The organism is Pseudomonas cichorii, assembly GCF_019719005.1.
GTDB lineage: Bacteria > Pseudomonadota > Gammaproteobacteria > Pseudomonadales > Pseudomonadaceae > Aquipseudomonas > Aquipseudomonas cichorii_E.
Genome location: NZ_JAIGPJ010000005.1, coordinates 57,672 through 98,179, shown reverse-complemented (window position 1 = coordinate 98,179; position 40,508 = coordinate 57,672). Strand labels below are relative to the sequence as shown.

Annotated in this window: 34 protein-coding genes and 3 pseudogenes (1 of these 37 only partly in view); 19 read left to right on the top strand and 18 right to left on the bottom strand. The window is 57.6% G+C overall.

The genetic code is table 11. From position 1 onward, the window contains the following. Nucleotides 1-137 precede the first annotated feature (137 nt). On the bottom strand, nucleotides 138-4,994 hold the full coding sequence (locus K5D32_RS06665; protein WP_221561110.1) for an NAD-glutamate dehydrogenase: 4,857 nt from the start codon (nucleotides 4,992-4,994) through the stop codon (nucleotides 138-140). A 653-nt stretch (nucleotides 4,995-5,647) separates the two neighbouring features. On the opposite strand from K5D32_RS06665, the gene K5D32_RS06660 reads away from it, so the two are divergent. From K5D32_RS06660 to K5D32_RS06615, 11 genes and pseudogenes are all read left to right on the top strand, one after another. Next, nucleotides 5,648-6,004, top strand: coding sequence for a hypothetical protein (locus K5D32_RS06660; RefSeq protein ID WP_221576407.1), 357 nt, complete (start codon nucleotides 5,648-5,650; stop codon nucleotides 6,002-6,004). 42 nt (nucleotides 6,005-6,046) lie between these two features. After that, nucleotides 6,047-6,793 (top strand): amidohydrolase, encoded by a 747-nt coding sequence (locus tag K5D32_RS06655; protein WP_221599540.1) that lies wholly within the window; start codon nucleotides 6,047-6,049, stop codon nucleotides 6,791-6,793. Between the two features lie 335 nt (nucleotides 6,794-7,128). Beyond that, complete coding sequence (locus K5D32_RS06650; RefSeq protein ID WP_025259182.1) at nucleotides 7,129-8,088, top strand: MoxR family ATPase; 960 nt, start codon at nucleotides 7,129-7,131, stop codon at nucleotides 8,086-8,088. A 4-nt stretch (nucleotides 8,089-8,092) separates the two neighbouring features. Further along, nucleotides 8,093-9,037, top strand: coding sequence for a DUF58 domain-containing protein (locus tag K5D32_RS06645; protein WP_025259181.1), 945 nt, complete (start codon nucleotides 8,093-8,095; stop codon nucleotides 9,035-9,037). Next, on the top strand, nucleotides 9,034-9,528 hold the full coding sequence (locus K5D32_RS06640; RefSeq protein ID WP_221576405.1) for a DUF4381 domain-containing protein: 495 nt from the start codon (nucleotides 9,034-9,036) through the stop codon (nucleotides 9,526-9,528). The genes K5D32_RS06645 and K5D32_RS06640 overlap by 4 nt, the downstream gene beginning before the upstream one ends. Beyond that, complete coding sequence (locus K5D32_RS06635; RefSeq protein ID WP_221576404.1) at nucleotides 9,521-10,579, top strand: VWA domain-containing protein; 1,059 nt, start codon at nucleotides 9,521-9,523, stop codon at nucleotides 10,577-10,579. The genes K5D32_RS06640 and K5D32_RS06635 overlap by 8 nt, the downstream gene beginning before the upstream one ends. After that, a pseudogene (locus tag K5D32_RS06630) lies at nucleotides 10,576-11,995 on the top strand (VWA domain-containing protein); the annotation flags it as partial. The gene K5D32_RS06635 and the pseudogene K5D32_RS06630, both read left to right, overlap by 4 nt. Before the next feature lie 116 nt (nucleotides 11,996-12,111). Beyond that, nucleotides 12,112-12,291: pseudogene (locus tag K5D32_RS26245) on the top strand (hypothetical protein); the annotation flags it as partial. Next, entirely contained in the window at nucleotides 12,288-13,937 is a 1,650-nt protein-coding gene (locus K5D32_RS06625; protein ID WP_221599539.1) for a BatD family protein, read from the top strand. The pseudogene K5D32_RS26245 and the gene K5D32_RS06625, both read left to right, overlap by 4 nt. 93 nt (nucleotides 13,938-14,030) lie before the next feature. Then, nucleotides 14,031-15,275, top strand: coding sequence for an exonuclease SbcCD subunit D C-terminal domain-containing protein (locus tag K5D32_RS06620; RefSeq protein WP_221599538.1), 1,245 nt, complete (start codon nucleotides 14,031-14,033; stop codon nucleotides 15,273-15,275). Beyond that, nucleotides 15,272-18,916, top strand: a complete 3,645-nt coding sequence (locus K5D32_RS06615; RefSeq protein ID WP_221599537.1) for an AAA family ATPase — start codon at nucleotides 15,272-15,274, stop codon at nucleotides 18,914-18,916. Before K5D32_RS06620 ends, K5D32_RS06615 begins: the two co-directional genes overlap by 4 nt. A 151-nt stretch (nucleotides 18,917-19,067) precedes the next feature. Here the strand turns inward: K5D32_RS06615 and K5D32_RS06610 are convergent, their stop codons facing one another. From K5D32_RS06610 to K5D32_RS26235, 8 genes and pseudogenes are all read right to left on the bottom strand, one after another. Continuing rightward, nucleotides 19,068-19,766 carry a hypothetical protein gene (locus K5D32_RS06610; RefSeq protein ID WP_221576398.1) on the bottom strand — a complete coding sequence of 233 codons (699 nt, stop codon included), beginning with the start codon at nucleotides 19,764-19,766 and terminating at the stop codon, nucleotides 19,068-19,070. A 124-nt stretch (nucleotides 19,767-19,890) separates the two neighbouring features. Then, entirely contained in the window at nucleotides 19,891-20,070 is a 180-nt protein-coding gene (locus K5D32_RS06605; RefSeq protein ID WP_198728358.1) for a hypothetical protein, read from the bottom strand. Nucleotides 20,071-20,348: 278 nt separating this feature from the next. Continuing rightward, entirely contained in the window at nucleotides 20,349-20,531 is a 183-nt protein-coding gene (locus tag K5D32_RS06600) for a hypothetical protein (RefSeq protein ID WP_117183688.1), read from the bottom strand. A 184-nt stretch (nucleotides 20,532-20,715) separates the two neighbouring features. Then, a complete protein-coding gene (locus K5D32_RS06595) occupies nucleotides 20,716-21,888 on the bottom strand; it encodes a lactonase family protein (protein WP_221536755.1) in 1,173 nt (390 codons plus the stop codon). Between the two features lie 92 nt (nucleotides 21,889-21,980). Further along, entirely contained in the window at nucleotides 21,981-22,265 is a 285-nt protein-coding gene (locus tag K5D32_RS06590; RefSeq protein ID WP_221599536.1) for a DUF5629 family protein, read from the bottom strand. Between the two features lie 140 nt (nucleotides 22,266-22,405). Then, a complete protein-coding gene (locus K5D32_RS06585; protein ID WP_221560018.1) occupies nucleotides 22,406-22,771 on the bottom strand; it encodes an acyl carrier protein in 366 nt (121 codons plus the stop codon). A 342-nt stretch (nucleotides 22,772-23,113) separates the two neighbouring features. Beyond that, the gene (locus K5D32_RS26240) at nucleotides 23,114-23,839 is read right to left on the bottom strand and encodes a methyl-accepting chemotaxis protein (RefSeq protein WP_409372860.1); all 726 of its coding nucleotides are present in this window, start codon (nucleotides 23,837-23,839) and stop codon (nucleotides 23,114-23,116) included. Nucleotides 23,840-23,971: 132 nt separating this feature from the next. After that, a pseudogene (locus K5D32_RS26235) lies at nucleotides 23,972-24,727 on the bottom strand (HAMP domain-containing protein); the annotation flags it as partial. 207 nt (nucleotides 24,728-24,934) lie between these two features. On the opposite strand from K5D32_RS26235, the gene K5D32_RS06575 reads away from it, so the two are divergent. Further along, entirely contained in the window at nucleotides 24,935-25,303 is a 369-nt protein-coding gene (locus K5D32_RS06575) for a PH domain-containing protein (protein ID WP_025259164.1), read from the top strand. Between the two features lie 72 nt (nucleotides 25,304-25,375). On the opposite strand, the gene K5D32_RS06570 is transcribed toward K5D32_RS06575, so the two are convergent. Beyond that, nucleotides 25,376-25,834, bottom strand: coding sequence for an SRPBCC family protein (locus K5D32_RS06570; protein ID WP_221599534.1), 459 nt, complete (start codon nucleotides 25,832-25,834; stop codon nucleotides 25,376-25,378). A 27-nt stretch (nucleotides 25,835-25,861) separates the two neighbouring features. Then, nucleotides 25,862-26,431 carry a TetR/AcrR family transcriptional regulator gene (locus tag K5D32_RS06565; RefSeq protein WP_221576392.1) on the bottom strand — a complete coding sequence of 190 codons (570 nt, stop codon included), beginning with the start codon at nucleotides 26,429-26,431 and terminating at the stop codon, nucleotides 25,862-25,864. 70 nt (nucleotides 26,432-26,501) lie between these two features. Between K5D32_RS06565 and K5D32_RS06560 the strand changes: the two genes are divergently transcribed. The 3 genes from K5D32_RS06560 to K5D32_RS06550 all read left to right on the top strand — a co-directional run bounded on the left by K5D32_RS06560 (nucleotide 26,502) and on the right by K5D32_RS06550 (nucleotide 29,456). Beyond that, nucleotides 26,502-27,380, top strand: coding sequence for an MBL fold metallo-hydrolase (locus tag K5D32_RS06560; protein WP_221536761.1), 879 nt, complete (start codon nucleotides 26,502-26,504; stop codon nucleotides 27,378-27,380). A 33-nt stretch (nucleotides 27,381-27,413) separates the two neighbouring features. Further along, a complete protein-coding gene (locus tag K5D32_RS06555) occupies nucleotides 27,414-28,415 on the top strand; it encodes an alpha/beta hydrolase (protein ID WP_221599533.1) in 1,002 nt (333 codons plus the stop codon). Nucleotides 28,416-28,613: 198 nt separating this feature from the next. Further along, nucleotides 28,614-29,456: a hypothetical protein gene (locus K5D32_RS06550; protein WP_221599532.1), complete on the top strand. Its 843-nt coding sequence runs from the start codon at nucleotides 28,614-28,616 to the stop codon at nucleotides 29,454-29,456. 71 nt (nucleotides 29,457-29,527) lie between these two features. On the opposite strand, the gene K5D32_RS06545 is transcribed toward K5D32_RS06550, so the two are convergent. Then, nucleotides 29,528-30,067, bottom strand: a complete 540-nt coding sequence (locus K5D32_RS06545) for a Bro-N domain-containing protein (protein ID WP_221593451.1) — start codon at nucleotides 30,065-30,067, stop codon at nucleotides 29,528-29,530. Between the two features lie 707 nt (nucleotides 30,068-30,774). Here K5D32_RS06545 and K5D32_RS06540 point away from each other — a divergent pair. After that, nucleotides 30,775-31,746, top strand: coding sequence for a carbon-nitrogen hydrolase family protein (locus K5D32_RS06540; RefSeq protein ID WP_221599531.1), 972 nt, complete (start codon nucleotides 30,775-30,777; stop codon nucleotides 31,744-31,746). Nucleotides 31,747-31,773: 27 nt separating this feature from the next. Continuing rightward, nucleotides 31,774-31,866 carry a tautomerase family protein gene (locus tag K5D32_RS26230; RefSeq protein ID WP_221599596.1) on the top strand — a complete coding sequence of 31 codons (93 nt, stop codon included), beginning with the start codon at nucleotides 31,774-31,776 and terminating at the stop codon, nucleotides 31,864-31,866. A 7-nt stretch (nucleotides 31,867-31,873) separates the two neighbouring features. Here the strand turns inward: K5D32_RS26230 and K5D32_RS06530 are convergent, their stop codons facing one another. Then, nucleotides 31,874-32,353: a DoxX family protein gene (locus K5D32_RS06530; RefSeq protein WP_260407265.1), complete on the bottom strand. Its 480-nt coding sequence runs from the start codon at nucleotides 32,351-32,353 to the stop codon at nucleotides 31,874-31,876. A gap of 92 nt (nucleotides 32,354-32,445) precedes the next feature. Here K5D32_RS06530 and K5D32_RS06525 point away from each other — a divergent pair, with 92 nt between their 5' ends. Next, nucleotides 32,446-32,853: a winged helix-turn-helix transcriptional regulator gene (locus K5D32_RS06525; protein WP_409372859.1), complete on the top strand. Its 408-nt coding sequence runs from the start codon at nucleotides 32,446-32,448 to the stop codon at nucleotides 32,851-32,853. Between the two features lie 2 nt (nucleotides 32,854-32,855). Here the strand turns inward: K5D32_RS06525 and K5D32_RS06520 are convergent, their stop codons facing one another. Continuing rightward, the gene (locus tag K5D32_RS06520; RefSeq protein ID WP_221536767.1) at nucleotides 32,856-33,755 is read right to left on the bottom strand and encodes an AraC family transcriptional regulator; all 900 of its coding nucleotides are present in this window, start codon (nucleotides 33,753-33,755) and stop codon (nucleotides 32,856-32,858) included. Nucleotides 33,756-33,912: 157 nt separating this feature from the next. Between K5D32_RS06520 and K5D32_RS06515 the strand changes: the two genes are divergently transcribed. Continuing rightward, nucleotides 33,913-34,671 carry an SDR family NAD(P)-dependent oxidoreductase gene (locus tag K5D32_RS06515; RefSeq protein WP_221599530.1) on the top strand — a complete coding sequence of 253 codons (759 nt, stop codon included), beginning with the start codon at nucleotides 33,913-33,915 and terminating at the stop codon, nucleotides 34,669-34,671. Between the two features lie 268 nt (nucleotides 34,672-34,939). Here K5D32_RS06515 and K5D32_RS06510 read toward each other — a convergent pair whose 3' ends face one another. The 4 genes from K5D32_RS06510 to K5D32_RS06495 all read right to left on the bottom strand — a co-directional run. Further along, a complete protein-coding gene (locus tag K5D32_RS06510) occupies nucleotides 34,940-35,980 on the bottom strand; it encodes a GTP pyrophosphokinase family protein (RefSeq protein ID WP_221599529.1) in 1,041 nt (346 codons plus the stop codon). Nucleotides 35,981-36,268: 288 nt separating this feature from the next. After that, nucleotides 36,269-38,455 carry an OsmC domain/YcaO domain-containing protein gene (locus tag K5D32_RS06505; protein WP_221599528.1) on the bottom strand — a complete coding sequence of 729 codons (2,187 nt, stop codon included), beginning with the start codon at nucleotides 38,453-38,455 and terminating at the stop codon, nucleotides 36,269-36,271. A 154-nt stretch (nucleotides 38,456-38,609) separates the two neighbouring features. Next, a complete protein-coding gene (locus K5D32_RS06500) occupies nucleotides 38,610-39,659 on the bottom strand; it encodes a nucleic acid/nucleotide deaminase domain-containing protein (protein ID WP_221536770.1) in 1,050 nt (349 codons plus the stop codon). A gap of 77 nt (nucleotides 39,660-39,736) precedes the next feature. Continuing rightward, nucleotides 39,737-40,508 carry the 3' portion of an AraC family transcriptional regulator gene (locus K5D32_RS06495; RefSeq protein WP_221599527.1) on the bottom strand. The gene runs 149 nt beyond the window's last position, so the window shows 772 of its 921 coding nt (coding positions 150-921); the start codon falls outside the window, past its right edge; it ends in the stop codon at nucleotides 39,737-39,739.

Sequence of the window (40,508 nt, the reverse complement as noted above, 5' to 3'; positions counted from 1 at the left end):
TTTCGCGAATGAATTCGCTCCTACGGCAGGAGCGAATTCATTCGCGAAAATATGTTGTCTTCAAATCCTGCGCCCTGAAAACAAAAAGCCCCGCATCACGACGATGCAGGGCTTTTTGTTACAACCGGGCTAAACCATCAAACCGCGACGGCTTGCCCACTCATTGCCAGATCCAGCAACTCACGGTTGGCGACTGCATACATGGCGTAGTCAGTACCGCTGGCCGCACGCAACTCGACCAGCATGGCGCGCCAGCGCTCGACCATCGGGGCGTGTTGCTCCAGCCACAGGGCCAGACGCTCTTCCAGATCCTCAGGACCTTCCGGGATCTGCAGCACAGAGATGGTGATCGCTCGCTGCTGCCAGTCGATATCATCACGGAACGCTTCACGGGCCAGCGCCTGCCAGTTGTTTTCCACCGGCAGATTGCTGATCTGTTGCAGGTACCAGGTCACGTCCAGTGCGCTGCCTACCGCGAAATACACCTTGGCCACGTCGGCAGCATTGTGCCCGGTGACGTCGGAAGCTTCGATGATCGGCAACAGGGTGTACAGGTGGCTGGTGCCTGCAACCATGCGGGCCAGCAGCTCAGGCACACCGGCTTCCACGTAAGCCTTGTAACGCGCCTGCCAGACTTCACGGGTCGGTCCTTCCAGCAACTCATCGAGCTTGAGGCCCAAGGCCGCCAGATGAGGACCGAAGTGAGCCACGTCACGACCGGCGTCCAGTTCGTTGCGACGGCTGCGCAGGAACCAGCGTGTGGCACGACGGCCCAGACGCATCAGCTCATCCATCAGCGACAACTGGATTTCAGCCGGAACCTTGTAGTCCAGCGCCTCGATCTGGCGGAACCAGTGCGGCAGGTGGAAGATGTCACGAACGGTCACGTAAGCAGCCGCCACGTTGGCCGCGCTCATGCCGGTGGACTCCTTGAGCCGCTGCACAAAGGTGATACCCATGTGGTTGACCAGATCGTTGGCGATCTGGGTGCTGACGATCTCGCGTTTGAGACGGTGAGCCCGCATGGCGGTCGAGAACCTGGCACCCAAAGACGGTGGGAAAGCCGTCTCCATGTCGCGAGTCAGGTAATCGTCATCCGGCACACGGGATTCCAGCAAGGCTTCCTTGAGGTCAATCTTGCTGTAGGAGATCAAGACCGACAGCTCGGCACGGCTCAAGCCCTGACCGGCTGCAACACGCTCGGCGATCTGGTCTTCGGCCGGCAGGAACTCGATGGCGCGATCCAGCTTGCCGCGACCTTCGAGGTCGTTCATCAAGCGCTTGTATTCAGCGATCCGGTCGTAGGCGCGACGTGCCGCCAGGGACAAAGCCTGAGTCTGCTTGTAGTTGTTGCCAAGCACCAGGTTGCCGACTTCATCGGTCATGCTTTCGAGCAACTGGTTACGTTGCTTCTCGGTCATGTCCCCGGCCTGCACCACTTCGTTGAGCAGGATCTTGATGTTTACTTCGTGGTCGGAGCAGTCCACACCACCGGCGTTGTCGATGAAGTCGGTGTTGGTCGCGCCGCCATTGAGGCCGAACTCGACACGGCCCAGCTGGGTCATGCCCAGGTTACCGCCCTCGCCCACCACCTTGCAGCGCAACTCGTTGCCATCGACGCGCAATGCATCGTTGGCCTTGTCGCCCACATCGGCATGGGACTCTTCGCTGGACTTGACGTAAGTTCCGATACCGCCGTTCCACAGCAGATCCACCGGCGCCTTGAGCAGCGCGTGCAGCAGTTCGGTCGGGGTCAGCTTGTCGGCCTTGATGTCGAAGCGTGCTTTCATCTGCTCGGTGATCGCGATGCTCTTCGCGCTGCGCGGGAAGATACCGCCGCCAGCGGACATGATGCTGGTGTCGTAGTCGGTCCAGGCCGAACGCGGCAGGTTGAACAGGCGCTGACGCTCGACGAAGCTGGTGGCCGGGTCCGGGTTCGGATCGATGAAGATATGCAGGTGGTTGAAGGCGGCGACCAGTTGCAGCTTGTCGGACATCAGCAAGCCGTTGCCGAACACGTCACCGGCCATGTCGCCAATACCGATCACACTGATGCTGTCCTGCTGGACATTGATGTCGCGTTCACGGAAGTGACGCTGCACACCCACCCACGCGCCCTTGGCGGTGATACCCATCTTCTTGTGGTCGTAACCGGCCGAACCACCGGAAGCAAAGGCATCGCCCAGCCAGAAGCCGTAATCGATGGCAATGCCGTTGGCGATGTCGGAGAAGGTCGCGGTGCCTTTGTCGGCGGCAACGACCAGGTAAGGGTCGTCGTCATCATGACGAACCACGTTGGCAGGCGGCACCAGCACGCCTTCCTTCAGGTTGTCGGTGATATCCAGCAGACCCGAGATGAAGATGCGATAGCACGCGATGCCTTCAGCCTGGATGTCATCGCGGCTGCCACCCAGCGGCAGGCGACGCGGCAGGAAACCACCTTTGGCACCCACCGGCACGATGACCGAGTTCTTCACCTGCTGGGCTTTTACCAGACCCAGCACTTCGGTACGGAAGTCTTCTTCACGATCCGACCAGCGCAGACCGCCACGGGCCACGTTGCCGAAACGAAGGTGAACACCCTCCACACGCGGCGAGTAGACGAAGATCTCGAACTTCGGCACCGGCTTTGGCAGCTCGGGAATCAGACGCGGGTTGAACTTGAAGCTGAAGTAGCTCTTGTTCTGGCCGTTGGCGTCAGTCTGATAGAAGTTGGTCCGCAGGGTCGCCTTGATCAGGTCAAGGTAGCGACGCAGGATGCGGTCTTCGTTGAGCACCTGAACATTGTCCAGCGCCGTGAGAATCGCCTGCTCCAGACGCAATTGTTTGTCGTCCAGATCGTCGGAACCCAGCTTGCGCGCCAGATAGAAACGGGTCTTGAACAGGCGCGTCAGTTCACGGGCGATGTCGGTGTGGTTATTCAGGGTGCTGGCGATATAACCCAGGTCGAAGCCCAGACGAATCTGCTTCAGATAACGGGCGTAGGCGCGCAGCAGCGCCACGTCACGCCATGGCAGACCGGCGGTCAGCACCAGACGGTTGAAGGCATCGTTCTCGGCATCGCCGCTCACGATGTGGACGAAGGCGTCCTGCAACGTATCGTTGAGCTGCTGGATGTCGAGGTTCAGGCCTTCGCCATAGGTAAAGGCAAAGTCGTGAATCCAGAACTCGCGGCCATTGGCGTGTTGCAGGCGATACGGGAACTCGCCCAGCACGCGCAGACCGAGGTTCTCCAGAATCGGCAGCACATCCGAAAGCGCCAGCGGCGTGTCGGCATGGTACAGCTTGCAATGCAGTTGCTGACGACCACCGGCCAGCGGCTGATAGAAGCTCATGACCAGCGGATTGGTTTCGCTCAGGCTCAGGACATGCTGCATGTCCACGACAGCCGAATGCGCGGCGAAACGCTCGCGGTAGCCTGCCGGGAAGCCTTTGGGGAAGTCGGCCAGCACATTGGTGCCCTGGGCTTCGCCGAAACTTTCGACCACCAGACTCGAATAATCGTCTTTCCACGAACGGCAGGCCTGGATGACTTCGTTTTCCAGTTGTACCGGATCGATATCCAGATTGACCTTCGGGTCCACGCGCAGGATCAACTGCACACGGGCCAGGACCGATTCGGAGAAGAAGGTCCAGAACTCGCAGTCGCTGGCCTTCAGGCGCTCCATCAGCACCTGCTGGATCTTCTGGCGCACTTCGGTGGAATACACGTCGCGTGGCACGTAGGCCAGGCAGTAGCAGAAACGGCCATACGGGTCTTTGCGCAAGAACACGCGAATCTTGTTGCGCTCCTGGATCTGCACGATGGACATCACAGTGCTGAACAGCTCGTCCACCGGCGTCTGGAACAGATCGTCGCGTGGCAGCACTTCAACGACCTGCGCCAGCTCCTTGCCCAGGTGAGCCTTGGCATCGAAGCCGGAACGACGCTCGACTTCCGCGACCTTGCGACGGATGTACGGAATCTGCCGCACGCTTTCGCCATACACCGACGAGGTGTACAGGCCCATGAAGCGGCATTCCTTGATGACTTTGCCCGACGCATCGATCTGGCGGATCGAAACGTAATCAGGGTAAGCCGGACGATGTACACGGCTCGGGTGCGCAGCCTTGGCGAACGACAGCAGTGTCGGCTCGCGCAGGTAATTCACCGCATAGCCTTCGATATGCAGGTCTTCGCTGGAAAGCCCCGGACGCAGCAGCTTGGCCAGGCCCAGCAGGGACGACTCGTCGTAGATCAGTTGACCGCCATCGCCTTCACCACGAACTTCAAACTCTTCATAACCCAGGAAGGTGAAGTGGTTATCCACCAGCCATTGCAGGAAGACCTTGATTTCGGCCTTCTCTGGTTCATCCGTGTTGTATTCGTTGGCATCGATGCTTGCCAGCAACTCGTGCAGGCGGGCCTTCATCGGCTCGAAATCTTCTACCGCAGCGCGGACTTCACTCAGCACCTGTTCAAGCTCACGGGCCAGCACGCTCAGCTCGTTGGCGTTGGCGCAGCGGTCGATCTCCAGATACATCAGCGATTCTTGCAGCACACCTTCGCCCGTCGTGCCCTTGGGCAGCAACTCCAGCAACTCGCCCGCAGCCCCGCGACGCACGCTCAGTACGGTGGTTTGCAGGGTATGGATGCTGTAACCGCGACGATTAAGCTCGGTACGTACCGAGTCGACCAGAAACGGCAGGTCATGATGCAGCACTTCGACGGCACTGTGAGTCGACTGCCATCCATGACGCTCGTAATCGGGGTTGTAGACCCGCACCTGAGGTTTGCCGTGCTCGAAACGCTCCAGCAGACGCCAGGCGGACAAGGTGCAGCCTGCCAGGTCGGAAAGGCGACGCTGGGTCAGTTCATCCAGGGAAATGATGCCGAAGAATTGCTCAGCGAACAGCGCTACTTGTGGCAATGCCTGTTCGTTGATGTGCTGAGCCAGTGCCGATTTCAGTTGATGCTGGAAGTCGGACTTGCTGGCTGCGGTGAAGAACGCCATCTGTGGTACTCCGCTTTGCTTTTATAAGGAGGAAGCTTGATGGAAGTGTCTCGTACCAGACTGCACCGGGATGTAACGGGCAGAGGCACAGCATGGCAGAGTGTAAAGCTAAAGAAATAACGCTTGCCGCGAACGAGTCGTCACATTCCATTTCACAAACAGGATCGACACGTAACGGAGCGGCTCTTTGACCGCTCATCTGATTGCAGCTTAACGAGAGCACGCGGGCGGATACTTACAGGGCTGCGACATATTCGGACATCGGTGAACATAAACCCTGTATGCCAAATCCGTAGGACCAAATTCATTCGGGAAGGCATTTTTCTCCAGATAAAGATGCGGCGGCTGTACAGACCCCTTCCCGGATAAATCCGGTCCTACCTTGGCAAATCCGTAGGACCGAATTCATTCGGGAAGGCATTTTTCTTCAGATAAAGATGCGGCGGATGTACAGGCCCTTTCCCGGATAAATCCGGTCCTACCTTGGCAAATCCGTAGGACCGAATTCATTCGGGAAGGCATTTTTCTTCAGATAAAGATGCGGCGGATGTACAGGCCCTTTCCCGGATAAATCCGGTCCTACCCGGAGAATTACCCAGCAAATTCTGTCCGGGGCTGGCACACTCGTCCGCTAGCCCAGCCAGGACCTCGACATGCAAATCAAGACCGCCCTTTTACTCGCCAACCCTTGCGACGACGAGAACGACGACATGGCGCTGCTTTGCTGCCATGACGAAAAGAACGAGTTATTTTCCCTGGCACGTTTTCCGGATGAAGACGAAGTCGAGATCACCGTCTGCGACGACACGGTGTATATAACCGACCTGAAGGTTTCCTTGAATGCCACGCATCTGGTGGTAGAGATTTCAGCCGAGGATGCAGAAGCCCTGGGTGGCGATACCCGATACGAGATTCTGCACAACACTTCGGCTGATGATCTGAGCGAGGTGCAACAGACAGTGCAGATCATTCTTGAAAATGTCGGTACATACGTCAACGAAATCAACTGACATAAAGGAGTAAGGTGAGGGCTTCGCTATCTGGAGCCTGTCATGCAGCCTATCTTCGACGCCCACTGCCACATCATCGATCCGCACTTCCCGCTCAAGGCCAACAACGGCTATTTGCCCGACCCTTTCGGTGTCGCCGACTATCGGGCAATCACTTCCCCGCTGGGTGTCGCGGGCGGCGCGGTGGTTTCCGGGTCGTTTCAGGGGGTCGATCAGGGCTATCTGCTGGAGGCGCTGCGTCGGCTGGGGCCTGACTTCGTCGGCGTGACCCAGTTGCCCGCCACCGTCACCGATGCCGAGCTCGAAACCCTCAACGGCTTCGGCGTGCGCGCCCTGCGCTTCAACCTCAAGCGCGGCGGTTCAGAGCAACTTGATCAACTGGAGACACTGGCCAGACGCGTCCACAGGCAAGTGGGCTGGCATTCAGAGCTTTATATCGACTCACGGGAACTGGCCGAAATCGAAACCCGACTGCTGCAATTACCCGCCATCAGCATCGATCATCTGGGCCTGAGTCGCGAAGGCCTGCCCACCGTACTGCGCCTTGCAGAACGCGGAGTGCGGGTAAAGGCCTGCGGTTTCGGGCGCGTCGACTTTCCGGTTGCACAGGCGCTCAAGGATATTTACTCGGCCAACCCTCACGCCCTGATGTTCGGCACCGACCTGCCCTCGACCCGGGCACCTCGTCCTTTCCAGGCGAGCGATATAGAGCTGGTCATGGAGTCACTGGGTGAAAAGGCCGCACACAAGGTTCTGTGGGAGAACGCGGCGGACTTCTATCGGCTATAAAAGTCGCTCGAACGACATACAACAGATAGCCTCTTGCGACACACATGCAGGGCAATTGTGGGAGGGGCCTTGGCCGCGACAGCATCACTTCAAGGCGCTGAAAATGCGTTGACAGAAAAGCGTCGCCGCGGCCAAGGCCCCGCCCACTTCACATTGCTTACACGCATCTTTGACAAAACATGTGGGACTATTCCCAAATAAACGCCACCCAGTTCCTGAAAGCGTATAAAAAACCTTGTAGCGGTTAGTCGATCCCTACCGGGATGGATTAAAGTATCGCCCCCAGCTTCGGTGTCATGTGACGCCGCTGATTACCTTGCCAGGAACACTCACCGATGGAACATCGTGAAGCGCTGATTGCGCTGCGAACATTTCTTTCAACGCAGATCCTCGGCCAGGAAAAGCTGATCGAACGCTTGCTGATCGCCTTGCTTGCCGACGGCCACATGCTGGTCGAAGGCGCTCCTGGCCTGGCCAAGACCAAGGCCATCAAGGAACTGGCAGAAGGCGTCGAAGCGCAGTTCCATCGTATTCAGTTCACCCCTGACCTGCTGCCGGCCGACATCACAGGCACCGAGATCTACCGCCCGGAAACCGGCAGCTTCGTCTTCCAGCAAGGGCCGATCTTCCACAATCTGGTGCTGGCCGACGAAATCAACCGTGCTCCGGCCAAGGTGCAATCGGCCCTGCTCGAAGCCATGGCCGAACGTCAGGTCAGCGTCGGGCGCAGCACCTATGACCTGTCGCCGCTGTTCCTGGTCATGGCCACGCAGAACCCCATCGAACAGGAAGGCACCTATCCGCTGCCCGAAGCGCAGCTGGATCGCTTCCTGATGCACGTCAAGATCGGTTTCCCCGACGCAGCCGTAGAACGCAAGATCCTGCAACAGGCCCGTGGTGAAGCCCTGAATGGTGAAACCAAGCCCGAACGCCGGATCAGCCAGCAGGCGATATTTGCTGCCCGCAAGGAAATCCTCGGTCTGTACATGGCCGACGCCGTAGAGGAATATCTGGTGCAACTGGTCATGGCCACCCGCACTCCGGCCAAGTTCGATCAGGAACTGGCCGAGTGGATCGGCTATGGTGCCAGCCCGCGCGGCTCCATTTCTCTGGACCGTTGTGCTCGCGCACACGCCTGGCTGGCCGGACGTGACTTCGTCAGCCCCGAAGACATTCAGGCGGTGCTGTTCGACGTGTTGCGCCATCGCATCATTCTGTCGTTTGAGGCCGAGGCTGCCGGTATCGATCAGGACCGTGTCATCCAGCGGATCCTCGACGTCGTCGCCGTTGCCTGATGCCATGCAACCCTACCTGATCTCACAACCGGGCATTCGTGTCAGCCTCAGCGAGCTGATCGAAATGCGTCATCGCGTGCGAGAAGTGCAACTGTTCTCCACGCCGAGCAGACGCAGCCCATTGATCGGCCTGCATCACTCCAAATTGCGCGGACGTGGTGTGGACTTCGATCAGGTGCGGGTCTATCAGGCAGGTGACGATGTGCGCAGCATCGACTGGCGTGTCACGGCCCGGACTCAGGAGCCGCATACCAAGCTGTTCCATGAAGAGCGCGAACGCCCGATCTTCATCATGGTGGAGCAAAGCCGTCGCCTGTTCTTTGGTTCAGGATTGATGTTCAAATCGGTGCTGGCAGCTCAGGCGGCGGCCTTGATCGGCTGGGCCGCACTGGAACACAACGACCGGATCGGCGGGCTGGTGTTCGGCGACAACGAGCATTACGAAATAAAACCCCGGCGAAGCAAGCAGTGCCTGCTGCAACTGCTGAACCGGCTGGTGCGGGTCAATCAGTCACTGCATACAGAAATCGCCGCCGACCGGGATGCATTCGGCATCGCCTTGCGTCGCGCCCGGGAAGTCTTGCGTCCGGGCAGTCTGGTCATCGTGCTCTGTGACGAACGCGCCCTGTCCGATGCGGCCGAACAGCAATTGAGCCTGCTGTCACGGCATTGCGACCTGCTGTTGCTGCCGGTCTCCGATCCTCTGGACCGTGCCCTGCCCGCCGCCGGCCTGCTGCGCTTTGCCGAGCGCGGCGCCCAGCTGGAACTCGACACCCTGGACCCGGAGCTGCGCAAGGCCTATCGCGCCCAGGGCGAGGCGCGCTCCGACCGTTGGGAACTGCTGGCGAAAAAGCTGCGGGTGTTGCTCATGCCCCTGAGCACCCAAACTGCCATGGTCGAGCAGTTGCGTGACTATCTGGATGCCCGGCGTCCGGTAAAGAACAAATGAACCCTCTGGATCAGTTGCAACCCTTGATCACGCCCGCGCCCATCGGCTTCTGGCCACCGGCACCGGGCTGGTGGCTGCTGATGCTGCTGATACCCGCCGTGGCCTGGGGATTCTGGCGACTGCGTGTGCTGCTGCCGGTCAAGGCCAGCCAGCGTCGCAGCGAACAACCTCTGGACCCGGTACGGCTTGCGGCACTGGCCGAACTGGCCAGCCTGCCCAAACCCTATGACGGCGCACCGGCCGGAGCCTGGCTGCAACAGATCAACGGGCTGCTCAAGCGCGTGTGCCGCAACCACTACCCTCACAGCCAGAGCCACACCCTCAATGGTCGCAAATGGCTGGCCTTCCTGGACAACCGTTGCCCGGCTGCCGGCCTGACCCGCTGGATGATCCTGGTCGAAGGTGGCTATAAACCCGAATGCAAACTCGACGACAAGGCCATTATCGGCCTGACCCAATCGGTCGAAACCTGGATTCGCAAACATGTTTGAGTTCGCCTGGCCCTGGGTCTTCGCCCTGCTGCCATTACCCTGGCTGATGCGTTTTTTGCTGCCGATTGCCGACAGCGGTGAGGCCGCGCTCAAGGTCAGTTTTCTCAGCGAACTCGAAGAACTCAGCGGACGCCGGGCCAAAGCCAACCTGCCCGTCTGGCGGCAACGCTTGCCGCTGCTGTTGATCTGGCTGTTGCTGCTGATCGCTGCCGCACGCCCGCAATGGCTGGGCGAACCGCTGCCCATCGCCGCCAGCGGCCGGGATCTGCTGGTGGCCGTGGATGTATCCGGCTCCATGGACTATCCCGACATGCAATGGAAAGGCGAAGACGTCAGCCGTCTGGTACTGGTCCAGAATCTGCTGGGCGACTTTCTCGAAAACCGCCAGGGTGATCGCGTCGGTCTGATCCTGTTTGGCAGCCAGGCATTTCTGCAAGCGCCCCTGACCTTCGACCGCCGCACCGTCCGCGTCTGGCTGGATGAAGCCAGGATCGGCATCGCCGGCAAAAACACCGCCATCGGTGACGCCATCGGCCTGGCCCTCAAGCGCTTGCGTCTGCGTCCGGCCAACAGCCGTGTGCTGGTGCTGGTGACCGACGGCGCCAACAACGGTGGACAGATCGACCCGGTAACCGCCGCACGACTGGCTGCCGAAGAAGGCGTGAAAATCTACCCCATCGGCATCGGCTCAGACCCCGACAGCAGCGGCGTGCAGAGCATGCTTGGTCTGAACCCGAGCCTGGATCTGGATGAGCCCACCCTCAAGGAAATCGCCGCCATCAGCGGTGGCCAGTACTTCCGCGCCCATGACGGCGAAGAACTGCGAAAGATCCGCCTGACCCTCGACGCTCTGGAGCCGGTGGCCCAGCAACCCACCCAGGCACGTCCGGCCATGGCGCTTTATCAGTGGCCGCTGGCGGCGGCACTGCTGGGGAGTGTGTTGCTGGTCTTCGTCGATCTGTGGGCCAACAACGCCCTGCAACGCCTGCTCAACCAACAACGACTTGCAGGTCTGCGCAAGCGCCTGGCACGTATCCGGAGGCCACGATGATCGCGCTCTGGCCTCACTGGCTAAGGCCCTGGTGGCTGCTGATCCTGCCATTGCTGGGTGTGTTGATCTGGCACCTCTGGCACCGGCAGAAACGCGCCGGGCGCTGGCAGATGATCATGCCCGCGGCGTTCCACTCTGCGCTGCTCAACGGCGGACGCGGACGCAACAATAAATTGCCGTGGGTCATTCTGGGCATCTGCTGGGCTCTGGCCGTGCTGGCCTTGCTCGGTCCCGGCTGGCAGCGTGTCGAGCAGATCAGCCAGAAGCCGGTCGACCCACTGGTGGTGGTTTTGGAGCTGACGCCGCAAATGCTCGCCACCGACAGTTCACCGACCCGCCTGGAGCAGGCCAAGCGCAAACTGCTGGACCTGTTGCAGGCCCGCAGCGACTCGCAGACCGCCATCATCGTTTACGCCGGCAGCGCTCACACGCTTGTGCCACTGTCCGACGATCAGGTGACCAGTCATAACCTGCTGGATGCCATCAAACCCTCGATCATGCCCCAGGCCGGTCAACGTGCCGATCTGGCCGTCAGGAAAGCCCTCGACCTGCTCAAGCAAGGTGCGCTGGGTCAGGGCCGGATTCTGTTGATCGGCTCGTCGTTGAACGAACAGGAACGTCAGGGGATCGAGCAACTGCTCAAAGGCCAATCGCCACCGCTGCTGATCCTGGGCATCGGTACCGCCGAAGGGGCTCCGGTGACCCTGGAAAACGGCAGCCTGCTCAAGGACGCTCAGGGCGCGATCATGGTGCCGCGCCTGGACAGCGCCAGCCTCAATGATTTCGCCAACAATATGGGCGGCAGCTATCGTCAAGCCAGAATGGACGATGAAGACCTGCGCAGCCTGGGCCTGTTCGCCGGCCCGCAGAATCTGCGCAGCGACGGGCAGGTCCTGCAACTGGATACCTGGGCCGATCAGGGCTACTTGTTCCTGTTGCCGCTGTTGCTGCTGGCAGCCTGCGCCGGACGACGGGGCTGGCTGTTCTGTCTGCCGTTGCTGTTCATGCTGCCGCAGAACAGTCAGGCGTTCGAGTTCCAGGACCTGTGGCTACGCCCGGATCAGCAAGGCCAGCGCCTGCTGGAACAACGCCGACCCGCCGAAGCCGCACAACACTTTGAAAACCCGCAATGGAAAGGCATGGCCTTTTATGAAGCGGGAGACTACGCCACGGCGGCCCAGCGCTTCGCCGAGGGCAACACGGCTGCCGACCATTACAATCGCGGCAATGCCCTGGCCCATAGCGGCGAACTGGAAGCGGCACTGGACGCTTATGAACAGGCCCTGGAACGCCAACCGGACTTCCCGGCGGCGCAATTCAACAAGGCATTGATCCAGCGTTTGCTGGATCAGGCCAACAACCCAGGCGCTTCAGAAACGGAGCAGGACAAGAGCGAGCAAGTCGAAGAAGGCCACGAGACGCCGCACCAGCAGGCCAGCAACACGCCCGAAACGGAACAGAATCAGCCTCAATCCGAGGAAGACAGCAACACCGACAGCCAGCCCCCCGAATCGGCAGGCACCGACAATACAGGCTCGACGCAAGACGATGAACAGACCACTCGCCCACCGATCCAGCCGGCCGAGAGCCAGATCACCGTCGAACGACGTCAGGCGCTGGATCAATGGCTGAGGCAGATCCCGGACGATCCCGGCGAACTGCTGCGGCGCAAGTTTCGCTACGAACAGCAACATCAGGAAAAGACCCGATGAGTCGTGTGTATCCCCTTTTGACCGGCCTGCTCCTGGCGCTGGTCGTCTTGTCGTCACAGGCAGCGGAGCTGATCGCCAAGGTCGATCGCACGCGCCTCAACTCCGGCGAGACGGTGGAACTGACTCTGGAAACCACCGATGTCACGCTGTTCGGCAAACCTGACCTGAGCGCTCTGGACGCCAACTTCGATGTGCGCGGCACCCGCCAGATCAACCGGCTGACCACGCTGGATGGCGGCAACCAGGCCACCACCCGCTGGATCATCACCCTGCTGCCCCGCCAGTCGGGCATTGTCGTGATTCCTTCGTTGCAACTGGGCGAGCTGAAAAGCCAGCCCGTGAGCCTGCAGGTCATGCAGAGCGATACCCGGGAGAAAGGCAGCCAGCTGGCGCCGATCTTCATCGAGACGAGCCTGGATCAGGAAAGCGTCTATGTGCAGGCCCAGGCGGTGCTGACCCTGCGCATCTATCACTCGGTATCGCTGTTCGACGACAGCAGCCTGAGCCCCTTGCAGATTGCCGAGGCGCGAGTCGACAAGCTCGGTGACTCACGCACCTATGAGAAGCTGATCAATGGCGTACGCCATGGCGTGATCGAAACGCGCTATGCAATCTACCCCCAGCAGAGCGGCACCCTGGAGGTTCCGGCACTGGTCTTCAGTGCCACTCTGGTGCAGACCGGCTCACCGAATCAGGAGGCCAGTCCGTTCGGTCCGCAACCGGGTCGGCTGATGCGGGTCAGTTCTGCCAAGGTTCCCCTGAACGTCAAACCCAAGCCTGCCGACTACCCGGCCGATGTGCCCTGGTTGCCGGCCCGCAGCGTGACACTGGAAGAAAGCTGGAACCCGGAACCTGGCAACAGCCAGGTGGGCGACTCCCTGACCCGCACCATCATTCTCAAGGCCGAAGGCCTGTCCGGCTCGCAATTGCCGCCCTTGCCCGCCACACAGGTAGCGGGCCTGAGGCATTACCCGGATCAACCACAACTGGGCAATCTGGTCAGTGAGCGCGGCCTGATCGGCACCCGGGAAGAACGTGAAGCGCTGGTCCCCAGTCGTCCGGGCGCCATCGACCTGCCCACCGTGGACGTGACCTGGTGGAACACCCGGGAAGATCATCTGGAACACAGCAGCCTCCCTGCACGCACCCTGCAGATCAACAATAACCCAGGGCTCGCGGTGGATACGCCGGTCAATAACGAACAAGGTGGCCTGACGGTCCTCGGGCCGCCGGTCTGGCCGTGGCAACTGAGTACCGTGCTGTTCGCCCTGACCACCCTGCTGAGCCTGATTCTCTGGTGGCGGGCACGTGGCCAGCCAGCGGTGACCCGTTCGGTGCAGACCGGCCCAAGTCCGCGCACCGTACTGGACGATCTCAAGCGTGCATGTGCCGCCAACGATCCCCATGCAACCCGTCAGGCACTGGATGCCTGGGCACGCCAGCAGCCTGAAACCCTGGCCGACATGGCCGCCCGCTTCGTACCGTTGTCCGATGCGCTGGATGGCTTGAACGGCGCGCTGTACAGCGAAACCGGCAAGTTCTGGATGGGCGAAGACCTGTGGCGCGCCATCCGCACCCTGCCCGCAGCCGAGCGGATACAGGACCCGACAGGCGATGCAGGGTTGCCGCCGCTTTATCCGAAATGAGATCTTCGCGAATGAATTCGCTCCACACAGGCTGTAGGAGCGAATTCATTCGCGAAAAAGTCCGCCCCAAAAATACCGCTTACAGGTCAATCAATGCGTTTGTTTCACACCTCCGACTGGCATCTGGGTCAGAACCTCCATGGTCAGGAGCGGGACTTCGAACACGCCAGCTTTCTGAGCTGGCTGCTGGCCCGTCTGGCCGAACGCCAACCTGATGTGCTGCTGATCGCAGGCGATATCTTCGACACGGTCAACCCGCCGGTCAAAGCCCAGGAGCGTCTGTACGACTTTATCGTCAACGCCCATGAGCAACAGCCGCTGCTGACCATCGTCATGATTGCCGGCAACCACGACTCCGGTTCACGTATCGAATTGCCTGCCCCACTGATGCGCCGCTTGCGCACTCACGCGCTGGGTCGGGTGTTGTGGCTGGATGATGGCTCGCTGGATGCAGAGCGCCTGTTGCTGCCACTGCCGGATGCAAAAGGTGACATCAAGGCATGGTGCCTGGCCTTGCCGTTTCTGCGCCCGGCCGAAGTCACAGGCGCGACACTGGGCGACGACTACCTGCGCGGCATTGCCAAGGTCCATGAATTGCTGATCGACGCCGCCAATGAAAAACGCCAGCCGGGCCAGGCCCTGATCGCCGTCAGCCATGCGCATATGGCCGGCGGCTCGGTGTCCGAAGACTCCGAGCGCAGCCTGATCATCGGCAATGCCGAAGCCCTGCCCGCCAGCCTGTTCGGACCGAGTATCACCTACGTTGCCCTCGGCCACCTGCACAAGCCGCAACGGGTCAATGGCGAAGATCGCATTCGCTACAGCGGTTCGCCCATTCCGTTGTCATTCTCGGAAATCGACTACAAACACCAGATTCTGGAAATTAACTGCGACGGCGAGCAACTGGTCAGTGTCGAGCCACGCCTGATCCCCCGCGCCGTCAACCTGCAACGCCTCGGCCCTGCACCGCTGGCCGAGCTGTTGCTGAAACTCAAGGAACTGCCGGACATTGACCTGCTGGCCGACATCGACCGCCAGCCCTGGCTGGAAGTGCGCGTGCGCCTGGACGAGCCGCAACCGGACCTGCGCAACCAGATAGAAACCGCCCTGCAAGGCAAGGCCGTGCGTCTGGTACGTATCGGTGCCGAATATGCCGGGACAGGCAAGCGCGACGGCAGCGATGAGGAATCGACCCTGATCGAACTGGGCCAACTGAGCCCGCAAGAACTGTTCAGCCGCGCCTGGGAAGAAAGCTTCGGCAACGCGGTGGACGAACAGACCCTCACCGATTTCGCCACGCTGCTGCGTGAAGTTCAGCAGGAGAGCGAACAGCCATGAAAATCCTCGCCATTCGCCTGAAAAACCTCGCTTCACTAGCCGGGCCGTTCGAACTGGATTTCACCGCCGAGCCGCTTGCCAGTGCCGGTCTGTTCGCTATTACCGGCCCCACCGGCGCGGGCAAGAGCACCTTGCTCGATGCCCTGTGCCTCGCGCTGTTCGGGGCGATTCCGCGCCTGAGCAATATCGGCCAGTCCAAGGTCCCGGACGTGGAAGGTGAAATCACCACCAGCGACCCGCGCACCCTGCTGCGCCGAGGCACCGGCAGCGGCTACGCCGAAGTGGATTTCGTCGGCATCGACCAGCGTCGTTATCGCGCCCGCTGGGAAACCAACCGCGCCCGTGACAACGCTGCGAAAAAGCTGCAAGCCAGCCGCCAGACCCTCACCGATCTGGACAGCGAGCAAATCCTCAGCAACCAGAGCAAGCGCGAGTTCGAGCAACTGATCGAACAGCGCCTGGGTCTCAACTTCGAGCAGTTCACCCGCGCCGTGATGCTGGCGCAAAGCGAGTTCAGCGCCTTCCTCAAGGCCGATGACAAGGAACGCAGCGAACTGCTGGAAAAGCTGACCAACACCGCCATCTACAGCCAGCTAGGGCGTCGCGCCTACAGCAAGAGCAAGGAAGCCGAAGAAGCACTCAAAACCCTGACCGCCCAGGCTGGCAACATCACCCCGCTTGAGCCCGAGCAACGCGCCGAACTCGAACAGAACCTGAGCGAAGCCCAGCAGCAGCACAAAGCCCATCAGTCTCAACTGCGCCAACTGGAACTCAAGCAGCAATGGCTGACCGAACTGCATCGCCTGCGCGATGAACAGCTCAGCGCCAGCGAAAGCCTGAACAGCGCGCAACAGGATTGGGACAACCAGCAGGGTCAGCGCCAGACCCTCGGCCAACTGGAACGTCTGGGGCCGCAACGCCATCGCTTTGCCCGCCGCACCGTTCTTAATGCCCAGCTAACCCCGTTGGCCGAGCGCATTGGTCAGCATCAGGCTCAAGAAACCACACTGCAGACGCAACAGCAGCAACTGGAAAGCGCCCGCAGCAACGCCCACGCCCGGCTGCTAGAAGCTCAGCAACAACAAAACGATGCCAGACCGCTGCTGCAAAAGGCCTTTGACAGCCAGAACACCCTGAACCATCTGACTCAGGAACTGGCCAAAATCGTCGCGCTCCAGCAACAGGCTGACCAGAGTTGCGCAGAGGGCCAGAGCCAACTGGACAGTTTGCGCGATCAACAGCAACAGGTCTCTGTGCGCCTGGAACGTATCGCCCGGCAACTGGAGCACAGCACTGAACTCGCCCCGCTGGCGCAAGCCTGGAGCGCCTGGCGCGACCGGCTCAAATCCCTGACGCTGACCGCCAATCGCCTGAAACACGGACAAGGCGAGTTGCCTGCCCTGCAACAACGCGCCGCCGATGCCGATGAGCAATTGATCCAGCAGCGCAGCGACCTGGAAGTGCTGTACCGGGAGGCCGATTGCGAAGCAGACGCTGTCACCGAACAGACCCAGATTCTGGGCAGCCTGTTGCAGGACAACCGCAAGCAGCAACGCGCCTTTGAGGAACTGGCCCGCCTGTGGGCCAGCCAGCAAGAGATCGATAAACAACTGCAGGCTCTCGCACAGCAGCAACAAGACGCCCAGCAGGAACGCGACCAGCTCAATGCCGAAGGCATCCAGACCCGAGACGATCTGAAAGTTGCCGAGCAGACCCTGAGCGTCACTCAGCAACTGCTGGAACGTCAGCGTCTGGCCCGCAGCGCCAGTGTCGAAGAACTGCGCGAACAGTTGCAGGACGACCAGCCGTGCCCGGTGTGCGGCAGCGTCGAACATCCCTGGCATCAGCCCGAAGCATTGCTGCAAAGCCTGACCCGCCACGACGAAACCGAACAGGCCGGCGCCCAGAAAGCGGTGGATGAGTTAAAGGAAAAGTACAACCAGTTGCGCGAGCAGGTGGGCGGCGTCATTGCCCGGCAAAAAGAACTCATTCGCCAGCAGGAAAGACTCGCCCTCCAGCAGCAGGAACTCGCCCCGGACCTGCAAGCCCATCCACTCGGCGCACAACTGCTGGACCGTGATGCCGCACAGCGCGACAGCTGGCTGAAGCAGCAGCTCAGCCAGTTGAACGAAGTCATCAGCCGCGACGAGCAGCGTCAGGCTGCATTGCTCACGCTGCAAAAAGACGCTGCGCGCCTGCAACAGCAAGTTCAGGCTGCCCATGAAGCCAGCCAGACCGCCGCACGGCATGTCACTGACCAGATCAAGCAACTGGAAGCAGATCGCGAGCGCCTGGAAGAAGAACTGACAGCGCTTGCCACACTGGTATCACCCGAGCTGCTGGACAACCTGCGCAACGACGCTTCGGCCACCGTCATGCAGCTTGAACAACGCGTGACCCAGCGCCTGGACCAGCTCGAACAGCAAGGCGAAGAGCAAGAGGAACAGCGCGAACGCCAGCAGCGCATCGAAAAGGAACAGGATGCGCAACAGAACCGGGTCCAGCGCCAGGCTGAACTGGCTGAACAGGTTCAGACCCTGAGTCAGCAGCAACAGGCCAGCCAGCAGGTGCTCACTGAATTGCTGGGCTCCCATGCCGATGCCCAACAGTGGCAGCAAGCACTGGAGCAGGCCATCGAACAGGCCCGACAAGCCGAAGCTTCGGCAGGCCAGACGTTGCAGGATGTCCACAATCAACTGATTCAGCTCGGCGCCGAACTCAAGGCCGATCAACAGCAGTTGCTGGCTCTGGAGCAGGAGTCCCGCGAACTCGACGGCCAGATCAACGAATGGCGCAGCACCCATCAGGAACTGGATGACGCTTCGCTTGAAAGCCTGCTGACTTACGACGATGCCCGCATCGATCAGTTGCGCCAGCAATTGAATCTCAGCGAAAAGGCCCTGGAGCAAGCCAAGGTGCGACTGCATGAGCGCGAACAGCGCCTGCAACAGCATCAGGCGCAACACAGCGACATCACCGATAACGAACAACTGGCCGCTGCCCTGCTCCAGATTCAGACTGAATGTGACGTCAGCGAACAACACTGCGCCGACCTGCGCGCCCGGCTGAGCGAAGACGAACAACGGCGTAACGCCAATAGCGAATTGCAGGAACGCATCGCGCTGGCCACAGGCGAGTACCAACGCTGGGCGCGTCTGGCGGCACTGATCGGTTCGGCGGAAGGCGACAAATTCCGCAAGATCGCCCAGGCCTACAACCTCGACCTGCTGGTCCATCACGCCAACGCCCAACTCAGGCAACTGGTGCGCCGCTATCGCCTCAAGCGCGGCGGCAGCATGCTGGGCCTGCTGGTGCTGGATACGGAAATGGGCGACGAACTGCGCTCGGTGCATTCGTTATCGGGCGGCGAAACCTTCCTCGTCTCCCTGGCCCTGGCATTGGGACTGGCTTCGATGGCGTCAAGCACCTTGCGTATCGAATCGCTGTTCATCGACGAAGGCTTCGGCAGCCTGGACCCCGAATCCCTGCAACTGGCCATGGACGCCCTTGACGGCCTGCAAGCCCAGGGACGCAAGGTCGGCGTGATCTCTCACGTCCAGGAAATGCATGAGCGGATTCCGGTGCAGATCAAGGTACGTCGACAGGGGAACGGGTTGAGTACGATAGAGGTTGGGGATTGATCCGTGGAAGGGGCCTTGGCCGCGACAGCCAGTTTGAAGCGCTGAAAATGTGTTGCCTGTAAGCAAGTCGTCGCGGCCAAGGCCCCTCTCACGGAATAACATGTGTGCCTTAACTGATCAGCACTACTCCTACATTGGCTTTGATTTTTATTTACTTCACTTCATATACATCAATCTTGTTACGCACTTCTTTCGTGATGGACTTCCAATCCTTCAGGAGGTCATAGGAGAAAAAAGATTGAATGAGCAGCCCTGAGTGACTGTAGAAAGACGTCCTGCACGTGCCGTTTTTTCTGGAAGGGTCGTTTAACCAGACAACCCAGCAGAAGAACTCTGTCGGGGGCGTGGTGTTGTCTGATTCCCGGGATTGGTAAATATAATTTCGGGAGAAGTCTGTAGAAGACGGGGCATTTACAGGGTATTCGATCAAGTCCAGGTCTGTGCGCTCGACTGGCGTGTCTGTCTTTTTAAAAGACAACATGCTCTCTATCCGGGCAGGGTTTCCCCGCGTGGATATCTCTGTCCTGATCATGTGCTGTTCCCCTTTGCCTGCCGGCCCCGTTCTGGGTGGGGTAAAGAGGAATCCCATGTTGAGGTGCAAGGTCAGCATGTCAGCCTTTGCGGCTTGAATGGTGCCAGCCGTATACACATCGAACACAACATCCGCAGGTACTCGGAAAGTCGAGCTTGCGACCTGGATCGTATTCGCTTCACCCTTGGTAATACCGTGGGCAGCAAGGTACTCGGGGGTATTGATTTTGGGAGCTTCCTTGTTGCAGGCGGCAAGAAAGAAGAACAGGGGCAAGAGAGCGAGGCAGCGGCAAACCCTTGCATAGGCGTCGTGAGTCACAGAAATCCCTTAGGCGTGATGGCTAAGTGATTCTGTCTTGAAAGCAGGCTAATGTGCAAAATTCTTCGCGAATGAATTCGCTCCCAAACCGTGTGGGAGCGAATTTATTCGCGAACAACCCCAATCACGAAGCTCGTTCCTGTGGGGCCGCAGCCACGACCACCGAAGGCGCAGCCGACTCATAAGCACGGGTTTTAAGTTGTGGATGCAGGCTTGTGATTGTCACTACGGCAATGAAAACTACATAAAGCGAAATCGCGATGTATGCGCCTTGTTTGATTGAACCCAGAATGGCAGTGGCCATGTTTACTGCTCCATAATGTTTTGCATGGCCAACAGGATCGTCGATATCCGTTGTATTGAAAAACCATGGTTATGCATAGCCGCTATCCGTTTTTTTGATGAGTGCAGTATCAATCATCAACGCCTGACACCTAATCAGGCATAAAAAATCCCCCGTCACTCATGAAGTAACGGGGGATTCGGGGTCAGCCCAGTCCACAGTAAATGCATGGTCTGCCACGCAATGGGCAGTGGTCGCAAAAACCTGTGTGAGCCAGTGAAACCGTGGTGTGTCAGTGCTTACTGCGCGGTTTTGTGGTCCAGCGCGGCGTAGAAGTTGGCACTTTGTTGCAGGTACTTTGGCGTGTAAGTCTGGGTAGCGTGGGCTTTTTTATCGGTGACTTCAACACTGGCGCTGGCAGGGAGAACAACGGATGCCGAAATAGCCGATGCTGCAATGATGGAAAAGATATTGAAGTTCATGTCATTAACCCTCGGTGGTCTTTTATATATGCACGCTTGGATTCAAGTGGTGGCCGTTCTGGCCGTGACTCAAACTTACGCCCGAGGCTGCTCATTCAAAAATCTTTTATGCCACTAACTCATATCATCTGGATTAATAGTTGATCAAGCCCACGTAAACCGCGGGCTTGAGCCTTGGCAACGATCAATTGTCAGTCAGGAAATGCAGATCCGAAGGTGAATCGAAATCGATTTTCTGCACCGTCTCACCCAGCATTCCAGTTTGAGGGTCGCGGCGAACCGTGACGATCTGATTGCTCTTCTGGTTGGCTATCAACACAAATTTTCCGCTGGGGTCGAAGCTGAATTCCCGTGGCTCCGTACCTTCCACCGAGCGACGTTGCAGCTCTTCAAGCTGGCCAGTGGTCGGATCGATCCGAAAAACCAGCAGTTGATTGGCTTCGCCACGGTTGGCGACATACAGAAAACGGCCATCGGGCGACGCATGCAAACCACCGGCACCATTGCGTTGCTGCACACCCTGGTTTTTCAGGTCGACCAGTTGGGTCTGCTTGAACTCGCCATCCAGATAATCGAACACCGCGACCTGAGCCGACATTTCCAGCACCAGCCAGGCATGTTTGCCTTCGCGACTGAACAGGATATGCCGCGGCCCGCTACCGCCCGGCAACTGCACCGAAGCCGTGCTGGCCGGCTGCAAAGGTCTGGCCTGACTGGCGTCGTAGCGGTACACAAACAGTTTGTCGGCTCCCAGGTCGGCGGCAACCACATACTTACCATCGGGCGTCGGCACCGCTGCATGGACATGGGAAGACATCTGACGTTCCGGGTTGACCTGGCTGGCCGTATTCGGCCCGGCGGACTGCACGACATCTTGAAGCTTACCGTCCTTGCCCACCGGCAACACCGCCAACGACCCGCCAGGATCAGGCTGCACGGCATAGTTGGAAACAAACAGATAACGCCCATCAGGGCTCAGGCTCGAATGCGTAGGCTCGTCGCCCTTGCTCTTGACCTGATTGAGAGGCGTCACCTGGCGAGTCTTGGGAGCGATGGCAAAACTGCTGACCTTGCCCTCCACATCACTCTGCCCTGGCCCGTTCTCGTTGACTGCGTACAAATAACGCCCGTCCTTTGACAGAGTCAGCCAGGAAGGATTTTCAGCACGGATCACCTGACGCGGCGCGGGATCGATCTTGCCCGTCTGGCTATTGAAACCGAAACGGTAGATGCCTTCGCTCTTGCCCTGGGTATAGGAACCCACCAGCAAATCGGTGTCGGACATGGTTTGGGCCTGTACGGGGAAAACGCTGATTGCACTGGCAAGCGCCAGCCACGGCAAAAACGCAGGAGTCATGGGGGCATTCCTTTCTTGTTTAAATTATGGGTGCCGGCTTCGCGACAGTCAGGGCTATGACAGGCTATCGCTCATCTAGTTTTACAGGAGAATCAATCCTGCTCGCTTTCATCCTCATCGTTCGGGGTGAAGGCATCGAGGCAGACAATACGGTGATCGGCATTGCCATCGTTGACGACCCAGCTTTGCAGGCTTTCATCAAAGGTCGCGGCCTGAATCTGAGCGAGGCTGAAACGCCATACCTTGCGCTCACGGCCATCCATGCACTCGATATTCAGATCATCGCCCAGAGAGAACTCCCAAGCGTGAAGCCCATCGATTTCCAGCATCGTGGAAGCTTGCAGGGCGGCGAGCAGGGTGGTGGGTGTGGTTGTCATGAGGGGTCATCGGCCTTTGTAAAAGGGCGAATGATAGGGCAAAAGTAGCTTTTTCGACATCAAGACAAGGCGATACTCATATTTCCTGCGTGTGTGCTGCCTTGAAGCAGCACACATTGACATCGGTTCGATATCAAACATCACGCACGAGCGTTATAAATGTAATTCACTAACGCCTGAAAGCTTTTAAAGTTTCCCGCCACCTTCCTGCTGATACTCACGCCAAACAGATTATTGATCTTGCTCAGCACAGCATCATAATCCTTAACACCCCCTGCACTTTGAACCTTGTACCTTACACAATCGACAATATCGATAATCGTGACCCAGCTGAAGTCTTCTTCATCGGGCAAACTGATATTGAACACTTTTTCAAGCGCTACAACAACATCCACCGTATCCAAATCATCAGCAAAATCGGAGAATCGCGCTTCATCTGCTAACTCCTCGACACTGACATCCAAGTTATCAGACAGCACCTGTTTAACTATTTCCTTTATAAGCATTGCAGACACCTCCCTGTTTATTTTTTACTTTAGCAGTGCCTGGAAGAGATAAAAGATGAAAAAACCTCTTCCCTCCCGTTTGGCTATTCATTGAGCGCCGTGTCAGAACAGATGCTTCTAAAAACTCCAAAAACAGGCTATCCCCTGTTCAAAATACAATGGAGCCTCTCTGTTTTAATTCAACATATTCTATTGAGGCGACAGTCAGGGATAGAAGCTCACCACATAAACATCGTGGCGAGCTTCGGCGGGCACTGTTGCTCTCTGTGCCAGGTTTGCCATCCATCACAAACCCGGCAATCAACGCTCTTTTAATATCTGCGTCGTGCCACTTCCTTTACCTCAAAGCCTGAACCGATCCACCGACTGCGATAACTGCCCCGCCAGCGCCGACAATTCATCAGTCGTCCCCGCCGTCTGGCCAATGACTCTGCTATTGCCTTCGGACATGTTGGCGATCATTTCCACTTGATGGGCGATTTCGTTGCTGGCCAGGCTTTGTTCGCTGATGGTGCGGCTGATGTCGTTGACCAGTTGGGTGGTGCTCAGGGTGGCTTCGAGAATTTCCTTGATGGCGGTTTCGACTTCGGCGGTAACGGCCATGCCTTTGTCGACCTGGGCAACGCCCGTTTCCATGCTGGTCACGGCTTCGCGGGTGTTTTGCTGGATGCGGGAAACCATGCTGGCAATTTCCTGGGTGGAGGCGCTGGTGCGTCCGGCCAGGCTTCTGACTTCGTCGGCTACCACGGCAAAGCCACGCCCCTGCTCTCCGGCGCGGGCGGCTTCGATGGCGGCGTTGAGTGCGAGCAGATTGGTTTGATCGGCGATGCCTTTGATCACCTGAATGATATTGAAAATACCCTCGGACTCTTCATCCAGATTGCGGATCACCTGGGCAGACTGCTGCGAAGAACGGGCAATGCTTTCCATGTCGCTGACCACCTGATGGATCACGCGACCGCCATTTCTGGCCAGCGCTTCGGCCTTGTTGGCCATGTCCAGAGCGCGCTCGGCGTGCCGGGTGATTTCTTCGATGCTGGCCGTCATTTCACTGGCTGCTGCGGACATGGTGCTGGCCGCCGAGCTTTGCTGCTGGCTGCTGTCCGCCACTTCATGGCAGCCGCTGCTCAATTGCTGGCTCATCCCAGTGACACCATGGGCATTGCTGCGTACCACCTCGATCATGCTCCGCAAGTCGCGCTGCATGATCGCCAGGCTGCGGATCAACATGCCCGCTTCATCTTTTTGCCGGGGTTCGACAATGGACTCGCTCAGGTTGCCATGGGCGATGCTTTCGGCAATACGGCTGGCGGACGACAACGGCCCCATGATACTGCGGATGACCCAGAGCCCTTGAACAATCAGCAATATCAAGCTGGCAATCAATACCGCTCCGAGGGTGAGGTTGGCGTTGCTGCTGGCTTGTCGGGTTTCTTCGCTGGCCTGTTGCGTGCTGCTTTCGATGAGCTCGCTCAGGCTGCCCATTTCGTCTTCCAACTGAATGAACGCCTTGTTGAAGACGCCCAGTTCCTGATGCGCACTCTCGGGTTTGTCGAGAGCCAGCCCGACGATTCTTTCGCCAGCGGCAATGTAGGTTTCCAGGCTGGGCTTGACCTTGTTCAGCCCCGCCTTGATGGCGTCATTCACAGGCAGGTTGAGGTTTTCGCCGAGGACTTTACGAAAGAGCGCCGCATGCTCGGCAATGGAGCTACGCACCTCGTCTTTGCTGCTGTCGCTTTGGCCAAGGCCGACCAGAATCGCAGAGAGCACATCCGCGCGCAGGGCGTCGTGCATCATGTCGGCCTCAAGATGGTTGCGCAGCGCGGTCATGCTGACCTCGTTGTCCTCCATCGCATCGGACATCCGGGCATTGCCCACATAACTCACCAGACTGGTGATCAGGATGGCAATTACGCCGGTCCCCATAAGCAGAAGCAAACGTAGTTTTATAGACACCCTGCCGCCCTCTTGTGGTCCTTCAGATAGAGCAAAACCCAGTCCCAGACTGGTTATCGGCACCCTCGCCGGGTTAGTTAAGCCTATTTGCAGGCTTTCGTTTCATGGCCCGTCGTTAAACGTCCGACACTGACTGTGGCCGAGTGCTATTCTCGGCGCGCTACGCACAGCCGGCAGGCAAAATACTTTGAAGACAGGGATAAAGGGATGATTGACTTCAGCAACAAGGGCTTCTTCAAGCTTAAACAGAACAGCGAATACGCCGAGCGCGTCACTGAGCTTCTGCTGGAAGGCGAACAGATCATCGACTCCTATAAATCGTTGCGCGATGGCGTGGTGTTCACCAGCAAGCGAATCATTGCGGTCAACGTACAGGGCATCACCGGCAGCAAGAAAGACTTCACGTCCCTGCCCTACAAGAACATCGTCGCTTACTCCGTGGAAACCTCCGGGACTTTCGACCTGGACTCCGAACTCGAGGTTTACTTCTCGGCACTGGGCAAAGTGAAATTCGAATTCACCGGCAAGACCGAGATTGTCGAGATTTCAAAAATCATCTCCAGGCACATCTTCTAAACTCGCAACCTGCTCAGCGCCAGTTGATCGTTCCATCTCCAGCAGACAGGCACGATCAACATCCACCGGTTTTCAATCCCTGCAACGCAAATACTCCGCCATCGCAGCAAAGCGTCGCCGGGTTTCATACTCGAACAGGCGGTTGACCAGAGGGTCGAGCACTCGCCCCAACCAGCGTGGACGCATCTGGATACGAAAGGTGTAAATCAGCTCCGAGCGAGAATCGTCAATGTCACGGTGCTGCATCGATGCGGCCCAACCCTCGAACCAGCCCGCCGGCTCGACCAGCACGGCAGCCGCAACCCTGCCCGGCTGATAATTCACAAATCGGGTGCGCATGGCGAAAAAGCGCTTCCAGCCACGTCCCTGATTGAAAGTAATTGCCCCGACATACGGATGACTGCCACCGCCCTCCACTTCAGCCCGCGACAGCAAACTGTCCCAGCGCATGCGCACATCATGATCATGAAAGGCCTCAAAGGCCTCAGCCGCGCTGGCTGGCATGATCATCCTGATTCGGTTTTGCCTCATTTTCTGCTCCTGCTGATGATGCTTTGCTTACCCGACCAGACGCTGGACGATGCTTACCAACCGCTCGCCAACCTTCTGGGCATCACCCCGGCTTTGCGCTGCCAACTGCGCACCATTGAGCACAAACAGGATTTCGCTGGCGGTGCCTTCCGGGTCCTCCAGACCAGCCTCGGTACACAGCGCAATCAAGCGCTCGTTGAGGTCGCGGGAGTGGGCCTCGATCACTGCTCGCGCCGGATGCTCCTTGTCCGGCAACTCGGCGACCGAGTTGGCGAAACAGCAGCCTCTATCGGCATCGGTGGCCAAACGGCTGGCAATGAACCGCGCCCAACCCAGCAACTGGGCCTTGGGGTCATCGGGGTGTTGCACCTTGAGCTGGTCCAGCACATCGGCATAGGCCAAAGATTCCAGTCGCAGCCATTCAGCAACCAGCGCGTCCTTGTTCGCAAAGTGCCGGTAGATCCCCATTTTGGTGGTGCCGGCATGGGCGGCGATGGCCTCTACGCCGACGCCACGAATCCCGTCCCGATAAAAAAGCTCATCGGCGGCGAGCAGAATTCTCTCCCGTAGCGGCAATGCCTGACTGTCTCTCTTCATACGTCACCCTTGACGATGATACCGACTGGTATCAACATGATACCGATCAGTATCAGCGCGAGATATTAGCATGAACACCCGGCAGTACACCTTCGGCTCGACCCACATCACCCGCGTCAGCGAAAAACTGTTCGACGCCTTTGCGCCCGATGCACTGCTGCCGGACTGGGACAACAACGCCATTGAGCCGCAGCGCTCATGGCTGGTGCCCGATAGCCTCACCGCCACAGGCCAGAAGGTGATCATCAGCGTGCATACCTGGGTCATCAAAACGCCGCAGCATACGGTGCTGGTCGATACCGGCGTCGGCAATGCCAAGCATCGTCCCGGCCTGCCCATTTTTCACCAGTTGAACGAGCCCTGGCTGGAACGCCTGGCGGCTGCCGGGGTAACGCCAGAAGAGGTCGACTACGTGCTGCTCACTCATTTACACACCGACCATATTGGCTGGAACACTCATCTGGTGGATGGCCAATGGGTGCCGACTTTTCCCAATGCCAAGTATGTGTTTCCAGAGGTTGAGTATCAGCATTTCGTCAATGGCCCCGGACGCCAGGCCATGGGTTATCAGGCTTTTGTCGACAGCGTGCTGCCGGTGGTCGAAGCCGGTCAGGCGCTGATGATCGGTGCCGAGGGCGGGCCGTTTCTTGAAGACTTCCACTTCCATCCGACTCAAGGCCATAGCGTGGGCCATATGTCCATCAGCTATCAGCACGCTGGCAAGACGGCCATGTTTGGCGGCGACGTCATGCATCACCCTATACAGGTTTCGCAGCCGCTCTGGTCTTCATGCTTCTGCAGCCTGCCAGAGGCCGCCAATCGCTCACGCCAATGGCTGCTGGCGTTTCTGGTTGAACACGACGCCCTGTATTTCAGCTCTCATTTCGCTGGCACCTCGGCCGGGCGGGTCAAACGCCAGGGCGACGGTTACAGCTGGCACTTTGAATAATCCGCTCTTCACTCATCGCACAAGGACACTGCCATGACTGCACCTCACCCCGAGCCTACCCTGCGTGCCAGAAAGCTGGACCCCGGTGCCGCGCGCGTGATTGCACTGATGCGTCAGGCTCCTGTTGCCACTGGCGAACCGACACCCGAGCAGGCACGAGCCGCCTTTCGCACCAGCCGCCAGGCCCTTGCAGCAGCGCCTGTGGACATCGCAGCGGTTGAAAACCTGAGCGCACCGGGCCCGGGCGGCGAGATACCTTTGCGTCTCTATCGCGGGATCGAAACCGCCGAAGACGAAACCCTGCCAGCCTTGCTGTTCTTTCACTCGGGTGGCTGGGTCGTCGGTGATCTGGACACCCACGACGGCGTCTGTCGGCAACTGGCCCTTTTGGCTCGCTGCATCGTGATTGCAGTGGATTACCGTCTGGCCCCGGAACATAAATTCCCGGCAGCCACTGAAGATGCCTTGGCTGCTCTGGATTTCGTCCGGGCACAGGCCACGCAACTGGGCATCGATGCCCAGCGCATTGCCGTCGGCGGCGACAGCGCCGGAGGCAACCTGGCCGCCGTGCTCGCCTTGATGGCGCGGGATGCAGGCTACCCGCCGCTGGCATTGCAAGCCCTGATCTACCCGGCAACCGACTTCCATGGCGTTCATCGCTCCCAGCAACAATTGGCCCTGGAACCGCCGCTGACAGCCGCCACATTGAACTGGACCAAAGCTCAATACCTGCGCAACGATGCCGACCGCCTGGACTGGCGCGCGTCCCCGTTATTGGCCGAAGATCTCAGCGGCCTGGCCCCGGCCTTTATAGTGACCTGTGGCTGCGACCCTCTCGAAGACGAAGGCCGGGCCTATAGCAAACGTCTGCATGAAGCGGGGGTCACGGTGACCGACAGCCACTTTGCAGGGCAGATCCACGGGTTTATCACCATGAGCCGCCTGATCCCGCAAACCACCGAACTGCTGGCGCAGATCGCCGGGGCGCTGGATGCCGCGTTTCATAGAGGGACCGAGCAGCGCTTTGGACAGTAGGAGCGGATTTATCCGCGAGACAGCATTCCAGGCGATGCATTTCTTGGGATGTAACGGCCTCTCGCCTTGCTTCCCAGCCGAATATATTCCGGCTCTGAACAGGCACAGAAACCTTATTTTCATCACAAGAATGAAGCCCGCAGACCAGGCTGCTAGGCTAACCAGTCAAGTGCCGTTTCCCCAACATGGATGACCGGGATGTCGTACCAACGCTTGTTTTATCATCCTGTCTGCCTGTGGCTGATTGTGCTGGCAACACTTTTTCCCGCCAGCATCGTGACGTGGGGATTGTTCTGGCAGCGACTTGGCCTTGGTAACGGCATGATGCTCGCAATGGCAGCTTTGCTAATGGCGCAGGGAATTATCTGGGTATCCGCGTTTGGCATTCGGTCTTATCGGATAAATTCCGGCAATCGCAAAGTCTGGCTCAGAACACTCACGATACCGGCCATCGCTCACGGCGCACTCTTGATGATTGGCGTATTTGCGTCCTCAGCACCTGTGAACTCCAGCACGCTTCTGTTGGGTGGGCCGATCCTGGCTTGCAGCTATATGTGGATACTGGTGCGTCAATCGCAAACATGGCAACCGCCCCGCCCGGCGCCCTCGCCCCGACGCAAATGGCAGTGGCGATCAATGCCAGCACGCGCCCTGGCAGTGGTGACTCTCGCAAAACTGCCCTTGCCTCAACCCAATGACCGGCAGACGGTATTTGCTCTGGTGTATACCTCAGCCATTGCTTTGGTTGCTACCGCAGTTGTCATTCACGGGATCGCAACCAATGATCTGGTGGTCGTGAGCAAGCGAGGCTCATTCCATGTAAGCGGGACCGAAATCATACCGTTTGCCAGCCTTTATATTTGCCTTGTATTGATCTGCCTATCCGTCGTGGCCGGTCACCGGGACGAACGACCCAACGCCCATGTTTACAGACGGTTTCGCAACGTCATGGCGTGGATCACAGGCGTCCTGCTGACCTATGCCATTTTGTCCCCTCTTGTGCGTCTCATCGCGCTTATTGCTTCGGGGCCACACCGCTAATGCCCCCTAAAACCAACTGACCGGGGCTGAGAGCTGAACCCGCTTGGAAGCTCCCGATCAGCGCCATCACATCAAGCAAAAAACGACCAGCGCCACCCCAGCAACCGCCGCCACCAGGACTCGGTCACGACCTCGGGCTGCACCTGAACCAGCTCCGGCAAATCCCGCAACTTGACCCAAAGCTCTCCATGCCATTGCAGCGAACTCAGGACATTGCCCTGCCAGCGCATCTGGTACAGCAGAGGTTGGTCGGTTGCATCCGTCTGGCGGGCATCCAGAGCAGGCAAGACTTCCTGCGCCAGCCAGCGGCGCAGTGCGCGGTTTTCCGGGACGTAGTGATGCACCAACATCGCGAAGGCACCCGATTCGCTGATCATCAGGCATTTTTCCCAGCTCCCGTGGGTCAGCAGCCAGACGGTGCGGCGTTGGTCGATATCGAGTTTGAGGGTGGCGCGTTCGTCCAGTTGTTTGCCCATCAGCCGGGCAAGATCCTGCAAGGGAAACCAGACCTGAGCATCCAGCATCACGGCGCGCAGCATGCGGTGGTGGCGGATGAAGATGGTGGGTTCGAGGTGGTCGGTGCAGGGTGGTGAGGGGTATGGAAGGTCCATTGTGTCAAAGCTCCTTGTGAGAAAAAGAGCTGCCTAACGTCGTCAAACGAATTGGGTGGCAGCTGTGCGAAGGTTGACGAACCGGCCTTCACTCGCGCACACCGGCAGACCCTAAGGTCTCCGACGCACAGCCGCCATGAAGCAACCTCATGCATGAAATGGCATGAGGCAGCATGGAGCGCGATTGCGAGTGCAGGATCGGGTCGTCAAACCCGGCCGCTGATTTTGCAGCGACGCCGCACCTTAAATCCCCGAATCGACACATACAAGCGGTCGGGATTTTCTAGGAAATTTCACTCAAGGGAAAGGGAATAAACCATGTGGCTGAGCTATACCGTTCAGTCAAAACGTACACATCATGAAGTGGGAGGGGCCTTGGCAGGACGCATACCGGTCACTTGCATAATCTTGCGCATTTGATTTGCGAGGGGCTGGCAGCTAAGACTTCAGCGGGTAGGATGTGACTCGTAAAGAGGAACTCCGTGGCAACTATCGTGCATTCAGGTATCCAACAGTTTATTCATATCTAGTCGATGCCCACTCGGCATTCTGAGCAATCTATATCTGCTTTCTGAACAGGCGAAGATAACTTCCCTGAGCGCCATGGTATTGCCTTGATTTTAACAACTACCTCATCCGGGCGGATTATTTATCAAACTAATCCTTCCCGAGTGCGAGTCACTTCAATCCATTCAGGAAATAAAGCGATGTCATCCAGCCACACTCAAAATCCGGATCTATTAACTGTCGGGCTGGCACAGATTGCACCCATCTGGCTTGACCGCGAAGCGACTCTTGAGAAAATAGTCGATTACATCGGCCGCGCAGCAGAGCAACAGTGCCAATTCGTTACATTCGGTGAAGCCCTGTTGCCCGGCTACCCTTTCTGGCTGGAACTGACCGATGGAGCGCGCTTCAATTGCTCGATACAAAAAGACATCCACGCCTACTACGTTAAGCAGGCAGTACAGATCGAGGCAGGGCATCTGGATGCCGTTTGTGCTGCCGCTGCCAAACACAACATCGCTGTCATGCTCGGTTGTATCGAGCGGGCAGCGGATCGTGGCGGCTACAGTGTGTATTGTTCACGGGTTCATATCGGGGCGGATGGCGTGATTGGTTCGGTGCATCGCAAGTTGATGCCGACCTACGAAGAACGCCTGACATGGTCGCCGGGTGACGGGCATGGTTTGCAAGTTCACCCCGTCGGATCATTTACTGTCGGCGGTCTCAACTGTTTTGAAAACTGGATGCCCTTGTCGCGTGCCGCACTGTATGCCCAAGGCGAAGATCTGCATGTCGCTCTATGGCCCGGCAATCTGCGCAACACCGACGACATCACGCGCTTCATCGCCAAAGAGGGACGTTGCTTCACTATCTCGGTATCAGCGCTGATGCGGCGTGAAGACTTTCCATCCGATACGCCGCACCTGGACTTGATACTCGCAAATTGCCCAGAGATCCTGGCAAACGGCGGCTCATGTATTGCTGCGCCAAATGGCGACTGGGTCCTTCCGCCAGCCGTCGGTGAAGAGTGCCTGCTGGTCGCGACGCTCGACCGCAATGAAGTGCGCCGTGAGCGGCAGAACCTTGATCAGGCCGGGCATTATTCGCGGCCAGACGTTACGCGACTTGTCGTTGACCGGCGCCGTCAAAATGTTGTGACGTTTGAAAATTGATATGAGCTAAAGGAGCAAGCGGGAGGCCTGGTTAATGAGCACAAACGTCAGCTCATTGAGGGAGTCACCGAGCTCCTGCAAAAGGTGTTGAATAAACCCCAAGCTCCACTTTCGTGGTGATTATTGGTCAGCACGCTCTGTATCTGCCGACTAAAGGGAGCGATTCGGCCACAGAGTCAATCGCTCTTGATTTCCCAAGGACTACAGTTGCTTCAAGCACTGCAGCCGCAGGTGCATAAGGCGATTGCAGTTCGCGAGCAGCGTTTTGCGTTGAGAAGGAAGCGATCAGAAAAATCATGCCCAACGCCGCAGGCAATGCGCCTTTGGGGTTGCGGACGCCCAGATGAGCCATGCCGGACAGCACCAGGTGATAGAAGATACCGGCATAGGCGAGATCGCTCAGCGCTACATTGAAGTGCCAGAGAATGGCGATGGGGCCGAGCACCTTGACGACGATCATGAACGGCACAAGAGTCGGGGCCGAATATCCCAGGTCCGCTTGTGCCTTTCGCACAAATTCGCCCTTGGCGATATACAGGCTTGCAGAAACGAAATACAGCAACGACAACAAAACGGTGCTGATCCAGTAGAGGTAGAAAGTGGTCATGTTTTTTCTCTGACTTGAAGTAAGTTGAATATGGAGTAAGGATGTCGTCTAACATCAACTTCAACAAGTAGGATGAATTAATGGTGGCTAGTATGGAAAACCAGACTATTGAGGAAACTACAGTCAATATGCATGAGGAAATGCGTCGTGCATTTGCTTTGCTTTCCGGTAAATGGAAACTGGAAATCATGTGGCTGCTCAATCAGCGGATCTATCGCTTTGGCGCGTTGCGCAAAGCCATTCCCGGTATTACCCAACACATGCTGACAGCACAACTGCGAGAACTGGAGGCCGACGGCCTGGTGTCACGCACCATCTTTGCGGAGGTACCGCCGCGCGTCGAATATGAAATCACCCAGAAGGCTCGGGGCCTGGGACCAACAATGGAAGCGCTCGTTGCCTGGTGGAACGAGTATGGGGGAAGCGTGCCGGTCAAGCCCGTCGCACGCGGGCGCAAGGCCAGCCCGACACTGTCAAAGACGAAGAATAAAGAGCCCTGACTCTACGCGCCTGTTGAAGCACCAATCCCCTGCCGTATCTCGCGCACATCCCGTGCAGGCGGTGCGCCGAATTGTCGGAGATATTCGCGGCTGAACTGGGATGCGCTTTCATAGCCGACAGCGAACGCCACGTCAGAGGCGCGATGTTCGCCGGCAAGCAAAAGCTGGCGGGCTTCCTGCAATCTGAGCTGTTTCTGATACTGAATCGGGCTGAAGCCGGTCATTGACTGAAAATGGCGATGCAGGCTCGCACGGCTCATGCCGCTGGCATCGCACAGTGCCTCGATACGAAGCCGGGTATTGTAATTGTCCCGGATCCAGGCAACGGCCCGGCGGATGCTACCCAGTGCGCCATTGGGCTGGGCAATCTGACGCAACAGCCGACCTTGGGGACCTTGCAGGAGACGATAGAGCAATTCCCGTTCGACCATGGGGCCAAGCACCGGGATATCGTCCGGCGTGTCGAGCAACGACAACAAGCGCAGCAAGGTGTCGCGCAGCGCAGCAGTCATGGGGTTGATCATGACGCCAATTCCCTTCTGCTCGCTCTCGCGAACCGCAGGCATGGTCGCTGCCAATTCCGCCAGTATGGCCGGGTCCAGCACAAGCGATACCGCAACGTAGGGCTGCCCTCCTTCGGCATCGAGAATCTGCCCGCTCAAGGGCAGATCCAGGGCGCTGACAAGGTATTGCTCACTGTCGTAGCTCAGCAGATTGTCATTGATCGAAACCCGCTTCGAGCCTTGCAGGATGAAGCAGATCATGGATCGATACAGGCAGGGAGCCTTGTCTGTAGTGCCTTGACCGACGCAGATATCTACACGCGGGATCGGTGTAATCGTCAAGCCCGGTGGCGCATGGCGCAGGGCTATATCAAGATGCGGTGCAAGGTCGTTGTTCATGGGGCGAGTATGCCACTGCCCCGTCACTGCGCAAGACGATTGAGACAATCAGGCAATGAATTGAGCTTATTGGGCGTGGGTTATAAACAGGCCATTGCCTATCTTGAGCGGGTCAAGAACGCACGCAAATGTGCACCTAACCCAGCAGAGACAGTCCATGACCCAACAGATCGCACTCATCACCGGTGCCAGCCGCGGCCTTGGCCGCAACATGGCCCTTCACCTCGCCAAGCGCGGCGTCCACATCATCGGCACCTACCGCAGCGGTGCAGCAGAAGCCGAAACACTGAAGCAGGAGATTGCGGCGCTGGGCGGCAAGGCCGCGATGCTGCCGCTCGACATCACTGATACCGCCAGCTATCCGGCTTTTACGAACGCCGTGACAGATACGCTGAAGCACGACTTCGGCCGCGAGTGCTTCGACTTTCTCGTCAACAATGCCGGCAATGGCCTCTTTTCAAATTTCGTTGACGCGACCGAAGACCAGTTTGCTTCACTGGTTGCCACGCACCTGCGCGGTCCTGTTTTCCTGACTCAGAAGCTGCTGCCACTCGTGGAAGACGGCGGTCGTATCCTGAACGTTTCGTCCGGGTTCGTGCGCTTCACCTTGCCGGGCTACAGCATTTATGCGGCGGTAAAAGCCGCAGTCGAAGTGCTGACCCGCTACATGGCTGTCGAGCTTGGTTCACGACAGATCCGGGTGAATGCCATTGCGCCTGGTGCCATCGCGACCGATTTCGGAGGTGGCGTGGTGCGCGATAACAAGGACGTGAACGCCTATGTGGCACAAGGCATCGCGCTGGGCCGTGTCGGCCTGCCGGACGATATCGGCGGTGCCGTCGCCGCCATCCTGTCCGATGACATGGCCTGGGCCAACGGCACGACGTTTGATATTTCGGGCGGGCAGTTGCTGTAAGCACGACCAAGGCATACATGTCACTTTGTGGGAGGGGCCTTGGCCGCGACGACCTACTTGAAGGTAATACATTTTCTGCGGTGATGGCGGATGAAGATGGTGAGCTCAAAGTGGTCGGTGCAGAGTGGTGAGGGGTATGGGAGGTCCATTGTGTCAAAGCTCCTTATGACAATAATAGCTGCCGGACGTCGTCAAACGAATTGGGCACTGCTATGCCTTCTAGGCGCTCCATAACCCCATATTACAAGCATTAAATAAATGCATAACTTTATTTTTTATAGCTTGATATCATTTCCACCCAGTACTCTGGAACCCCTAAGTCGCTCATTACTCCTTCATTCTCTAAAGAGGCGGCAATCACCACATAAATTATCGAAGGGACACCATTATTTTCCGTCCTCTTAATCTTTTCAGCCTTTTCAAGCGTGGCGATAATTTTCTCTATGGACACATCAAACTTTTTGAAGGCACGCTCTATATCACCAAGCGTCTTGTATTCATGTTGCTGCAGGCAATTGACGACGAGACTGACTTGACCATCCCAAGAATCAGGGAGCAACTTAGGAAACTTCCACTTCAGGTACTCAATTAAGCTATCTGTATTTAGCTCTGTTTTAGAGGTATCTGACTCTTCTGCTAAGTTACTTCTAACCCAAGTTAGGTAAGAGTCTCTCTGCTCTCTTATCCGCTGAAATTGGTCGTCAACAACCTCAAAAAGCCCTGCCAGACTGTTGAGCTTTCTAAGAATATGAGTAGGAATTTCAGACTCTTTTTTATATATCATGTGGTGCTGAATTATCGCCCAAGCATCCTGCACAACAGTTCTTACCTGTATTTCACAGTTAAGATTACGAAGATCATCGTAGCGAGCTCCTGAGTATTTTTCTGCAAGCGCTACAACGAAGTGGGTAGCCCCATAGCCAAATCTATTAGAGCCAAGCTCTTCAACTTTATCGACCTCCTCTAAAATATCAAATTCGTTAATTATTAGCTCTCGCACGAGCTCAAGGTCTTGGTGGTAGAGGCACACAATTCGTGCACCGGCGAAATCCTTAATCTCATCAAAGGGCGATGAATATTTTTTTCGACTCACTTTTTCTATGAAACTACTTAATGTTTTTGCTCTAGATCCGATGAAGGATGTCTGTATTTTTTCTTCGAGTATCTTCTTTTTTAGTATGTACTCAACTTCACTACATAGTTGTTCGTACTGCACTTTATTGTGAAGAAATCGTTTAATTGTACCAGGATCTTTTAGCCACAAGTCATCAGCAGAGTCGTGATCAGGGATAGGTAGGGACGGGGGCATGTCATTTCCGTATGATAATTAACCTAGCTTAATTCTACCTCGCCAAGATGGCTTTTGGCCATCAACACAAGAAAAACACTGCGCCCGCCAAGCTCTTCATGAGATATCGAGCGTAGTGTCTAATCATTCCTAATACCGATTTAGGCGAGAATACACCCCATATAAAGGTACCTGACGGCCAAGCAATATCGCCCTTTACTCCCGAACATCGGGCTAGGTACTCGGCCATCCGGCAGAGATGCATCGTTTTAAATGCCGCCTTCGCGAATGAATTCGCTCCTACTCGGTTTATTTTGCCCGCGCCGCGTGCAGTTTCTTGTAGCTGTCAATCAGGCGCAGGTGTCTGTCGAGGCCTTCGAGCTTCATGCTGGTGGGCGTCAGGCCGTAGAAGCGGACGCTGCCGTCCATTGAGCCCAGGACCGCGTCCATTCGCTCGTTGCCGAACATGCGGCGGAAGTTGACTTCGTAGTCTTCAAGCGCCAGCTCTTCGTCCAGTTCAACTTCCAGCACCACGTTCAAGGCCTGATAGAACAAGCCGCGCTCGACGGTGTTGTCGTTGAACTGCAGAAAGGCTTCCACCAACTCCTTCGCCTCTTCAAACTTCTGCAAGGCGATGTAGATCAGCAGTTTCAGTTCCAGAATCGTCAACTGACCCCAGGCCGTGTTGTCGTCGAACTCGATGCCGATCAAGGTGGTGATGTCGGTGTAGTCATCCAGCTCGCTGTCTTCCAGGCGCTTGACCAGTTTTTTCAGGCTGGCAGCGTTCAGGCTGTGCAGGTTCAGGATGTCGGCGCGGAACAGCAACGCCTTGTTGGTGTTATCCCAGATCAGGTCTTCCAGCGGATAGATCTCTGAATAACCCGGCACCAGAATGCGGCAGGCCGAAGCGCCCAGGTGCTCGTACACCGCCATGTACACTTCTTTGCCCATGTCTTCGAGAATGCCGAACAGCGTCGCGGCTTCTTCGGCATTCGAGTTTTCGCCCTGGCCGGAGAAATCCCACTCGATAAACTCGAAGTCGGACTTGGCACTGAAAAAGCGCCACGACACCACGCCGCTGGAGTCGATAAAGTGCTCGACGAAGTTATTGGGCTCGGTCACCGCATGGCTTTCAAAAGTCGGCTGCGGCAAGTCGTTCAAGCCTTCAAAACTGCGGCCCTGCAGCAATTCCGTCAGGCTGCGCTCGAGCGCCACTTCAAAGCTTGGGTGCGCGCCGAACGAGGCAAAGACGCCACCGGTACGCGGGTTCATCAAGGTGACGCACATCACCGGGAATTCGCCGCCCAGGGACGCATCCTTCACCAGAACGGGGAAGCCCTGCTCTTCCAGGCCCTGGATGCCGGCCAGAATGCCGGGGTATTTCGCCAGCACGTCCTGCGGCACATCCGGCAGTGCAATTTCACCTTCCAGAATTTCACGCTTTACTGCCCGCTCGAAGATTTCCGACAGACATTGAACCTGCGCTTCGACCAGCGTGTTACCGGCACTCATGCCGTTGCTGAGGAACAGGTTTTCGATCAGGTTGGACGGGAAGTACACCACCTCGCCATCCGACTGACGCACATATGGCAGCGAGCAGATGCCACGCTCGACATTGCCGGAGTTGGTGTCGTACAGGTGCGAGCCGCGCAGTTCGCCGTCGGGGTTGTAGATTTCCAGGCAGTACTCGTCGAGGATTTCTTCCGGCAGCGCATCTTTACGGCCCGGCTTGAACCAGCGCTCGTCCGGGTAATGCACAAACTCGGCATTGGCGATGTCTTCGCCCCAGAACTGATCGTTGTAGAAGAAGTTGCAGTTGAGCCGTTCGATGAACTCCCCCAACGCCGACGCCAGCGCGCCTTCCTTGGTCGCGCCCTTGCCATTGGTAAAGCACATCGGCGATTGCGCATCGCGGATATGCAGCGACCAGACATTGGGCACGATATTGCGCCACGAGGCGATTTCAATCTTCATGCCAAGGCCCGCCAGGATGCCCGACATGTTGGCGATGGTCTGTTCCAGCGGCAGGTCCTTGCCTGCGATGCAGGTGCCCGCTCCCGAAGACAGACTCGGCATCAGCAACGCCTGAGCGTCGGCGTCCAGGTTCTCGACTTCTTCGATCACAAACTCAGGCCCGGCCTGCACCACCTTTTTGACCGTGCAGCGGTCGATGGAGCGCAGGATGCCCTGACGGTCCTTGGCGGAGATATCCGCAGGCAGCTCGACCTGGATCTTGAAGATCTGGTTGTAGCGGTTTTCCGGATCGACGATGTTGTTCTGCGACAGGCGAATGTTGTCGGTGGGGATGTTGCGGGTTTCGCAGTACAACTTCACAAAGTAAGCCGCGCACAAGGCCGATGAGGCCAGGAAATAGTCGAACGGACCCGGTGCCGAACCATCGCCCTTGTAGCGGATAGGTTGATCGGCAACCACCGTGAAGTCATCGAACCTGGCTTCAAGTCGGAGGTTGTCGAGAAAGTTGACCTTGATTTCCATGCGGGATTACCAGAATAGCGAGCAAACGATTGGCGGCCATTATCCGGTTTTTCAGCGGGAAGTCTTGCGCTTTCACGGCTGTGCCGACGGCCTCAGACAACCCATTCCTGCGACTTGGTCACTGAACGCTGTTAGTGGGAAGTCCTCTGGCTAATTACTCCACCCACGCCAAGAGCTTGTTTGGCGTATCCCCCAATGCCGCCAGGTCGGCACAACTGCCACCACCTCCTCCATTGAATAATGCCTTCGCAAACTCACCCGAGTAAGGCATGCCATCCAACATGGGACGTTTGCCGGCACCACTGCCATTCGGGCGCTTGAACGCCTCTATTTCACTGGTATATTCGCTAGGGAGCAGGATCTTTACATTGAACCACTCCTTGATCCACTTCCGATAGTTGTCTATCCATGCCTTGCACCAAAGGCATGCATTCTTAGAACCGCCCAGATAAACAGTTTGGCCACTAAACTTGACAGGATTTGCCAAAACCTCCCTGGTCAAAAAAGAAAGCAGAACCAGTTCTGCATGAACATCCTTGATGCTTTTCACAATATTGATTTCACCACTGGCCGCGTAGCTACTTGTAAAAGCATTTGGTTGACCTGTTGCCTTTGTTGCTCCCGAGGCCTCTGAAACGCCCAGAAAATGACGCAGGAACCATGAAAGCTTCTGGTTTCTGCTCAGGTCCGTCGATTTTGGTGTTGCGATCAAATCCATCATTGCACCCACGTGCTCATTAGTGGGCGGGCTCGCGAGAAATATCGGCTTTACCTCAGCAAACCCCTGAATAACCGAATTATCTTGAGGGCTGTACTTTGGCATGCGGTGTGAATCTACCGCTACTTTGCGAGCCGTGTATCCGGGATCGTTTGTCACCTTGTGTTTATCAACTGCTATCCAGAGTGTGCTGTCCATCGACAGTAACTCATGACTGTAACGCATGCACGACTCAAACTCTGCGCGGTTACTGACTCCGAAGGAGGCCAGATAAGACTTTATCAACTCGCCCTCATCAATACGGTCGAAGTTACCGGCAATAAATAATTTATCCTTGATTCGCATACATTGTACTTCCTGTACCTTGCCTGCTGCCCTGGATCCCAACACCGCATTCCAGTCTCTTGTCGCTGCAGCGGCTTTTATTATTGTTGAGATGTAACAAAGCTCGTTGGGACGCATCAAATCCAAAGCATTTACCGACATCGTTCCTCCTTGATACCTGATAAAGCACTCATAAAGAGTTCACTATAACGGATAAAAAGCATCCATCGAGTACCGGGCTAAGCAGGAAAAAGAAGCATGGCCGCAGCTCCCTTCTGAACAGTTCCACGCAACCGACTGGCATCCCTGGCCGGTGACAACCCGAACATGCGCACATAGTCCCGGCTGAACTGTGAAGGACTTTCGTAGCCCACCCGATAACCGGCACCTGCCGCATCCAGCGCTTCGGCCACCATCAACCGACGGGCTTCCTGCAATCGCAACTGACTGCGAAATTCCAGTGGGCTCATGGAGGTGACGGCCTTGAAGTGCGCATGAAAGGTGGAACGGCTCATGCCTGCAATATCGGCAATATCATCGATGCGGCAGGTTTCGCTGTAATGACTGCGCAGCCAGGCAATCGCCTTGGCGATCTGGCTCAGGCGACTGTCGGCCTTGGCCATTTGCCGCACCACGCCGTTGCCGCTACTGATCAGCAGCCGGTAGAGAATCTCGCGAACCGTCAGCGGAGCCAGTGCTTCGATATCGTTCGGCGTATCCAGCAGCCGGGCCAGCCTTGCAGCGGCGTCCAGCAGTTCGGGGGTCGTGTCGTTGAGTTCGATGCCGGCAGCGGGCAAGCCATTCGTTTCGTCCGGGGCCGGATACCGCAGGACAAGCTCGCTCAACACGGCCATATCCAGGTCGAGCACAAGGCACAGATAAGGCTCTGCCTCGCTCGCTTCGATCACAGAGCCGGTCACGGGAATGTCCACGGACGCCACCAGGTATTTGGCCGCGTCGTAGATATAAGACGTAGTTCCGACCATGACCTGCTTGCGACCCTGGGCGATA

Coding starts and splice junctions, on each gene's coding strand:
- K5D32_RS06665 (WP_221561110.1), bottom strand. CDS start 4,994: ATGGCGTTCTTCACCGCAGCCAGCAAGTCCGACTTCCAGCATCAACTG.
- K5D32_RS06660 (WP_221576407.1), top strand. CDS start 5,648: ATGCAAATCAAGACCGCCCTTTTACTCGCCAACCCTTGCGACGACGAG.
- K5D32_RS06655 (WP_221599540.1), top strand. CDS start 6,047: ATGCAGCCTATCTTCGACGCCCACTGCCACATCATCGATCCGCACTTC.
- K5D32_RS06650 (WP_025259182.1), top strand. CDS start 7,129: ATGGAACATCGTGAAGCGCTGATTGCGCTGCGAACATTTCTTTCAACG.
- K5D32_RS06645 (WP_025259181.1), top strand. CDS start 8,093: ATGCAACCCTACCTGATCTCACAACCGGGCATTCGTGTCAGCCTCAGC.
- K5D32_RS06640 (WP_221576405.1), top strand. CDS start 9,034: ATGAACCCTCTGGATCAGTTGCAACCCTTGATCACGCCCGCGCCCATC.
- K5D32_RS06635 (WP_221576404.1), top strand. CDS start 9,521: ATGTTTGAGTTCGCCTGGCCCTGGGTCTTCGCCCTGCTGCCATTACCC.
- K5D32_RS06625 (WP_221599539.1), top strand. CDS start 12,288: ATGAGTCGTGTGTATCCCCTTTTGACCGGCCTGCTCCTGGCGCTGGTC.
- K5D32_RS06620 (WP_221599538.1), top strand. CDS start 14,031: ATGCGTTTGTTTCACACCTCCGACTGGCATCTGGGTCAGAACCTCCAT.
- K5D32_RS06615 (WP_221599537.1), top strand. CDS start 15,272: ATGAAAATCCTCGCCATTCGCCTGAAAAACCTCGCTTCACTAGCCGGG.
- K5D32_RS06605 (WP_198728358.1), bottom strand. CDS start 20,070: ATGGCCACTGCCATTCTGGGTTCAATCAAACAAGGCGCATACATCGCG.
- K5D32_RS06600 (WP_117183688.1), bottom strand. CDS start 20,531: ATGAACTTCAATATCTTTTCCATCATTGCAGCATCGGCTATTTCGGCA.
- K5D32_RS06595 (WP_221536755.1), bottom strand. CDS start 21,888: ATGACTCCTGCGTTTTTGCCGTGGCTGGCGCTTGCCAGTGCAATCAGC.
- K5D32_RS06590 (WP_221599536.1), bottom strand. CDS start 22,265: ATGACAACCACACCCACCACCCTGCTCGCCGCCCTGCAAGCTTCCACG.
- K5D32_RS06585 (WP_221560018.1), bottom strand. CDS start 22,771: ATGCTTATAAAGGAAATAGTTAAACAGGTGCTGTCTGATAACTTGGAT.
- K5D32_RS26240 (WP_409372860.1), bottom strand. CDS start 23,839: ATGTCCGCAGCAGCCAGTGAAATGACGGCCAGCATCGAAGAAATCACC.
- K5D32_RS06575 (WP_025259164.1), top strand. CDS start 24,935: ATGATTGACTTCAGCAACAAGGGCTTCTTCAAGCTTAAACAGAACAGC.
- K5D32_RS06570 (WP_221599534.1), bottom strand. CDS start 25,834: ATGAGGCAAAACCGAATCAGGATGATCATGCCAGCCAGCGCGGCTGAG.
- K5D32_RS06565 (WP_221576392.1), bottom strand. CDS start 26,431: ATGAAGAGAGACAGTCAGGCATTGCCGCTACGGGAGAGAATTCTGCTC.
- K5D32_RS06560 (WP_221536761.1), top strand. CDS start 26,502: ATGAACACCCGGCAGTACACCTTCGGCTCGACCCACATCACCCGCGTC.
- K5D32_RS06555 (WP_221599533.1), top strand. CDS start 27,414: ATGACTGCACCTCACCCCGAGCCTACCCTGCGTGCCAGAAAGCTGGAC.
- K5D32_RS06550 (WP_221599532.1), top strand. CDS start 28,614: ATGTCGTACCAACGCTTGTTTTATCATCCTGTCTGCCTGTGGCTGATT.
- K5D32_RS06545 (WP_221593451.1), bottom strand. CDS start 30,067: ATGGACCTTCCATACCCCTCACCACCCTGCACCGACCACCTCGAACCC.
- K5D32_RS06540 (WP_221599531.1), top strand. CDS start 30,775: ATGTCATCCAGCCACACTCAAAATCCGGATCTATTAACTGTCGGGCTG.
- K5D32_RS06530 (WP_260407265.1), bottom strand. CDS start 32,353: ATGACCACTTTCTACCTCTACTGGATCAGCACCGTTTTGTTGTCGTTG.
- K5D32_RS06525 (WP_409372859.1), top strand. CDS start 32,446: ATGGAAAACCAGACTATTGAGGAAACTACAGTCAATATGCATGAGGAA.
- K5D32_RS06520 (WP_221536767.1), bottom strand. CDS start 33,755: ATGAACAACGACCTTGCACCGCATCTTGATATAGCCCTGCGCCATGCG.
- K5D32_RS06515 (WP_221599530.1), top strand. CDS start 33,913: ATGACCCAACAGATCGCACTCATCACCGGTGCCAGCCGCGGCCTTGGC.
- K5D32_RS06510 (WP_221599529.1), bottom strand. CDS start 35,980: ATGCCCCCGTCCCTACCTATCCCTGATCACGACTCTGCTGATGACTTG.
- K5D32_RS06505 (WP_221599528.1), bottom strand. CDS start 38,455: ATGGAAATCAAGGTCAACTTTCTCGACAACCTCCGACTTGAAGCCAGG.
- K5D32_RS06500 (WP_221536770.1), bottom strand. CDS start 39,659: ATGTCGGTAAATGCTTTGGATTTGATGCGTCCCAACGAGCTTTGTTAC.